Source organism: Pseudomonas sp. NPDC088444 (assembly GCF_044900175.1).
GTDB lineage: Bacteria > Pseudomonadota > Gammaproteobacteria > Pseudomonadales > Pseudomonadaceae > Aquipseudomonas.
On sequence record NZ_JBJDNK010000001.1, the window covers coordinates 408,637 to 463,351 of the forward strand.

Here is a 54,715-nt window from a genome sequence, read left to right on the forward strand (position 1 = left end):
CGCCGACGCCGACATCGTGATCGGCGCCGATGGCATCAACTCCAAGATCCGCGAAGAACTGCTCGGCTTTGAAAAACCGCTGTACAGCGGCTGGGTCGCCCATCGCGCGCTGATCCGCAGCGACGTGCTGACCAAGTACAACCTGGACTTCGAAAACTGCGTGAAATGGTGGAGCGAGGACCGTCACATGATGGTCTACCACACCACCGGCAAGCGCGATGAGTACTACTACGTGACCGGCGTGCCGCACCCGGCGTGGGACTTCGACGGTAACTTCGTCGACAGCAGCCAGGCAGAGATGTACGAAGCCTTCGCCGGTTATCACCCCACCGTTCAGGCGCTTATCGAGTCCACCGAAACCGTGACCAAGTGGCCATTGCTCAACCGCAACCCGCTGCCGCTGTGGAGCCGTGGCCGTCTGGTGCTGCTAGGCGACGCCTGCCACCCGATGAAGCCACACATGGCCCAGGGCGCAGGCATGGCCATCGAAGACGCCGCGATGCTTACTCGCTGCCTGCAAGAAACAGGTCTGACCGATTACAGCACCGCATTCAGCCTGTACGAAGCCAACCGCAAGGAACGCGCTTCCCGGGTGCAGGCCGTGTCGAACGCCAACACCTGGCTGCGTACTCAGGAAGATCCGGCGTGGGTCTTCGGTTATGACCTCTACGGCCAAGCACTGAAATCGGAGGTGCCTGCGTGAGCACTTTTATCCACGGCGGCAACGTCCAGGCCAACGGCATTCGTCAACACTACTTGCGCTACGGTGGCCCGCAACACACAGGCAAACCGGCGCTGATCCTGATCCCCGGCATCACCAGCCCGGCGATCACCTGGGGTTTCGTGGCCGAGCATCTGGGCCAGTCGTTCGACACTTACGTGCTCGACGCGCGCGGTCGCGGCCTGTCGTCCACCGGGCCGGAGCTGGATTACAGCGTCGACACCTGCGCCGATGACATCAGCGCGTTTGCCGAGGCCATGGGCATCGACAGCTATCACCTGCTCGGTCATTCAATGGGCGCCCGTTTCGCGGCACGTATGTCTGTTCGCAATGCCCAGGGCCTGAAAAGCCTGGTGCTGATCGACCCGCCGGTCTCGGGGCCGGGTCGTCGCGAGTACCCGTCGAAGCTGCCGTGGTACGTCGATTCGATTCGCCAGTCGCAGCAAGGCATGACGGCTGACGACATGCGCGCGTTCTGCGCAACCTGGACCGAGGAGCAATTGCAGTTGCGCGCCGAGTGGCTGCACACCTGCTACGAGCCGGCCATCGTGCGCGCGTTCAACGACTTCCACGAAGAGGATTTCCATCAGGACCTGCCGAAGTTGCCGGTCCCTACCCTGCTGATCGTCGCGACACGCGGCGGGGTGATTCTGGCGGAGGACGAAGCCGAAATTCGCGCGCTGCAACCTGCGATTCAGATCGTTCGCGTGGAAGACGCCGGGCACATGATTCCATGGGACAACCTGCCGGGGTTCTTTGCCGCGTTTGGGGATTTTCTGGGTACGCCGCTGAGTTAACGCAGAACTCAACGCGTGGGAGCCGGCTTGCTGGCGAATGCAGGGTGTCAGGTAATGCATCTGTGAATGACACGCAGCATTCGCCAGCAAGCCGACTACCACAGGAATTTCACCAGCCCCCCAACCGGGTCAAGGAGAACGGAATGACTGAACAACAAACCGCCAACGCCAACTATCAGGGCGTGTGGGGCAACCGCATCGGTTTCGGGCAGAAACCAGCCCTGCTGATGATCGACTTCATGCAAGGCTACACCCAACCCGGCGCGCCGTTGTTTGCGCCCGGTGTGGTCAGTGCAGTGGCCGAGAGCGTCGAGCTGCTGGCTACCGCGCGCAAGCATGGCATTCCGGTGGTGCACACTAACATCCGCTACCACCCGGCGCATTTCGCCGACGGCGGCATCTGGGTGAAAAAAGCCCCGGTGATGAAAGACATGGTGGAAGGCAATCCGCTGGCGGCGTTCTGCGAGGAAGTGCTGCCACTCCCGGAAGAAGTGGTGATCAGCAAGCAATACGCCAGTTCGTTTTTCGGTACGTCGCTGGCTTCGATGCTACACGCCCAAGGCATCGACACCGTGGTGCTGGCAGGCTGCTCGACCAGCGGCTGCATCCGCGCCACAGCGGTAGACGCCGTGCAACACGGATTTCGGACCATCGTCGTGCGCGAATGCGTAGGCGATCGCCACCCCGATCCCCATGAGGCGAACCTGTTCGACATCGACAGCAAGTATGGGGATGTCGTCAGCAAACAGGAGGCGATCACACAGTTCAGCAAATAAGGTGCGGTTTGTCCTGACCCTGTGGGAGCGAATTCACTCGCGAGACGTCTGTACAGCCGATGTTCATCTATCGCCTGCCACCGCCTCATCGCGAATGAATTCGCTCCCACAAAGAGATCGGTGATCGACCGCGTATTGCAATGCTCACCCATAGAACCCGGCCACAGAGCACGGGTCGCGCACCCTGGATGCGCACACCACTGGACAGCGTGCTCCGTCCAGTCTTCTGACACTGCCTTTGGAAGTCGCCATCCGGTGCTTGCCAAAGTACTGAATGCGCGGCAAACAAAAACCACAACAGGCCGTATGAGTATGCAGCGAACACAGGCACTATCAGCCGCCACTGCACTCAACGGTCGAAGAACCGCCAGGAGACACCCATGCCCTCTGCGAATGTAGAAACCTCTGCGGCTGACGCCGCGGACCCGATCAAAGCGCTGTACCACAAGATCACCTGGAAGCTCATTCCGTTCCTGTGTTTCTGCTACCTGGCTGCCTACCTGGACCGCATCAACATCGGCTTCGCCAAGCTGCAGATGCTCGACCAACTGCACTTCAGCGAAACCGCATTCGGCCTCGGTGCCGGGCTGTTTTTCGTGGGTTACATCCTGTTTGAAGTACCGAGCAATCTGGTGCTGGAAAAAATCGGGGCAAAGATCTGGATCGCCCGCATCATGATCACGTGGGGCGCGCTGTCGGTATGCACCCTGTTCGTCACCACGCCGATGCAGTTCTATGTGTTGCGCTTCTTCCTCGGTGCTGCCGAAGCAGGCTTCCTGCCGGGTGTGCTGTTTTACCTGACCACTTGGTTCCCGACCTACCGCCGCGGCCGCATCATCGCGTTGTTCATGATCGGCCTGCCGCTGTCCAGCGTCATCGGCGGTCCGCTGTCGGGCTGGATCATGGGCCACTTCGACCAGACGGCCGGTCTGCGCGGCTGGCAGTGGTTGTTCTTGATCGAAGGCGTGCCGAGCGTGTTGCTGGGTGTCCTGACCTTCTGGGCGTTGCCGAATGCACCCAAAGACGCCAAATGGCTGAACAGCCAGGAACAGACCCTGCTGGAAGGCGAGCTGCGCCTGGACGAGGCCGAGGGCAAGGACAGCAAACACAGTTTCCGTGACGGCTTCTTCAACCTGAAAGTGTGGATGCTCGGCGGTATCGACTTCTCGATCCTGCTCAGCGCCTACGCCATGGGCTTCTGGATGCCGACCTTCATCAAGAACGCAGGCGTCACTGACACGTTTCACATTGGTGTGTTGACCGCCTTGCCGAGTGTCGCCGCGCTGATTGGCATGCTGATGATCGGCGCCAGTTCCGACCGCCGTCGCGAGCGTCGCTGGCACATCATCGTTCCGTTCTGGATCGGTGCCGTGGCCATGGGTGCCAGCCCTTTTTTCACCCATAACGTGGTGGCGACCGTTGCGTTGTTCGCCGTTGCCTCCGCCGCGATCATCGGCGCGGTGCCGGTGTTCTTCAGCCTGCCTGCGACCTTCCTCAAAGGCCGCGCAGCAGCGACCGGTTTTGCCCTGGCCTGTTCGCTGGCGAACATTGCCGGTTTGGTGAGCAACTCGATGATGGGCATTGCCATCGACGTCACCGGCAGCAGCGCGGGCGCGTTGTGGTTCTTCGCCGGGTGCCTGGTGTTGAGCAGCCTGTTGGTGGTGGCGTTGCCTGCGAAACTGGTTAACCGATAAACAGACGTACCGCGTCAATCTGTGGGAGCCGGCTTGCTGGCGAATACGGTGGATCAGCATCATCAGTATTGACTGACACACCGCTTTCGCCAGCAAGCCGGCTCCACAAAACGTATTCGCCCGATCGCATCTACAAGGAAAAATGATGCACACATTCCTCAAACGCTGCGCCTTCGCCCTGACCCTGGGCCTGTCTGCCACGTCTTTGCAGGCCGCAGAAAAGATCATCTTCGACACTGATTTCAACGTTCTCAACGACGACGGCCAGGCCTTCATCATGCTGGCGCAACTGCACGCACAAAAACGCATCGACCTTCTGGGCATGACGCTGGTCAGTGGCAATGCGTGGGTCGATCAGGAACAGGTCGACGCGCTCAGGGCCGTCGAGCGTATGGGCGTGGAAAAGGACATCGGCGTGTACTCGGGCGCTGCCTACCCGCTGCTTCACGACTACGCCAGCTATGAACAGGAAAAAGCCCTGTTCGGCGCAGGCTGGCCGGGGGCGTTCAAGAACCCTCGCCCTACTTCGACTTCGCAACTGGTTGCCCCGCCGGACGGCCTGGCCACGCACACGAAACTGCGCAGTGAATCCGCCGCTCAGTTCATCGTCGACAGCGTGAAAAAGAATCCTCACCAAGTCACGATTCTCGCCGTCGGTCCGTTGACCAACATCGCGCTGGCCATTCGCAGCGCGCCGGAAATCGTGCCATTGATCAAGCGAATCGTGTACATGGGCGGCGCCATCGAGATTCCCGGCAATACCACCCCGGCAGCGGAATTCAACTGGTGGTTCGACCCGGAAGCCGCAAGGATTGTCCTACGCTCGCCCATCGAGCACGTGATCTTCCCGAATGACGTGTGTGAGAAGGTCATCTTCGACGCTTCGGTCTATCAGCGCATCACGGCCAAAGCCGGGGTCATCCCGGACCTGTACAAAGCTGTGCTCGGACCTGAATTCGCCAACGATCCGAATTACCACAGCTTCACTTGGGACAGCCTGCCTGCGCTGTACCTGGTGCACCCGGAACTGATCACCGAATCGAAGGATCTGTGGGTCGATGTCGACACCCATTTCGGCCCGGATTACGGGCGTTCGATGGGCTACAAGAAAGGCGCGCCAGTGGGCACGCAGAAGGCCAAAGTGGTGTACGCAGTCGATCAGAAGCAGTTCTGGGATGAGTACGTGAACCTGGTGACGCTGCCTGCGCCGGTGAAGCGCTGAACAGATCACGTCTGCTCCTCAGTGGGAGCCGCCTTGGTGGCGAATGCGTTGGGTCAGCATCACATTGGGTGACTGACACACCGCATTCGCCACCGACGCGACTCCCACAGAATGTACATCCGTCTTCCTATTTCACCCCACTAACGCCATCAACTGCTGCCGCTGCGCATCGGTCAACAATGGTCCTTGCGCAGCGGCGGCATTTTCCTTCATGTATTTCGGATTTCCCGTTCCCGGAATGGCGCAGGTTACCGCCGGGTGGGAAATCAGAAATTTCAGCGCCAACTGTGCCCAACTGGTCGCCTGCACCTCCCCCGCCCAGCCCGGCAAGGGTGTGTCACGCAAGCGCCCAAGCAAGCCGCCGCCGCCAAACGGTCGATTGCAGATGACAGCCACGCCGCGCTCCCGGCACAACGGCAACAGCCGCGCTTCGACAGCCCGGTCGTCAAGCGCATAGTTGATCTGCAAGAAGTCCAGCTTTTCAGCCTTGAGCACCGCCTCCACCTCGTCATAGGCCGACGAGGTGTAATGGGTGATGCCGATGTAGCGAATGCGCCCCTGCTCCTTCCACTGGCGCAAGGTCGGCAAGTGGGCTTTCCAGTCGAGCAGATTGTGGATCTGCATCAGGTCGATGCGATCGGTCTGCAACAGACGAAAAGAGGCCTCCATCTGCGCGATACCCTCTTTCCCCCCGCGGGTCCATACCTTGGTGGCAAGAAACGCGGGAGAGCGTGGCCGATGGATCGACAGCAATTCTCCGGTCGTCTGCTCGGCGCGACCGTACATGGGCGAGCTGTCGATGACCGTGCCGCCTGCCCGAAACAGCGCGTCAAGCACCTGAGGCAACGACTGGTATTCCTCGCGACCAGGCCCGACATCGAAATTGCGATAGGTGCCTACGCCGATCATTGGCAGCGCTTCGCCACTGGAAGGGATGTCTCGGGTCAGCATTGTTCGGCCTCCTGATGGGCTGGATGTCGAAGGTTCGTTGCTGGCCGCCGCTGCCGAATCGAACGCCAGTGCTGCCGAAACGCCCGCCGCGAGCGTCAGCAACCGCCTGCGGGTAAAGAGCTGCGAGCCGGTCATGGGAGTCTCCTGATCGGACAAAGATTGGTCGACCTTCGATGATCGGCATCGGTTCAACATCCCTGCCTCGCGCCCGGACATGAGAATGGAACGCACCGCGTCTTCGCGCGTCACACCTTAAGCACTGACCCGGGAGGCCACGACATGAAAACAGTGATCACCTTGCAAGAACTCGCCGAAGCGGACCTGAGGCCGTACAAGGAAGTCTGGCTGACTTCCGCCGAAGCGCTGGCCGAAAGCGGACATCGCGAAGACGAAATGTGCCTCTGGCGCGCGGACCAGGCGTTCACCCACGACATGCTCAGCGAAGGCACCCACGATCAGAACCTCTACGGCGTCTGGTTGGTGGTGGACGATATCGATGACCCGGAGCAAATCATGGCGATCGAAGACAGCGTGCGAGAACGCCTGAATGCACTGGGGCTGAAGGGCGAGTTCTACCCGGCGGAGATCGGCGATGGGCAGGCGTCGATGGGCTGACATTTGCAGTTACACCAAACCGGGCGTATAAATGAGCAACCACTCACTTATTACTTGATATTTTTCATGGCACGCCCGAAAAGCGAAGACAAACGCAACGCCCTCATCGACTCTGCTCTGCGCGTGTTCGCCGAACAGGGCCTGGGCGCGCCGACGTCGAAGATCGCCAAACGCGCGGGTGTGTCCGAGGGGACGCTGTTCAATTATTTCGAAACCAAGGACGACCTGCTCAATCAGGTCTATCTGCAACTCAAGGCCCAATTGCGCGACGTGATGATGCCGGGCTATCCGAGCGATCACGACCTCAAATCCCGACTGCACCATGCCTGGCACACCTATGTCGGCTGGGGCGTGGCCCATCCACAGGAACGCAAGGCCATGGCCCTGCTGATGATGTCCGACCGCGTCACCGATGCCAGCAAGCAGTCTGGCAGCGAAGCGTTCAACGACATCCATCGCCACATGCAGGAAGGCACTGCCTGCGGCGCACTGCGTGATCAGCCCACGGCCTTTATCGCGGCAATCATGCGCTCGCTGGCCGAGACCACCATGGATTTCATGAGCAACGAACCGGAGCACGCCGAGCGTTACTGCGACGCGGGCTTCGCCGCCTATTGGAATGCAATCGCAAAGGATTGAGTTTTTATTTACCCATTAATTGAGTGATTACTCACTCACAAGCTAATCCACTGGGAGATTCATCATGTCCAAAGTCTGGTTGATCACCGGCAGTGCCAGCGGCCTGGGTCGCAACATCGCCGAAGCCGTCCTGCAATCGGGTGGCCGCCTGCTCGCGGCGGCCCGCGACATTCAGCGACTCGACGATCTGCTCCAACGCTACCCCTCATACATCCTGCCCTTCGAACTGGACGTCACCGACCCCACCGCCGCCAAAGCTGCAGTGCAGGCAGCGGTGGAACGCTTCGGCCGTCTGGACGTACTGGTCAACAACGCCGGTTTCGGCCACATGCTGCCCTTTGAACAAACCGCAGAAGCGGATTTCCGCCTGGAGTTCGAAACCAACTTCTTTGGCGTCGTGAATCTGTGTCGCGCCGCTGTGCCCGTGATGCGGGAACAGGGGGCGGGCCGCATCGTCCAGATTTCCTCAGTGGGCGGGCGCTTGGCGACACTGGGCATGAGCGCCTATCAATCGGCGAAATGGGCCGTGGGCGGGTTCTCGGACGTACTCGCGGCAGAAGTCAAACCGCTGGGCATACACGTCACCACCCTGGAACCGGGCGGCATGCGCACCAACTGGGCGGTACGCGCCCGTGGCAGCAACGTGCCATTCATGGCGGCTTACGAGCAGAACGTCGGCCAGATGCGGGACCTGTTGCGCAAGATTGCAGGCAACGAAAACAGCGACCCGGATCGCGTTGCACAGGTCGTCCTCAAAGTGGCTGAGCACGCACAGCCGCCGCTGCGCCTGCTGCTGGGCAGTGACGCCCTGCATTACCTGGCGCCGGTGGAAGCCGACAGGGCTGAGACAGCCGAGCGCTGGAAAGCGGTAAGTGCGTCGGTGGATTTCAGTGCAACAGGGCCGGTGGCTGAGTTGCCGGAGCGCTAAGGATTCAGCCGAATGAGACTTCGGGAAGCTCTGTGTAGGAGCTTTCCGAAAGTCTCGTAGTCATGCCGTTTTCAGCGGTTTGTTTAATGACATCGGCCAATTTCCGCCCCTATGGTCGCCTCCTCATTTCGCCGAAAAGGAGACCCGGCCATGTCCAAACCCTATGCGTTCGTCAATGAGCGAGTTCAGAACTACACCTACCTGCGCAACCACCTGTTGGACATTCCTGTCAGCGCACGTGCCAAGGTCGATCAACTCAATCCCCAGCTTGTCAATGGCACGGTCATGCCCGGCGATGTGGTTATCGTAGGTGACGGACCTGCACATATGTGCACGTTCGAAGAAGCGCAGTTGATGCAGCTCGCGCAGGACGTGCGCTGGTCGATGATGTGGACGTTACCCAGCGAACATGAAGTCATGTTGCGCAACTACGACATGATCCAGAGCATCATGAGTTATGGCTCGATCGGAATCGGTGCCGCCACCGGGGCGTGGAACAAGCACCTTAACCAAGTTGAAAGCACGCTCAAGGAAATCGAAGCGCTCCATCAGCGTTGGAGAGCTGGTGGATTGAGCAATGACCAGTTTTTCGCGCAGCGCCGCACATTGTTCACCCGGATGGAGACCCACTTGAAAGGCATCGGACGATTTGGGACCGGGCTGAATAATCAAGGGAAGATGAAGCGCATTCTCGGGATTTCGAGCAAGAGCTACTTGCACACCGGCGAGATTGCAGACTATGCCAAGAACGTTAAGGGCGTTTCCAAAGTGGCGAGTGCGATGAGCAAGGGAACTTACGTGGGTATAGCGCTGGATGTCGGTGCGGGGGCGTTGGAGATCAAGGAGGCTTGTTCGACTGGGCGAGAAGAGGAATGTAGCAGGGCTAAGTATGTGGAGACAGGGAAAGCAGCGGGAGGAATACTCGGGTCATGGGCAGGAGGAACTGCTGGAGCTTCAGGAGGTGCAGCGATCTGCATCGGGCTTGGGGTTCCTTCGGGTGGCATGATTACAGCGCTCTGCGCCTTAGTAGGGGGAGGACTGCTGGCATGGGGTGGAGGCACATTGGGCTCAATGGGTGGAGGAAAAATCACCACCGTTCTGTATGAAACTACCCATGACCGCTGATCGTGCGCTTGAACTGGCCATTGTTTTTACCTCTCTCGTCTTCTTCGTTCACGCGTTAACGCTGTTCTGGGTGGCGCTATTCAGGCTTGAACAGATAGAACAGGCGCTGGAGAACAGCAAATTCTGTAGGGACACTAAACGTCAGTGGGAAAACGCAGGCTTGATCGGGCTTCAGTACCGGCTGGCCATGGCCTCCAGCGCAATCATATTCGTCAAACTTTATGCAAAGCGTGGATTGGTCGATCCAGAAGAGGTGAGACGTATGCCCAAATCCCTGAAGCGTTGGGCAACGATTCCTCTCGTGAATGGGTCAGTTCTGATGCTGGTGCTATTTGTCCTGCTGGTGCTGGCCGGCGAGATAGACCTCTCCCTGTAGCAGCCCGGCCGGGCGGCGGTCCGCTTGCCGGCGGTGGCGTCAGTAAAACCGCCACCGCCGGCAAGCCGTACTACTTACCACAGGGGGAGCGCCTTATGATCGCAACCTTCGACAAGCCGAACGCTTACCTAAAGCGCGAAAGCCCCCCTCACTTCTTCAACGCGTCATACGCCTCCAACGCGTGCATCGAGTAGATGTACGCCGCGCCCGCGTTCAGCGAGATCGCGGTGGCCAGCGCCGCCGCCACTTCTTCGCGAGTCGCGCCAGCGGCGATGGCCGCTTCGGAGTGGGCGCCGATACAGCCGTCGCAGCGGGTGGTGATGGCCACGGCGATGGAAATCAGCTCGCGCGTCTTGGCGTCGAGGACGTTGTTCTCCGCCGCAGCATCGCCAAGAGCCATGTAGGCCTTGACCATTTTCGGGTTGGATTTGGACAGGGAGCCAAAGGATTTCTTGATGGTAGAAACAAGGTCGGGCCAATTGCTGAACATGGTGGTATCTCCTGAGAGCGGCGACTAGACTGCGCCGGGAACACGATCAGTCTGGGCCAACTGCGTTGGTGTAACTTGCACGTTTAGCTCATTTTTTTGTCCGAAAATCTCATATGAACGCCATCGATACGCTCATTACGCTAGCCGACGTCCGGGGCAGTCTGGACCTGCGCTGCCAGTTTCAGGGCGACTGGGCGCTGGATCACGACCAACGCGCCGTGGGGCTTGCGCCCTATCACATCGTTCTGGCGGGCGAATGCGGGGTGGAATTGCGCGATGGGCGCCGGTTGAAACTGGTGGCCGGCGACATCCTCGTACTGCCTGAGGGGCTGCCTCATTTGCTGCTCAGCCCCGGGAATCGGGTCATGCCGTCCGTCCCGCGCCTGGAGTCTGGCGGATTACTGGACGTGAAGCGGTTCGGCAACGGCGATGATCTGGATCTGCTGTGCGGTAGTTTTCATTATCAGCAGGGGTCGATGCTGTTTTCGGCATTGCCTGACCACTTGCTGATATCCACCCAAACCCTGGATGGCGGCCACGCCCTGCCCTCACTGGTCGCGCTGCTGCGCAGCGAAGCCAATCTCAATCAGGCAGGCAGTCAATACATGCTCAACGCGCTGACCTCGGCGCTGTTCACGTTGGTGTTGCGCGCTCATCTTTCGCAATCACCCCAGAGCGAGGGCAGCCTGGCGTTGTTGGGCGACCGTCGTTTGAGCCGCGCCTGGCAAGCCATGCTCGCCGACCCCGCTCGGGAGTGGACCATCGACGCGCTGGCCGATTTGGCAACCATGTCCCGCGCCACGTTCATGCGCGCATTCAGCAAACTCAGCGGCAGCTCACCCTGGGCGTTGCTGACCCAAGTGCGTATGCAGATGGCGTACGGGTTGTTGAGCCGGTCGAAAAGCGGATTGAGCGACATCGCCGCCGAGGTGGGCTATCAATCACAGGCGGCGTTCAGCAAGGTGTTCAAGGAGACCTACGGCATGGCGCCGGGGCAGATGCGGCGACAGTTGGAGGCCGGCAACAGAACTATGCTGCAAGGATGAGGTGTTTGTGGAAGTGAGCTTGCTCACGAAGCAGCAGTCCAAGCCCCCCCTTTTCGAGCGTTGCCTGCTCCATTCGTGAGAGCGCTCGCTCCCACAGGTCCATAGACGAGCGTGAGTGGGCACATGTTTATGTTGCCTTCGGCGCCCTGCCGCCCAACCGCTTCCACATGGTCTTGGTGATGCGCTGGGTGTTCTTGTATCCCGCCCACGGATCAGCCTTAAGCTTGCGCAAGCGTTTGAGCAGGTTGCCGATGTTCCACTGCGCCGAGGATTTGAGGCTGGTGAGCTCCTCTCGTGTAACGGGCACAGACACCGGCAGTCCCGGTCTTGCACGTGCGGAATAGGCGGCGACGGTGCTGGCGCCTCGGGCGTTGCGCAGGTAGTCGATGAAGATTTTGCCCACGCGGTTTTTCGGTCCTGAGGTGGCAGTGAAGCGCTCTGGCAACGGCTGTGCAATGAATTGCGCCAGCGCTTTGCTGAACGCTTTCACCTCATCCCAATCGGCCTTGCGCGCCAGCGGCACGATGATGTGCATACCCTTGCCACCGCTGGTCTTGAGAAACGCCTCCAGCCCCAGTTCATCGAGCACCGAGAGCGTCAACTGGGTCGCTTCGATCATGCTGCGCCACGGCAAATCCGGGTCCGGATCAAGGTCGAGGACGAAGTGGTCCGGCAACTCGATCTTGTCGTAGGTCGAACCCCAGGTGTGCAGCTCGATGGTGCCCATCTGTGCCGCACCGACCAACGCCTGCACGCTGTCGATTTCCATCAGCCGGGCATGGCCAGGGTCCAGTTTGCGGTCCAGTTGCTTGATATTGGGAATAGCCATCCGCTGGGTGTGTTTCTGAAAGAACTGCTCGCCCTCGACACCGTCCGGGCAACGCAGCAGCGCGACGGCGCGGTGATCAAGATGGGGCAGGATCCAGTCGGACACCGATTCGTAGTAATGCGCCAGATCGATCTTGTGCAACCCGCTCTGGGTGTCGATAACCCGCTCGGGATGGGTGATCTGCACACCCGCCACCTCAAAGGTATCTTTGCTTGTGCGCTTGGCTGCGGGTCTGGGCTTCTCGGGAACTCGCTCCTCATCCTGTTTAGCCGCCTTCGCTTTGGGTTTGAACGGCGCCTTGATGTCTTTCGGGGTCTTGGGATACTCGTGCACCACCTCGCTGGCAGGCTTGTCCTTGCGCAGCGCGATAAAGGCAGAGTGGCGGATGATGCCCTCACGGGTCCACTCGCTGAACTCCACTTCGCCCACCAGCGTCGGCTTGATCCAGTGCACGCCCCGGGCCTGAGCAGAGGTAAGTTTTTTCGCCAGGGGCGAGGCGTCCTGTGCCAGCGGTTTCATCTGTTCGAGCACGTCATCAAGGGTCTTCTGCTTGAACCCGGTGCCGACGCGCCCGGCGTACACCAGGCCTGCGCCCTCCTCGTTCACCGCCAGCAACAGCGCGCCAAACCCACTGCGCGCGCCTTGCGGCGCGGTGTAGCCGACGATGACGAACTCCTGACGCAGCTTGCATTTGAGTTTGATCCAGTCAGCGCTACGGCGGGACTGATAAACGCTGCCCGCTCGCTTGCCGATCACCCCTTCCAGCGACAGCGAACACGCGCTCTCGATGATGTCCCGGTGGCTGGCAGAAAATGCATCGGAAAACCGCAAGAGGCCCTTTTTTGACTTGCCCAGCAGCTTTTTCAGCGCGGCGCGGCGCTCCTCCACAGGCTTTTGCCGCAGGTCTTCGCCATTCAGGAATGGCACGTCGAACAGGTAATACACGATGTCCTTGGCATGCCCCGTCTCGAACGCATTCTGCAACGCCTGAAAATCCGGCAGCCCGGCGTCGTTGAGCACCACCACTTCGCCGTCAAGCCAACCATCGCCCAGGTTCAGTTCGCTGATCGCCCTGGCCTGCAACGGCAAGCGCTCGGTCCAGTCATGACCATTGCGAGTGATCATGCGCACTTCGCCATCGAGAATCCGGGTCATGATCCGGTAGCCGTCGAACTTGATCTCGTACAGCCAATCCCCTTCTGGCGGGGTGTCCATCAACGTGGCCAGTTGTGGTGAAAGCTTCTCTGGAACAGACGTCTTCTTCGCCGAGACCGTTTTACGCGCGGGTTTGGTCGTGGGCGACCTGGCAGGCGCTGAAGCCGCCACCTTGCGCTTTCCCGCTTTGCCCGACCTGCGATCATCACCCACCGTCGTGCCGCTGACGACGCTTTGTGGCTTGTCGACCACAATGTCGTAATCTTGCGCCGAACGCACGGCGGCATCTTTCTCCTTGATCAGCAGCCACTGTTCCTTGTCACCGCTGCCCGGCAGATGAGTGCGCACCAGCGCCCAATCCCCCGTGAGTTTTTCGCCGATCAGGGTGAATTTGAGCTTGCCCGCCTTGTAGGTTTCTCGCGGGTCACCGTGGGGTTGCCAGATGCCCCGATCCCAGACGATCACATCGCCTGCGCCGTATTGCCCTTCGGGAATGTGACCTTCAAAGCTGCCGTAACCCAGCGGATGATCTTCGACATGCACGGCCAGACGCTTGTTCTTCGGGTCCAGGCTCGGCCCCTTGGGCACGGCCCAGCTTTTCAGGGTGCCATCCAGTTCGAGGCGAAAGTCGTAATGCAGGTTGCGGGCATCGTGCTTGTGAATTACGAACGTCAGCGCGCGGCCTTTGCTGCTGCGAACACGGCCGGGCGTTTCGGGAGGTTCGGACGTGATGTCGAAATTGCGCTTGCGGGTGTATTCACTCACGGGTTTTGCCATGATCGATTCAACCTCTGCGCCTTGATTTCAAGGTTTGATTTCAAGGATCGGCCTTGAGCAAGGCATCTGCATTCAGGACGCCTTGGTCGTTTTCTTCCTTGCAGGGGCTCGCCGTTTGGCCGGAACTGCATCATCAACGGTTACGGTTTTGCTCTTGCCGGCAGGTTTGGTTTTAGCTGGGGCCTTGGTAGAACCGCCGCGGGCGCCCAGGCTGCGTTTGAGCAATTCAGTCAGATCGATGACATCAGCGGATTTGCGCTCGGCCTGATCGGCGTCGGCTTCCACGTCTTCGATCTTGCCTTCCCGGGCCTTGGTCTCGACCAGCTTCATGATCTGGTCCTGGAACGTGTCGCGGTACTCGTCAGCATCCGGTGTCCAGTCAGCGCTCATGTCTTTGACCAATCGTTTGGCCATGTCCAGCTCGCTCTTGCCGAGCTTTACATCGGTCACGCCCTCAGGCAGCTCCAGGCTGTCCAGCCCATGCACTTCCGAGGGCCAGCGCAACAACACCAGCAAAATCGCCGACTCCAGTGGCATCACGGCTGCCAGATGCTGGCGGGTACGGATGACCACATGGGCCAGCGCCACCTTGCCAGTGTCCACCAGCGTCTGTCGTAGAAGAGCGTAGACCTTCTCGCCGCGCTTGTCGGGTGCCAGGAAGTACGGCGTGTCGATGTTTTGCAGGGGAATCTGCGCGCTGTCGACAAAGCCGAAGATGTCGATGGTCTGGGTAGACTGAGGATGAGCCTTGCGAATCTCCTCCTCGCTGATCACCACATAGCGGCCCTTCTCATACTGCACGCCTTTGACGATGTGTTCTTTGCTCACTTCCTTGCCGGTCTTCTTGTTGACGCGCTTGTAACCGACCGGGTCCATGCTGCGCTTGTCCAGCCAGTCGAAGTCGACGCCCTGCTGCGACGTCGCCGACACCAGCGCCACAGGGATATGCACCAGCCCGAAACTGATCGCGCCCTTCCAGATTGCCCGAGCCATGGTGTGAATTCCCAAGGGGTAGATATTGGAATGACCGGGGCGCAAGGAGAAAAGTTTCGGTGACACGATGACTGCGCGCCGGATGATTGCCTATTCCTGCAAGGCATAACCCTTATCCCCTCGACCCACCTTCTTAACGCAACGAAAAAGCGTTAGCCTCTGCGACATTCCATTGATGAGCGCCTGGATACGCACTGCATCCACGCCTCCATTCCCGGTTGAGCACACCATGAACGCCATGAGCCAAACATCACACACCGCGACCATGACCAAGGGGCTGGCGATGCTGTTCGCCTTCTGCTGCGGCGCGATCGTTGCCAACATCTATTACGCCCAGCCCATCATCGGGCTGATTGCGCCGGACATCGGACTGTCGAGCACACTGGCGAGCTTCATTGTTTCGCTGACGCAGATCGGTTATGCGCTGGGCCTGTTTTTCCTGGTGCCGCTGGGGGATCTGCTGGAGAACCGCCGTTTGATGATCGTCACCACAGGTGTGGCGATTCTGAGTTTGCTCAGTGCTGCCTTTTCGCAGTCGCCCAACGTGTTTTTGCTGGCGTCGCTGTTGGTGGGGTTCAGTTCGGTGGCGGTGCAGATTCTGATTCCTCTTGCGGCCCATCTGGCGCCTGAAGAAACCCGCGGTCGCGTGGTCGGCAGCATCATGGGCGGCCTGTTGCTGGGCATTCTGCTAGCGCGTCCGGCCTCCAGCCTGATTGCCGACCATTTTGGCTGGCGTGCGGTGTTCGGCACGGCGGCGGTGGTGATGCTGGTCATCAGCCTGGTGCTGACCACCACCATTCCCAAGCACCAACCGGCCCACAACGCGAGTTACGGGCAACTGCTCAAATCCCTGTGGACGCTGTTGCGCAAGCAGCCGGTGTTGCGTCAGCGGGCGTTTTATCAGGCCTGCATGTTCGCCACCTTCAGCCTGTTCTGGACGGCCGTGCCGCTGGAACTGGCGCGCAATCATGGGCTGTCGCAAAGCCAGATCGCGCTGTTCGCGCTGGTCGGGGCGATTGGTGCGGTGGCAGCGCCGATTTCCGGGCGTCTGGCGGATGCCGGGCACACCCGTGTCGCCAGCCTCTGTGCCATGTTGTTCGCGGCGCTGAGTTTTCTGCCTAGCCTGATCGAACCGGCTTACGCAGTGATTGGCATGGCGGTGACCGGCGTGGTGCTGGATTTCTGTGTGCAGATGAACATGGTCCTCGGCCAACGTGCGGTTTACGCGCTGGATGCCAAAAGCCGCAGTCGCCTGAACGCGCTGTACATGACCAGTATTTTCATCGGCGGAGCCAGCGGTTCGGTGATCGCCAGCGCCCTCTACGACCACGGCGGCTGGGGCTGGATCGTGATCGCAGGCAGCGCGTTTCCGCTGTTGGCGTTGCTGGTGTTTTTGAAGAATTCGGCGGGATCGCGCTAACCGACACACTCCTATAGGACCTGATATCTACGGAGCTTCATATGACCACCCGCACCTTCCTCATCACCGGCGCCAGCAAAGGCATTGGCCGCGCACTGTCGGAACACCTGGCCGCCGCAGGCCACACCGTGGTGGGCATCGCCCGCAATGCCGACGATCCGACCTTTCCCGGCGTACTCAAGGCACTGGACCTGAGCGACAAGGACCAGACCCGCGGCGGCCTGGCCGAACTCGCGCAGCATTATCAATTCGACGGTCTGGTGAACAACGTCGGCCTCGTGCGCCCGCAGCCGCTGGGGCAGATCGAGCTGGACGACTTCGACGCGGTGATGAGCGTCAACCTGCACTCCGCATTGCTTGCCACTCAAGCATTGCTGCCGAACATGCGTGAAAAAGGCTGGGGCCGTATCGTCAACATTTCCAGCCTGACGGTGCTCGGTATCACCCAACGCACCGCCTACGCCGCCGCCAAGGCTGCGCTGATCAGCTTCACCCGGTCCTGGGCGCTGGAACTGGCGCAAACCGGCATCACCGTCAACGCCATCGCCCCCGGCCCGACTGAAACCGAACTGTTCCGCCAGAACAACCCGGTGGGCAGCGAAGGTGAAAAACGCTACCTCTCAGGCGTGCCCATGGGCCGCTTCGGCCAGCCGGACGAAATTGCCTCGGCGATTGCGTTTTTACTGTCGGAACAGAGTGGGTTCATCACCGGGCAGACGCTGTTTGTCGATGGCGGGGCTTCGGTGGGTAAGGCGGGGATTTAAGCGAACGACTATGACTGCAAATAAAAACCGCCGATTTCGGCGGTTTTTATTTGAGTACTCAAGCGCTAGGCCCTGCCAGCGGGCCTGTTGGCTCAAGTTCTTTACCAAGAGCAAGCCCTACTTGTAGAAAACGCTTCTGATTCTCTGAAAAAACATCGGCAAGCATCCGTGCCTCTGCTTTTAGCTCAACCATTGACTGCATTTTTGCTTTGCGTTTTTTGGCGGTCATAGACACCTCCTGCGTCTGCCCAATGACGGCTATCTTAGGAGCCACCTACTGAAATGACAAGGCGACGGGCCTCGTCAAACTGGAATCCCAGAGCCTTGTAATACTTAATGGCATTCACCGCTGGCTGCTGTATCTCAATCTCGCGACAACCCAACATTTGTGCGTATAGGTCGACTCCCATTAAGGCGAGCGGCGCAATAAGCCCTTTGAGCGGATGCTCACTTCCCGGTTTTCCTTCGAGAAGAATAATTTTGATCGTAAGCCGACTTTGACGTGGCGTCGCGTAACACAAGCCGCACAGTGTCTGGTTGTACCAAATGGCGAGGTCAAAACCCTTTGCATCCAACCTCTTCCAACTTGAAACATTTTCCCAAGGGTAAGTGCTGCCTTCCCAGTGTTCGCAGGCTGAGATGGCAGTTCGATCAATAGGCTCGAATTTCACCTGTCGACCGTCAATGCCGAGCACGCCCGCTGCGAACACACTGCCCATTTTTTCGTTAATGAGTGCACGGGCTCGGGACCGAAAAATCTGATCCCTTAGCGCCGTGGCCTTTCCATGTCGTCTCATTGCCAGTGTTCATTGAAAACTCAAGGGCGAATGATGACGGCATGAAGAAAAGCATGTGCGGTACATATTTATCGACCGCCCCCTGGTCCGAGAAGCAGGCACGATCTGCAACTCACCGAATCGCCGCAAACCCTCGCTCAAGATCCTCGATCAACGCACTGACATCCTCCAGCCCGATGTGCAGCCGCAGCAGCGGGTTCAGCGTCTTGTCATTGGCATTCGTTCGATCCCGCACGTTGGCGACGATGATCAGGCTTTCGAACCCTCCCCAAGACGCACCAAGGCCGAACAGATGCAGGGCGTCGATGAAGGCGTCCAGGTGCTTGGGGTCGTTGTCCGCCAGCTCGAAGGTCAGCAGGCCGTTGCTGCCGGTGAAGTCGCGCTTCCACAGGGAGTGGTTCGGATGATCGGGCAAGGCCGGGTGGAACACGCGTTTGACCTGCGGGTGTTGCTGCAACCAATGGGCGACCTGTAACGCCTGGCGCTGATGGACGTCCAACCGAGTGGCCAAGGTGCGGGCGCCGCGCAGGACGAGGTACGCATCGTCCGGGCTGACCACGCTGCCAAAGGTGTCAGTCATGACCGCCAGTGGCTGCCACACCGCTTGCGTGGTGCAGACGCTGCCCATCACCACGTCGCTGTGGCCGGCCAGGTATTTGGTCAGCGCCATGATGGAGATGTCCGCGCCCAGCGTCAGCGGTCGGTACTGATAGCCCGAGCCGTAGGTGTTGTCGACGGCCAACAGAATCCCCCGCGACTTGCACACCGCAGCCATGGCGGGCAGATCGGCGAGTTCATACAGCAGCGAACCCGGGACTTCGGCGTAGACCATTTTGGTGTTGGCTTGCACTTGCTGTTCCAAGCCGCTGCCATCGGCATTGAAATAGCTGTACTGAATACCGAACGGTTTCAAAAACTCCTCGGCCACTTGCCGCACGGGCGAATACACCGCATCGGTAATCAGCACGTGATCGCCAGGGCGCAGGTACGCCAGGAACGTTTGCGCCACCGCCGCCAGACCGGTGCTGAACAGCCGGGTGCGATAACCGCCTTCCAGTTCGGTCACTAGGTCTTCCAGTTCAAATGCGGTCGGATTGCCACGGGCGCCGTAGCTCAACACGCGTTCGGTGTCCCGACGTTTGCGGGCGTCACGCATCTCGCCAAGGCTGTCGAACAACACCGTGCTCATGCGCGACACCGGCGGGTTGACCCAGCGCGTACCGCTGCCCTTCTCGCGGCGAGCCGCATGAACGAGGCGCGTGCGCACCCGGCTTTGATCGCCTTGGGAAGCCAGCGGTGTGAGGCTGGCGATTTCCTGTTGGGTCATCTGCCCCAACAGGCCGATTTCCCAGGCCAGGTACTGGCGCGCCGCGTCCTTGTTGCCGGAGTGGCGGTCGTGGGTGAAGAACAGGAAATCGATGCACTGCTCGTTCGGCGGCGTTTGGGCATCTTCACTGAGCGCGAGCCCTGCCGACTGCCACTGTTTGAAGTCCAGCCAGCGCACTTGCTGACGTTGCAATTCGGGCAACTCCAGCGCAGCGATTGCGGCGACCTGAGCCTGATCGGCGACCAGCACCACCGGGCGCGTCTCGCTGGCCAGATCAGGCGCCAGGCGCGAGCGGATCGACCAGCGCGAACCGGCAATGTGCGCCCTGCGGAACGCCATGCTGCCGCGTAGGTCGATCAGCGCAACGGCGTCGTCACGCAACGCATCTTCAAGAGCCGTGGCGCTGATTTCAGGCAACACAGGTGCGGTCGATGAGGTGTCGACCGACAACGCCAGACCACTCTGCACACCACCCTCCAGCACATAGGCCTCATGCCCGAGCTGACGCAGCCAACCGGCCACAATCGGCGCACGCACGCCATCGTTGTCGAGCAGTACCACGCGCGCCCCCCGCACACCCACATACAGATCGGTGGACTGAATCAACTGCCCGCCCGGCGTGTGTTGCGCACCCGGCAAACTGCCGAGGGCGAACTCTTCCGGGGTGCGCACGTCGCACAAGAACAGGCTGCGGGAAGTGTCACGAGACCACGCCAGCGCCTGCTCGGCGCTGACGGTTTGCACACCTGCGCGTTGAGCCAGCCGTTGGGCCGCATCGCGTTGCTGAGTCAGCGATGCGCCCGGAGAAACTTCCGGATAACGCCGCGTGCTGCCGTGTTCCAGCGGCAGGTCAGCCAGATACCAACCCTGCGTGCCGTTTTCCAGCGCATAGACCGGGTTTTTCACACCCAGGTCGATCAGGGTTTGCGCGCCAATGATGCTGCGGGTGCGACCGGCACAATTGACGACGATGGGAGTAACCTCGTCGGGCACCAGCTCCTTCAGCCGATAACCCAGCTCGCCGTTGGGACAGCACACGGAACCAGGGATGGTCATCTTGCGGTATTCGTCGAAGGGACGTCCGTCGAGCAACACCAGTGATTTGCCGTCCGCCTGCCATTGCGCGAGCTCGGTGGCGCTGATGTGCGGCGTGTGACTGGCTTCTTCGACCAACTCGCCAAAGGCCTTGGACGGCACATGCACCCCGGCGAACAGTTTCAAACCGGCCGCCTGCCAGCCATCGGCGCCACCTTCAAGGACGTGCACGCGGTTGTAGCCCAGCTCGGCGAGACGCTGCGCGGCCTTGATCGACACGTCGTGACCGGTCTGGTCGTAGATCACCAGACGCACGTTCGGATTGGGCGCCAGTCGGCGAGCCTCGATTTCAAGGCGGCTGAAGGGCAGGTTCACCCCGTGAAACAGGTGGGCCTCGCCGTATTGGCCGTGCTCGCGCACATCGAACAAGGCGATTTCCTGCCCGTCGAACAGCCAGGCTTGCAGGAGTTGCGGGGTGACGTATTGGTTCATGGGGTTCTCGTGATTCTGTTTTGTAACAGGATTCAATGGCTTGCGCATAACGTTGTAGGAGCGTGGCGATTAGGGGTTCTACTGCAACACCAACGACCGCTCTCCCGCCGCCACTTCCCGCCCCTTTTCATACGCGCGCTGCACCGCCGGGCGGGCCTTGATGCGTTCGCGCCAGGCGCTGATGTTCGGGTAATCCGCCAGGTCCTGGCCTTGGCGCAACGGCTGAATCCACGGAAAAATCGCCATGTCGGCAATCGAGTATTCACCCGCCACATAGGCCACCTCGCCCAGACGCTTTTCCAGTACGCCGTACAAACGGGCCGCTTCAGCCCCCAGCAGATCAAGGGCGAACGGAATAGGCTCAGGGGCCTTTTCTCGGAACACCTGCCACTGGCTCAGGTACGGCGTGACGTGCCCCACCTGCCAGAACAACCACTCCTGAACGCGTTGGCGCTCGACGCTGTTGTGCGGCGGCAGAAAGCGTCCGGCCTTTTCAGCCAGATACGTGAGAATAGCCCCGGATTCGAACAGGCTCAGCGGCGCATCGAGGCCCTCCGGCGCGTGATCGACAATCGCCGGGATCCGCCCGTTGGCGCTGATCTTCTGAAAGCCGTCCCGCTTCTGCTCACCCGTGCGGATGTTGACTGGAAGCACGCGGTATTCCTGCTCAAGCTCTTCGAGCAGGATGCCGACTTTCAGGCCATTGCCGGTGGGCCAGTAATAGAGGTCGATCATGCGTAGGCCTTGATCGAAGGGGCCATTTGCGAGGCGTTGTAATTGAGGATCTTGCCTTCGGTGTTGACGCCATAACGACCGTTCAACGATTCCAGCGGACGACCATAGAGGTGGAAATGCAGGGTCGGGGTTTCGCCATCGACCTTGATGCCGTGCAGGTCTTCACCGAGGAAGCTGATCGAAGTGCCCGGTTGCACGACCACTTCCTTTTCCAGCTCCAGTTTGGCGAAGGTCGGGTCGCTGCCATCGTCGGTTCGCGCCCAGACGTAGTTGATCTCCTGACCTTGCACTGCAACGATCACCGCCCAGGTTTCGTGGTTGTGCGGCAACGTGCTTTTGCCGGGCAGCAGCGAGTTCATGTACAGCGTCGGGCTTTCGCCATCGTCGTTCAAGCGATAGCGAAAAGCGGTATCACCCTCGCCCGGAACCGGCGACGGGAAGGTGTCGAAGTTGAACAAGTCGCGACGCTCGGCCAGCCTCTCCAGCAGGCTGACGATTTCTTTCAACGCGTCACGGTCCACACCGCGTTGGTGAATGGCGCGGATTTTCTGCAGGAAATCTTCGATCACAGGACTGCGGGTTTCGATGCTCATCAGGTGCTCCTTTTATTGATATTCGGGGCTCGGAATGGATACTTCTCGCCCGACGCTTCACCCTGTGGGAAATTCTACGGTGCCCTGCCGAGCGCTTTCGCCACCAAGGCGGCTCCCACAGTTACAGCGTCGAAAACGAGATTTGGATTCGACGTAATCCCTGTGGGAGCCGGTTTGCTGGCGAAGGCGTCAGGTCAGTCAACATCAATGTGTATGTTCTGACGCGCTCACCAGCAAACCGGCTCCCACAAAGGTTCTGCGTAGCCTGCTAAACCGACAAGCTATACCGGCTGATATTGCTCAACAGAAACGGATCCCCACCGGCAGCAGGCCGCCGTCCGGCATCCCCCAGCGCATGGCGCAAAAACGTCTGGGTCCGTTCGCTCGTCGGGCGCTGGAAAATCTGTTCGGCGCTGCCGTGCTCGACGATCAGGCCGTTTTCGGTGAAATACACCACGTCACTGATGTCCTCGGCGAAACGCATTTCATGGGTCACCAGCACGCAGGTCATACCCTCCTCGGTCAGCTCGCGAATCACCGTCAGCACTTCGCCCACGGTTTCCGGGTCCAGGGCCGAGGTCACTTCGTCGAACAGGATCAGCTCGGGGCGCATCGCCAAGGCGCGGGCAATCGCCACCCGTTGCTGCTGCCCACCGGACAACTGCCCCGGGTAGGCGTCAGCCTTGTGTTCCATGCGCACTTTGGCCAGCAAGGCGCGGGCGTCTTTTTCGGCGTCCACCGAATTGCGCCCCAGCACCTTGCGCGGCGCGATCACCAGGTTTTCCAGCACCGACAGGTGCGGAAACAGGTTGTACTGCTGGAACACGAACCCCACGCGCTTGCGCAGTTCGATGCGCTGGGCCTCGTTGGCCAGCGTGTGCACCTCGGTTTCACCGACACGAATCGTGCCGCGCTGGGGCTGCAACAAACCGGTGATGCAACGCAGGATGGTCGACTTGCCCGAACCCGACGGGCCGATGATCGACACCGCCTGGCCGCGCTGCACATCAAGGTCGATGCCCTTGAGCACGCGGTTGCTGCCGAACGACAGGTGAATGTCGCGCAGGCTGATCAGGGGCTGCTCGGCGCGCGTTTCAGGAGAAGGCATAACGTCGCTCCAGGAATTGAGTGAATCGGGAAATCGGGTAGCAATAGGCGAAGAACAGCGCCAGCACGCTGAAGTAGATCAGCACGGTAAAGCCGGTGCGGTTGACGGTGTTGCTGGCAATCTGCGCGGTGTCGATCAAGTCATGCACGCCCACCAGCGAGGCCAGTGCAGTGCCCATCGTGATCACGGCGTAGAGGTTCATCCACGGGGGCAACATGCGCTTGAAGCACTGCGGCAGGATGATCGAGCGGAAAATCTGCCCACGGGTGAACGCCAGCGAGCGCGAGGCTTCCCACTGGGTGCTGGGGATCGAGCCGATGGCCCCACGAAAGATTTCCGCGACGTTGGCGCTGGCGGGCAGCGCCAGGCCGAGGGTCACTTTCACCCAGTCGGGAAAGGCGATCCACGACTTGCCAATGTGCAGCTCGAACGGGAACACGTAAGTGGTGAAGTAGATCAGCACCAACCACGGCGCGTTGCGAAACACCTGCACCCAGATTCGCGCAGGCAAGCGAGTGATCCACAACGGCGAAACAGCCAGCGCGCCGATCAACAGGCCGAGCACCGAGCCAATGGCAATCGCCAGCAGGCTGATCAGAATGTTCTGGCCAAAACCCACGGCCAGCGCCGGGGACCACTCGTACAGCGCGGCGAACACCGGGCTTTGCGGCGCGCCCCACAGCACAAAAGCGAGGAGCGCGACAAGCACCATCAGCTTGCCCGAATGCCGACGAGGCCAAGACAGCGGCAAGCTCGCGGACGAATCAATGGCCATAACCGGGCATCCTCAATTTGGCTTCGAGGGCACGGCCCACACAGTTGACGATGAAGCTGAGCAGACCGAAGAAGGTCAGCAGCAGGATCATCAATTCCAGCACGTTGTCGCTCTGGGTCCAGATCATGATCGAGGCATAGGTGATGTCGCCCACGGCAATGGCCGAGGCCACGGCGGTCATTTTCACCAGGTCGATCAGGTTGTTGATCAGCGACGGCAAGGCGAAGCGCAACGCCAGCGGCAGTTGCACGTTCCACAGCAATTGACGACTGCTGAAGGCCAGCGAACTGGCGGCCTCCAGCGTGACAGCAGGCACTGCTTCGATTCCGGCGCGCAGGGCCTCCGCGTGAAACGCGCCCTTGTGCAGCGAAATCACGATGACCACCCAGGCGAAGGGCGTCAGCGGGTTGGCCGCGCCCACCGCCTGGGTCAACAGCATGTTCAACACCAGAAATGCGCAATACAACTGCACCAGCGTCGGCGTGTTGCGGGTGACTTCGATGAAAACCCGCGCCGGTTTGGCCAGGTACGGCTTGCCACTGGTCAGCATCGCCGCCAGCGCCACCCCGGCCAACAGGCTGCCCACGATGGTGAACAGGCACAGCAACGCCGTGGTAATCGCACCGTCAACCATCGAACCGCGCTGATAGGCGTCCAGCAGAAAGCTGTAGTTCAAGCCGAACTTCGCTGTCCACTGTACGAATACGTCTAACCAATGACTCATGCCAGCGCCTCGACCCGCAGTTCGGCACAGGCGCGAGCAATGCGCCGTCCCGCCTCGATCACGCTGTCGGTGGCCGTGGCGATGGACAGACGAAACCACGGCGACAGGCCATAAGCACTGCCCGCAACGCCTGCAACGCCCTGCTCCAGCAGGTAATCCACCACGTCGCCGTCATGGTTCAGACGCTGGCCATCCGGACGTACGCGCCCCAGCAAACCGCCACAGCGGACGAAGACAAAGAAACCGCCGTCCGGCGTCAGCACATCCAGACCGTCCACGTCTTTCAAGGCCGACACCAGCACATCACGACGCTGCTGATAGGCCTGAACCTGCTCCGGCAAAAAACCCAACCCGCCTTCGAATGCCGCCAGCGCAGCGGCCTGCCCCACCGACGACGCGCCGGACGTCGACTGCGACTGCATCACCGCCATGGCGCTGGTCAGCTCCTTGGGACCGGCGCCAAAACCAATGCGCCAACCGGTCATGGCGTACGTCTTGGAGACCCCGCCCACCAACAGCGCGCGGGATTGCAGATCGGGGGCAACGTTGAGCAGGCTCAAAGCCGGTTGACCGTCGAAACGGATGTGCTCGTACAACTCGTCCAGCAACACCAGCACCTGCGGGTGGCGACGCAGCACGTCTGCCAGCGCCAGCAGTTCTGCTTCGCTGTACACCGCGCCGCTCGGGTTGCCGGGACCATTGAGAATCAGCCAGCGGGTGCGCTCGTTGATGTGCACTTCCAGCTGGCGTGGCGTCAGTTTGCAGCCCTGCTCCAGACCGCATTCGATGAACACCGGCTCGCCACCATTGACCCGCACGATGTCCGGAAACGACGGCCAGTAGGGCACCGGCACCAACACTTCATCGCCGTCGTCCAGGGTCGCGGCGAAGGCGTTGAAGATGATCTGTTTGGCGCCATTGCCGACCACGATGGACGGCAGCGCGTAATCCAGACGGTTCTCGCGCTGGAGTTTGCGCTGAATCGCTTCGCGCAGTTTTTTCACACCGGGCGTGGCGGTGTATTTGGTCGCGCCGCCATCGATGGCCTTGTAGGCCGCCTGTTTGATGTGTTCCGGGGTGTCGAAATCCGGCTCGCCGGTGGTCATGTCGATGATGTCGTGACCGGCCTCGCGCAGCTCGGTGGCGCGGGATTTGGCCGCGGCGTTGGCAGACAAGTTGACGCGCTGTATGCGTCGGGACAGACGAATGCTCATGCAGAAGGACTCCCGTGGTCGACAAGGTCCAGCACCTTGCCCGGATTGAGGAGATTGAGCGGGTCCAGCGCCTGTTTGATGCGGCGCATCAGGTCCAGCTCGACGGGGCTCTTGTAGCGCGGCAGCATCGCCCGCTTGCGTTGGCCGATGCCGTGCTCGGCGCTGATCGAACCGCCGAAGGCATGGGCGCTGTCGTGGACGATTTCACTGAGTTCGGCATAGCGCGCCATGTGCGCCTCGACCGTGCAATTCAGCGGGTGGGCGACGTTGTAATGCAGGTTGCCATCGCCCAGATGACCAAAGGTGAAATGGCGCACACCGGGAGCGCGCTGTTGCAGCAAGGCGTCGGTGTGCTCGACGAATTCAACGATGCGCGAGATCGGGATCGAGATGTCGTGTTTCATGTTGCGACCGGCGCGCTTCTGCGCTTCGCTCATGTTCTCGCGCAGCAGCCACAGCGCCTCGCTCTGGGCCAGGCTTTCGGCGATCAACGCATCGGCCAACAGCCCGGCTTCGAACGCACTGCCGAGCACCTCTTCGAACGCCTGTCGGGCATGGGCCTCGCTGTGGTTGTCAGAGAGTTCCAGCAGCGCGAACCAAGGCTGCGACGCGTCGGCAAACGGCTGCGGGCCTTCGGGAAACTGTTCGCGCAACAGCGCCAGGCAATCGGCGGTCAACAGCTCGAAGGCCGTCAGGCTCGCGCCAAAACCGGCGCGGGCGTGGGACAGAAAACTCACCGCCTGAGCCAATGAATCGAAAGCCAGAAACGCGGTGGATTGGGCTTTGGGCAACGGGAATAGCTTCAACGTCGCAGCGGTGATGATGCCCAGCGTGCCTTCACTGCCGATGTACAGGTCGCGCAGGTCGTAACCGGTGTTGTCCTTGCGCAATCCGCGCAAGCCGTTCCAGATTTCGCCCTCAGCGGTGACCACCTCCAACCCCAGCGTCAGCTCGCGGGTATTGCCGTAGCGCAACACCGCGGTGCCTCCGGCATTGGTGCCCAGATTGCCGCCAATCGTGCAACTGCCTTCTGCGCCCAGACTGAGCGGGAACAGGCGCCCGGCGTCACGGGCCACGTCCTGAACGTTCTGCAGAATGCACCCGGCCTCGACGGTCAGGGTGTCGTTGTCGGTGTCGACCTGACGCACACGGTTCAGACGGTCCAGCACCAGCAGCACTGAACGGCCACTCGCGTCGGGCGTTGCTGCGCCCATCAGCCCGGTGTTGCCGCCCTGCACCACGACCGGTGCGCGATGTGCAACGCAGGCCTTTACCACCGCCGCCACTTCTTCGGTATTGGCCGGGCGCACCACTGCCAGCACCTTGCCGACGTAGGTGCCCTGTTTGTCGGTCAGCCGGTCGTTGGGTTCATCGCCCGAGACCACGTAATCGGCGCCGAGCAACTGTTGCAACGTGCTGAACAGATCACCGCTCATCTTCCGCACTCCTTATTGAGAGGCCAATGGCGCGGCGTTGCGGAATTGCTCGTGCAGATCACGCAGGGCCTGGGACGGCGCCATGCCGGTGCGCTCGCCCACCTCGATCAGCCAGCCGCTGCGATGCCAGTCACGGATGATCGCGTCGAGTTTCGCCTGCGTGTCGTGCTCGCCCTTGCGCACCCAGATCACCGATTTCGACGGGATCAGGTCGCTGGCCAGCGGGATGTTGTAATCGGCCCATTCCGGGTCACTCAGCAGCGTGTGCATGGTCGGGCTGACGTGCACCGCCGCCACGCAACCATTGCCGCGCAAGGACAGCAGCGATTCGGACTGGCTGCGGAACGCCTTGATCTGCGCGCCATAGGTTTCCTGCAACGGCTTGATGAAGTTGCTGCCCTGAGACACGCAGACCGGCTTGCCCTTGAGGTCTTCCCACTTCGTGATGCCCGCGCCTTTGTGCATCAGCGCGGCGCCGCCGACCTCCTCATAAGGCGTAGGCACGTAATCGAGAATCTCGGCGCGCTCGTCGGTGTACTGCATGTTGGCGATCAGGATGTCGACCTTGCCCTGTTGCAAAAACTGCACGCGGTTGGGCGCCAACACTGAAACCGTTTCGACCTCGACGCCCAGTTTCTGCGCAATGCCTTTGGCCAGCTCGACGTTGTAACCCAGGTGTTCACCGGTTTTAGGGTCGATGGTGCCGAACGGTGGGCCGCTGAGGATCACGCCGATACTGATCTTGTGGCGCTGTTGGATCTTGTCCAGCGTCGCGTCGGCGTGGGCCGCGCTGGTGCTCAAGGCAAAACCGATGCAAAGGCCGATAGCCGCCAGCGTCTTGCCGAATGAAACGTTGCTCATACCATATGCCTTAATTATTAGAGAACGGCTCAGGCGCCAGCGGCCTGAAATGTGTCATGCAGCTCGACCAACGCCGGAGACGCCGGGGTGATGTGGTGGCGTTTCTCGCCCTCGATTAGCCAGCCAGTGCGGTGCCAGTCTTTGACGATGGCATCGAGTTTGGCCTGGGTGTCGGTCTCGCCGGGACGGGTCCAGATCACGGATGGCGCCGGGTTCAGTTCCGGGGCAATGGCGCGGTAGTCCTTCCATTCAGGGCTGTCGGCGACCAGTGGATTGATCAGCGTGGCGTCGTGCACAGCGGCGACACAGTTGTTACCGCGCAGGGCCAGCAGGGATTCGGAGGAGCTTTTGAACGCCTTGAGTTGTGCGCCGTATTCGGTCAGCGGCTTGACGTAGCTGCTGCCTTGGGAGGTGCAGACCGGCTGGCCCTTGAGGTCTTCCCAACGGGTGATCTTGCTGTCCTTGAGCACGACTGCCGTGCCGCCAACGCGATAGAACGGCGTCGGCACGAAGCCCAGTTGCTGGCCGCGCTCCGGGGTCCACTCCATGTTGGCAATCAGCAGATCGACCTTGCCCTGTTGCAGAAACTGCACGCGATTGGCGGGCAGCACCGGCACCAGCTCGACTTCTGCGCCCAACCGGCGGCCCAAGTCTTCGGCCATGTCGACGTTCAGGCCTTTGGGTTTCTGGTTGCTCGGGTCGATGGAGCCGAACGGCCCGCCCGACAGCAACACGCCGACCACCAGGCGGTGGCGTTGCTCGATCTTGTCCAGCGTGGCATCGGCATAGGCCGCGACACTGGCACCCAGGGCCACGGCGGCGCCCATCAGCAAGGGCAGAAAACGGGTAACTGGCGAGCGCGTGTATGGCATGGACTTTCCCCTCGAATGGTCATCGGCCGGGCGCTTGTCTCAGCGCCTCGTCATGACCGGCATGCTAGGGAGGGTATACGGGGAACGGAAATTCAAATATCAAATATGGTTATAACTTTCTGGTTTTGAAGGGTGGAACAAAATGGAATAAGCCAGTAATTATTGGCCGAAAAGCTACTTATCTGAATAGCGCTTTTAAAAACCATAAATATCCGTAATGTATTAACCCTCTCGACTGATGTAACAGACTGGGTTGATCAAACACATTTACGTGGGAGCGGCTTGCTGGCGAATGGCGTCAATCCGGACTCAGAGATGATGAATGACACACCGCTTTCGCCAGCAAGCCGGCTCCCACAAAGACCGTATTCCAGCCCCTGTGATGAGTGAAAATTCATGTCCACCACCCTCGACCTCGAACTGCTGCGCACCTTCGTCGCCGTCGTCGACCACCACAGCTTCGCCGGGGCCGGTGCGCAGTTGTCGCGCACGCAGTCGTCGGTGACCCAGCACATGCAGCGTCTGGAGCAACAGATCGGCGTCAGCCTGTTTCAGAAGCAGGGCCGCCAGAAACAGCTCACCGAGCCGGGTCGCCAACTGCTGCGCCACGCCCGTCAGATGCTGTCGCTGAACGACGACGCCTTGAATTCATTACGCGAAAGCAGCCTCAGCGGCGTCTTGCGCATCGGCTCGCCCCACGACATTGCCGACACCATCCTGCCGCCGATTCTCAGCCACATCGCCCGCTCCGCGCCGAAGCTGCGACTGGAAATCGACGTGGGCCGCAGCCCGTTCCTGATGGAAGACCTGCACCGCGGCAAGGTCGACATGGTGATTTCCACCCGCGAAGACCCCGGCCTGGAAGGCTTCGCCCTGCGCACGTCGCCGGTGTGGTGGATCTGCTCGGCGCAATACCAGCACGTGCCGAACGAGCCGATTCCGCTGATTCTGGTGGACGAGCCGAGCATCTATCGGCGCTACGCCATCGAAGCGCTGGAGCGGGCGAACATTGCCTGGCGGCAGGCGTATCTGGCGTCGAACCTGATCGGCATCAAGGCCGCGACCCGCGCAGGACTGGGGGTGACGGCCCGCAGCATGGAAATGCTCGGGCCGGACATGCGGGTGTTAGGGGAAGCCGATGGCCTGCCGAGGCTGCCGGACGTGACCTACCACCTGTGGATCCGCCCCAACACCGTGAACCCGCTGGCGCGGCGGGCGTATGAGTTGATTCGGGGGAGTCAGGGGTTGTGATTGCTCAAAGTAATCACCTGACCTGTGGGAGTGAGCTTGCTCACGATAGGGCCAGTACAGTCACAGCACATGCAGTGCCCGGCCATCTGCCTTCGTGAGCAAGCTCACTCCCACAGGGGGTATGTGTATACCGCTGGAGAACGCGTTACTTCAACTGCGCCTCAACCCACCGCTTCAAATCCCGCACCTCATCCGACGTAATGGTGTGCCCCGCCCCCGCGTAGGAGTGAAACTCCGGGCTGATCAGCAGATTTTCCAACACCGTGCGCGCTTCGGTCGCCCCAGTAAACGGCACGCGGTTGTCCGCTTCACCATGGCCGATGAAAACCTTCAAGGCCTTGAGTCGGTCCTCCGCTTTGAGCTTCGCATTGAGCGACGCGAGAATCTTGCCACTCAACGGCGCAATGCCACGCACCAGTTCCGGGTGCTGCAAACCGATCTGATAACTCATCATCGCGCCCTGGCTGAAGCCCACCAGAATTACCTTGTTCGGCTGCGTGGCGTACTTTTCCGTGGCCTGTTCGATAAAGGTCCTGAGCAGGTCGGTGCTCTTGTCGACATCGCTGGTCACGCCTTCGTATTCGGCCTGGTCGGTGTCCTGGGTGAACCACTTGTAGCCACCGCCATCGACCTCCAGCGGCGCGCGCACCGACAGGTAGGTGGCGTCCTTCGGCAATTCGTCCTTGATGCCAAACAAATCGCCCTCGTCACTGCCGTAGCCATGCAGGAAGATGATCAGCGGTTTGTCTTTGGAATCGGCAGGGGCTGCCGCGAGATAAGGCAGGGCGAGGTCGGTGAGCAACGCAGGTTCAGCACGGGCGAAGCCTGTGAAGACACAGAGCAGCGCGGCAAAAAACTTCATCATTGAGGACAGGCCCTTTGAGAAAAACGTCGGCCCATCATACGCAGCATGTTTCGGATGTCAGCCCGCAATCGACCGGGGGATGCTGTCAGATCGCTGTACAGCGTGAAGATTTTTGCAGCAAACACAGATCCCCCTTTAGCAGCACGGCCGGGCGGCGTTCCGTTTGCCGGCGGTGACGTATTTGAAATCGCTACCGCAGGCAAGCCATGCTGCTGCAGAGGTAGCGTTTCAATCATTCAACGCCGCCAACCCTAGATGCTCTCGCAACGTTGAGCCTTCATACGCCGTGCGGAACAACCCTTTGCGCTGCAAATGCGGAATCACGCTTTCAACGAACTCGCTGAACGACCCCGGCAAATACGCAGGCGAGATCACAAAACCATCGCAGCCACCCTGAGTGAACAACTCGGCCAGTTGATCAGCCACCTGAGCACCGGTGCCCACCAATTGGGGCACGCGGACGCTGCTGGCAAAGATCCTGCCCAGCTCTTCCAGTGTGGTGTCCGGTCCCTGCATCAGCAGTTTTTCCGCCGCTGCCGGGTGAATCGAAGGCGCGCGGGCGACTTCGGCCAAGGTCGAAAACAGCGAGAACGGTGACAGGTCCACATTTAACTGCGAAGCCAATGTGACCAGCCCCAACTCCGGCCGCGCCAACGCATTGTGCTTATCGCGCTTGGCCCTCGCCTCGGCTTCGCTGCCGCCAATGAACGGCATCACCGCCGTCAACACCTTGCAACTGTCGGCACTGCGCCCTTGCTGCACAACCTGCCCGCGCACGTCTTCGCGGAATGCCTGCATGGCCTTCAAATGCGGATGAATGGTGAAAATCGCCTCGGCCCAGCGTGCGCCGAACCGACGCCCGCGCCCGGACGATCCGGCCTGAATCAACACTGGCCTGCCCTGCGGCGTGCGCGGAATATTCAGCGGCCCCTCAACCTTGAACCACTCACCCTGGTGCTGCACGGAAGTGATCTTCGACGGATCGGCCAGCACGCCATTTTCGCGGTCCAGCTTCAACGCTCCTGGCGCCCAGCTGTTCCACAGTTTGAGCGCGACTTCGACGAATTCATCGGCGCGGTCATAACGCAGATCGTGTTCCAGGTGCTTGTCCTTGCCGAACAAGCGCCCTTCGCTGTCGTTCATCGAGGTGACAATGTTCCACGCCGCACGGCCCTTTGACAGATGATCGAGGGTGGCGAATTCGCGGGCGATGTGTGCAGGCTCGTAGTAGGTGGTCGAACGCGTGGCACCCAGACCCAGTTTGCGCGTCTGACCGACCAGATACGACAGGATCGGCAACGGGTCCAGCCGCGTGGCGTCCTGGGCGCCATAGCGCAGCGCGGTCTCGCGAGAGCCGCCCATCTGGTCGCCCACCGCAAGGCGATCGGCGAAGAAAAGAAAATCGAACAACCCTTCCTCCACCACGCGAGCGGTGCGCGCGTAGTAGTCGGGATCGAGGTAGTCGCCAACGGTTTCCGGGTGACGCCATGCCGCGTGACTGTGAATGACCGGCCCGCTCAGAAGAAACGCCGACAGGTGAATTTGACGACTCATGAAGCTGCTCCTGAGTTATTTGGCCTTGGGCGTCCAGACGGTGATGTCGGAAATCTTCAGCGGTTTGGGAATCAGCTTCGCGTCGTAGTAATAGTCGGCAATGCGCTGTTGCTCGGCCAACTGGTCGATCTTGACCGGCACGATGTCGTAGCTGCGGCGGCTGTTGGCCAGTTCCACGGTTTCAGGCGGAATATTGCCCCACAGCGGCGCGAGGTTTTTTGCCGCCTCCTTGGGATGGCCTTTGACCCACTGCCCGGCATCGTGAAGGGTGTCGAACACCACTTGCAGCACCTCCGGGTGGGCCTTGGCGAAACTCGTATTGGCGACGTAGAAACGGTTGTAATTGACCACACCCTCACTGCCATCGGCGATCACGCGCACATGATGCTCGCGCTGCTGCGTCGCCAGGAACGGGTCCCAGATCGCCCACGCATCGACATTGCCGCTGGAAAAGGCCGCTACGCCGTCGGGCGCTTCGAGGTACACCGGGGTGATATCGGCCAGGGTCAATCCGGCTTTCTTGAGGGCCGAAATCAACAGGAAATTGCTGCCCGAACCTTTGGACACGGCCACGCGCTTGCCCTTGAGGTCAGCCACTCTGTGAATCGGCGAGCCGTCTTGCACAATGATCGCCTGGGCGCTCGGCGACGGATTTTCGCGGGCGTAGTAGGTCAGCGGCGTATTGGCAGCCTGGGTGAACAGCGCGAAAGCGTCTGCTACATCGGCATGCAGATCGACGCTGCCGGCGTTCATTGCACTCAACAGGCCGCTGCTGAATTCATGCCAGTTGACGGTAAACCCCAGCGGCTTGAGTCGCTGTTCGATCTGGCCATCATTCTTGAGCAGGATCCACAGCGTCGACGAGCGCTGGTAGCCAATATTGATGACCTGCTCGGCCTGCGCCGCAACAGTGGTCAACAGCAGCGCAGCGGCCACGAAGAGTTTTCGGAGGGACATGACAATCCTTGGTTTTCAGAGGTGTCGGACGGACGCGCTCAGTACACAACGCTATGAGCGCACGTTCTCAAAGTCCTTTTGATTATAAAAACAGGCAGGAATTATGAAAGAAACGTATAGCTCTAAGCTTATGCCCGCCGCGCCATGGAACGCTTGATCGACCGAAACGGTCTAGCACTGAGCAACCCGAACCTGACCGAGGACGTAAGCATGAACATTTTCGAAGCCCTGAGAGAAAGCCATGATCGCCAGCGCGGTTATGCTGACGCCCTGATCAAGACCCACGGTGACAGTAAAGAACGGGTCGAGGCCTATGAGCAGCTTAAAGCCGAGCTACAGGCCCACGAAACCGCAGAAGAGCGTTTCTTTTATATCCCGTTGATGGAATACGACAACGGCGTCGACCTCAGCCGCCATGCGATCTCGGAACACCATGAAATGGACGAGATGATGGAAGAACTCGATCAAACCGACATGTCCAGCCCAGCCTGGCTGGCGACGGCGAAGAAGCTGTCGGAGAAAGTGCATCACCATTTGAAGGAAGAAGAGCAGAAATTCTTTCAAATGGCCGGGAAGCTGCTGGATGACAAGCAGAAAGAGGCGTTGGCGGGGCGCTATGTGAAGGAGTATGAAGAGCAGTTGGCGGAGGACTGAGCTACCCCTCATCTCTGTGGGACGAAGACTCTGGGATCCTGCGTGGCTTTTGTGGGAGCCGGCTTGCTGGCGAAGGCAGTGTGTCATTCAACGCGTCAGTGTCTGATCTGACGCATTCGCCAGCAAGCCGGCTCCCACAGGTATCACGCCGAATCCAAATCTAATGTTCGACGCTAAATCTGTGGGAGCCGACTTGCTGGCGAATGCTGTTGACCAGCCACCATAGAATCTCCCACAGGAGTTGCATTCGACTCATACCATTCGGCGCTGCCACAGGAATGAGTCAACACTCGTTACGGATCCACCTGCGCCATCAACTCCGGCACCGGCTCGGTCCGCTTGGCATAACGCTGGGCCAGCACCGCACAGACCATCAGTTGAATCTGGTGAAACAGCATCAACGGCAAAATCAACACGCCGATGGTGCTGCCTGCGAACAACACCTGCGCCATTGGCACGCCGGTCGCCAGGCTTTTCTTCGAACCGCAGAACAGAATGGTGATGCGGTCCTCCTGGCTGAAGCCGAACGCCTTGCCCAGCACAGTGGAGATGGCCAGCACCAGCGCCAATACGACGCCGCACACCACCACCAGACCGGCCAGGTCCCACAGCGGAATCTTGTGCCAGATGCCTTCGTTCACCGCCTCACTGAACGCGCCGTACACCACCAGCAGGATCGACCCCTGGTCGACGTATTTCAGCCAGTTTTTGTTACGCCCCACCCACGCGCCAATCCAGCGGCGGGCGATCTGACCGGCCACGAACGGCAGCAGCAATTGAATGCTGATCTTCACGATGGCATCAACTGTCGAGCCGCCGTCGCCGTGCACGTTCAGCAGCAAGGTCACCAGCAGCGGCGTGATGAAAATACCGAACAGGCTGGAAGCCGCTGCACTGCATATCGCCGCCGGGATATTGCCACGCGCCAGCGACGTGAAGGCGATGGCCGATTGCACGGTGGCAGGTAACGCACACAAGTACAGGATACCCATGTACAGGTCTTTGCCGATCAGCGGGGACAGTACCGGCTTGAGCGCCAGGCCCAACAACGGAAAAATCACGAAGGTCAGGCCGAACACCAACAGGTGCAAGCGCCAGTGGCCGGCGCCCGCGATGATCGATTCACGGGACAGCTTGGCGCCATGGAGGAAAAACAGCAGTGCGATGGCAATGTTGGTCAGCCAACTGAAGCCGACCGCGACCTGGCCGCTGGCGGGAAGGAAGCTGGCGATGATCACCACGGCGACCAGCGTCAGGGTGAAGTTATCAGGGAGAAAGCGAGGACGACTCATGGACGTTATCCGGTCAAGGCATGGACAGTGTTGCGACTGTACGCCTCAAGACAAGTGCCGACTAACGCCAATGAGTCCATTAATAGCGCGTAAAGGACAGCCTGCTCAGGCCAGTCCGCCCTCAATCACCCGCAACACGGTCACACGGCGCTTTCCCGGATTGTCGGCGATCAGTTCATTCAGCGCGGCCTGCCATTTGTGAATGTCCTTTTCCTGCGACAACGCCAACAGTTCCTGCCAGCCCATCCCCTGCGGTGCGGCGCTGCTTTCATTGGCCGCTTCTGCCATACGTTCACGCTTCAACAGGTTTGCTGCAATTTCCGAGAGGGTGCTCACAACGGGCTCCAGGGCGCGCGGATCGGTGGCGCGCCGATACATGGCTGCGGGGAAGTCGCAAGGCGGCGTCAACGTCAAAAACCGGTGATTGCGGCGCCCTGCCTCAAGGTCATAGCAATGTTCAGACCAGTGCCAAGCCGACGTGAAACCATTCAGACCAACTGCACGCCCGTGACGTCAGGACACCCGCGAAGTGGCTCCAACAGCGTGGGTGCGGTCCACCAGACGAATACTGTCGCGCCCGCCCCGCTTGGAGTCATACAGCGCGGCATCGCCTTGCTCGATCAGCGCCCCCAGGCTGGCTGGCGCCTGATCGAACAGGTTGGCGCCGATGCTCAGGGTTACGGCCTCGGGGGTTGCGAAGGCTTGCGATGCGGCGTCATGAAAACGCTGGCGCAACCGCTCACCCAACTCGACAACCTGCTCGCGAGAAGCATCGTTCAGCAGAATCACGAACTCGTCGCCCCCAAGCCGCGCGGCCAGCGAGCCGTTGGGCAGGAGCGAACGAATCATCTCGCCGAGGGTAATCAGCAATTGATCACCGGCAATGTGCCCGTGCAGGTCGTTGACCGACTTGAAGTTGTCGATGTCGATCAGCAGCAACGCCCCAGGGCGCGAAGCCGAGACATCCTCAAGCAAACGTGGGGCGCGCACTTCCAGCGCTCGGCGGTTGTACAACGCCGTGAGCGGATCTCGGGCGGCCAGCCGTTCGATGCGTTTTTCCCGACGATAGCGTTCGGAACCGGTCATCGACAGCGCAATCATCATGATCGCCATGGCCCCCTCGACCAGCGAAATCTGAATGATTTCCCCGCGAAATGCCGCCAGATCGATCAAGGTCCCCGGCATCACAGCCGTAATCGCCTTGGCCAGATAAAACAAGCCGTGTCCCAACAGCACGTAACGCAACTGCCCGGCGCCCACGCTCAGGGATTTGCCGTGGGGCCGCAGCAGCGCGCTGGCCTTGAACATCAGCAGCGCCACCAGCGACGAGTTGACCGCCAGCATCACCTTCGACCACCAGGGCGCTTCCGGCAGCAGCAACATGCCGACCCAGACCGCGAAAATCAGGTACCAGCCTCGGGACAGCTTCGCTTTGGTAAAGCGCGCGACGCCCAGCAAGAACAGCCAATGCGCCGTCACCAGCAAGCCATTGGCGAACCAGATGCCGATCAACAGAACGCCGCTGCTGCGCAGCAACGCCAGGGTCGAACCCACGGTGATCGTCGCAAAACCGGCGCTCCAGAAAACCAGTGACGCTTCCCTGACGTGACGCCATTCGGCCGCCAGATACAGCGCTGCGGCGGCCGCGAGGGCGATCGAGAGGGTCAACAGGGTGATAGGGTCGAGCGCCATAAACTGCCTGGCCTTTCAGAAATGCGGTGGAGAGGCGTCATTGTATGCGTCCAAAGCAGGTTTTGTGCCTGAACGGTTAACGTCTGTTTGAAATATTTTCCGCACGTTTCTGCTATTTCAGCATCGATGGAAAGCGATGATGTAAAGGCCGCCCCATTGCCAGCTAACTGAGTGCCGCGAGGCTTCGCATCGTTTTATCGATCATTGGGCGGTCACTGACCGCAGGAACAGGAATGTGTGCTCATCGAACGTAGGACTGCCCCATTCACCCGCCGAGTGGTCCATCAGCATTGTTGACGACGATTTACGGGTGCGCAAAAGCTTGGTCAATCTCCTCAGCGCTGTGGGCTACACCACCGCCAGCTTCGCCTCGGGTGACGCATTCATCCAGTCCTTGGCGGCGAATGCTCCCGATTGCGTGCTGATCGACTCAAGAATGGACGGCATGCAAGGCATCGACGTGCAACGTCATTTGCAGTCGACACCCGCAGGGCCTGCGATTGTCTGCATGTCTGCCTTCTGGAACGACGCCGCCACGGCCGAAGCCTATGAATGCGGCGCCCACGCCTGCCTGTCCAAGCCCTTTTCCGAAGAGCTGCTGCTGTCGACCCTGAAGGAGGCAATCAGCGCGCGCCAAAGTGACGTGGCGTTGCCACGTAGCTGAAGCTCTTTGGAATACGGGACTCAAGCACCTCGGCCATAAAAGCCGTCCAACATTTCCGGTGAGATCACCTCAGGCTGCTGGCTTGAGAATGACCTTCGTCCAGCCTTCGTCCCGGGCATCGAAGTGCTTGTAAGCGTCTGGCCCCTCCGACAGTTTCAGACTGTGAGAGATGATCTGGGAGGGCTTGGCACGGCCATGGTGGATCAGCTCGGCCTGACGACGGTTGTACGCTTTAACGTTGGCTTGCCCGGTTCGGACTTGCTGCCCCTTGAACCAGAACGCGCCAAAGTCGAAGGCCATCTTGCCCTCTTTCGCCAAGTCATTTTGCGCGCCGGGATCCTGCGGCACAAAGACCCCGACCGCGCCGATGCCACCGGTAGGTTTGGTCGAGGCGACCAGATTGTTCATCGTCAGGTGGTTAATCTCATGCCCGTGTTTGTCGCAACACTGGTAACCTACGCATTCGCCCCCCCGATCAGTGCCTTTGCCGTGAGTCAGGTTAAGGATCTGATCGACCGCTTCCTTCTCCAGCGAATTGATCGGTGTCGCACCTAACTGCGCGGCTAGCTTCAAACGATCAGGATGATTGTCGACCACGAAGACTTGAGAAGCGCCTTTGATCATCGCCGAGTGGGCTGCCATGAGCCCCACTGGGCCTGCCCCGTAAATGGCGATACTTTCCCCGGGCAAGAGCCCGGCCAGCTCGGTGGCGTGCCAGCCTGTGGGGAAGATATCGGACAGCAGACGTAATCGTTCTCGCGCTCCAGCGCATCTTCGGGAAGCACCAGGCAAATTGAAGTCTGCATAAGGCACTCGCAGGAGTTCGGCCTGCCCACCCTGATACGGCCCCATATCGGCGAAACCGTAGGCGGCCCCTGCACTGCCCGGGTTTGCGGTGAGGCAAAAGCCGGTAGCCTTTTTCGCAGTTTTCACAAAATCCGCAACCGATGTTGAATGGCAGACACACTCGGTCACCGACCTTTAGGCGTTATGCGGCTAATCCTCATCGGGCGAGGTGTCGGGACTGCCACGAACTCAACGACTAGACCGCTGCCGGGAAATTCAACGATTCAGGAGTCGCTGCATGAGCAAGGCGTTGCCCAATGCAGCACCTTGGGCAGTGTTATCGAAAATGCACCAGGTCGGCGATCCCTCGATGGCGCTGGACACGATCTGCGCCGCTTTCTCTTCAAGCCAGCCTTGCGCGTAGTCGCTGTAATAGATTTTGGGCGAGCCATGCAGCCGCCAGTAGCGAAGGCCTGGCCATCCGCCCGGTGAGCTGTCGACGTCCATCCTGGGCGGGTCGACGGCTGCTCGTGCGATCTTGTGCTCGATCAATAGCCGATCGGCTTCAATCCAAGTCGGGTGGCGCGGCTCGATAACGACATGCCCAGAAAATCTTGCACGGAGCCTTTCAAAAAACGGGCTCGTACGGCGCGTGTCGTAAACCAAGGAAGGGGGCAATTGAACCAGCAAACACCCAAGATGCCCTCCGAGCTCGCCGCACTCTGAGAGAAAGCTGTCGAGGAGATCAAAACAGTTTTCCAAGCGGCATTCATGAGTAATCGATTTGGGCATTTTCACTGAAAACCTGAAATCGGAACCCACCGATGACGCCCATCGTTTGTAGGTGGCAGGTCTGTGGGAGCGGTAGAAAGAGCTGTTGATTTCGATGGCGTCGAGCCTTCTGGAGTAGCGTTCCAGATGGCTCCCAACGGTTTCAAACTCTGACCCATATTCACGACCAAGCGTCCAGCCGGCGCATCCTACGTATAGCTGCCTGGCGTTCAAAAGAGCACTTCTCGGGCGTCGCGCATGAAAATCTCAACGGTCTTCGGGCCGATGCCTTCAAACGCTGCCAGCCGCATCTCAAAATCCGCCTGATTCTCGCTCGCTTCACGGATGTTGATGAGCTTGCCCCCATACTCATCGATCAGCTTTTTGCTCAACTTCAGCAGACGCTCGGCAGTGGACTCGTCATATCGCGCGTAACCGCCCTCGCCCAGCATTTTGACCAACTGCGAGTGGGTGCACATCACAAGCTTGCGAGGCGTATCACGCTCATGATGCTCAACGATCACTTTATAGGCCTCGACGGCGAGCTGTGCGCGGATTCTCTTGCCCATCAAGAAGCTTGCGATCAACCATTTGAACAAGGCATGTTCGTCATCCTTGCCCAACTGAATGCCTAGATCCGTCGCACTGATAATCTTGCTCATCGCTCACCTCCTCCAGACAGGGCAAAGGCTTCGACATCGCCTCCAGACGTGGTCCGGAGTTGCCCTTCACGGGTGAGTCGTGCCCACGCCTCTGTTCCCGACCCTGCCACACCATGCCTCATAATGATCAATGTCGCCCCTTGATCAGCCCTGTGCCGGTCACAATCGAGGCAACCCCTGCCAGGAGGCGATAAGGCGATCCCCCAGAGACCACCAGCCACACGCCTCCCGCGAACAGAATGATCCCGACGATCAACACCAACCAGGCGGAAAACACCGGGATACTGCGCCATACGCTATTCATTCGAGTGCCCTCGCCAGGCGTACGTTTATCCGCGTGAGTCCAGAAGAGAAGCTGAGGGCACGCCAAAGTTCAGCCCAACTGTCATCCGGTTATGCCTCAGCGCTGAGGCAGATGCTCCTGAGACACCGAATCGTTGGCCTCCACATCCGACATGTCTTCTCCTTACGCAGCCTTCGACGGCAGGGTCAGCCTGGTCGCGGAAAGTGCGCGCGATTACGCATCATCATCCAGGACGAAGCGGGTGTCGTGACGGGCTGGAACAAAGGCGCAGAGATGATTTTTTCAACGACGCCATCAAATTCACCCCTGAATCAGGGTCGATCCATATCACAGGCCGGAAGACAAACGACGAAGTCGTATTGGACGTCGCTGACAGTGGAGCAGGTATCGCACCAGAGCATCTGGATAAGGTGTTCGACCTTTTTGGTAAGGCTTGGGAATCGGGCTGTTCTTGGTAAAACAGCTCGTGGAGGCTCACGGCGGGACCGTGCACGTCCATTCAGCGGGCATCGGTAAGGGGTGCACTTTCACAGTCCGTTTCCCGCTCACGACGACCGAATTGTTATCGAATTCCGAGGACGATCAATCGTCGGAAGGCATGCTGGAGGGCGTAAGGGTGTTACTGGTGGATGACTCTGCCGAGGTTTTGGAGACTATGAAGCCCTTGCTGGAAATGGAGCTGGCCGACGTAAACGCCTTCACCGCGTCAGAGCTTGCCTTGGAAGCGGCTCAGGATAGCGTTTACCAATGCGCAGCGGTACAGCGCGACAACAGCTTGGCACTTCTCCCATTTCGTCTATGGCTGCTTTCCATCTTCCGAACGCTTGGGAATGTCAAATCCGCAGCGAGCAAGCTATTGCACAAGTATGTGACTGAATTGCGTTATGCCTGATCGCTTTAAAAGCGGTCGACAGCGTTCTGCCCAAACTCCCTTCTCTTAAAAATTCAAGCCTCAATAGCCTAACACTATAGGCCCACCGTTAGTCTTTCAGGCGCTCAATGACTACCCGATAAAAGTCTCCGCATTGACGCATTCAACGGAGTCCAGCTCGATCAGGGTCAATGCCTCGACAAGTAATGAGCGAAGCATCTCCTCGTCTTCAACCAACAGTACAGTGCCAGGCATCGTTTACATCCGCAGGTCAGGTAACCGTTAGGGAATGAGAAATTAAACTTGTTTCGCATTCCCGATCGATGGCCGGTCCCGCTTCATCTTTCGCCCCAGCGCCTCCGCGCGGCCGACTGCAGTCGGACAACGAATCGAGTGAACTCACACCGGTGACCGGTCTCCTACCTACAACTCCCAGGAGATTTATGACATGAGCATCGATAAATCCAAACCCTCTGATGACCTCTCACCAAAGGCTCCCGCTGTGGACGCGTCGGGCAAGCCTGTCGACGTTGTCAAACGAGACATAGCGGACGAAGAGAAACAAACCCGTGCCGTGGATGAGATCGTTACGCCGTCATCCATCCGTACAAAGGAGCAGGATGTCGAAAAACTCGACCGCGCCGCTGATGCGATTGAAAGAAAAGTCGATGACAGCCCACACAAACGCACACTCGACCGGAGACAGGTGAGGAGTACGATCCGTCTAGGGGATTCTCGGACAAAAAAAGGGCCCAGATTGCTCTGAGCCCTTGATTTTACTGAGTGTGGCGGGAAACCAGGGATTCGAACCCTGGGTACGCTATTAACGTACGCCGGTTTTCAAGACCGGTGCATTCAACCACTCTGCCAATTTCCCGGATGCTGCTGATAACAGAGGTGTAGTGGGCAACCAGGCTGAGATAAGAACTCGGATACCGGTCACAATCGGCAGCTTTCCAGATCACTGCCTTTACCCACTCAGCCACACCTCCAATCGCGTAGCGGGCGCCATAATACCGTAATGAAACAAGCTGTCAAACTCTCCGACTCGCCTCGCCCGTAGGCTCTGTTATGATCTTTGCAACTTGAGATTTCAAACCGCTCATTTCAACCATCAGGAGTAGCGCCATGCGCGAACAGGATTACGCAGTCAACAACCGCGTGCAGGTCGAGCAGCTAGAGGTTAGCCGCGTCCTGCGCAACACCTACGGCCTTCTGGCCCTCACCCTTGCCTTCAGTGGCATCATGGCTTTTGTCGCACAGCAGATGAACGTTCGCTACCCGAACGTGTTCGTGGTGCTGATCGGCTTCTACGGCTTGTTCTTCCTGACCAACAAACTGCGCGATTCGGCGTGGGGTCTGGTGTCGGCGTTCGCGCTGACCGGTTTCATGGGATTCATCCTCGGTCCGATCCTCAATCGTTACCTGGGCATGCAAGGCGGTGCTGAAGTCGTCTCTTCGGCATTCGCCATGACTGCGCTGGTATTCGGTGGCCTGTCGGCCTACGTGTTGATCACCCGCAAGGACATGAGCTTCCTCGGTGGTTTCATCACCGCCGGTTTCTTCGTCCTGCTGGCCGCGGTACTGGCGAGCATGTTCTTCCAGATCAGTGGGCTGCAACTAGCGATCAGCGCAGGTTTCGTCCTGTTCTCGTCGGTGTGCATCCTGTTCCAGACCAGCGCCATCATCCACGGCGGCGAACGCAACTACATCATGGCGACCATCAGCCTGTATGTGTCGATCTACAACCTGTTCATCAGCCTGTTGCAGATATTCGGCATCATGGGCAGCAGCGACGACTGATCGCTATAGCGCCCCGACAAAAAGCCCGCTTCGGCGGGCTTTTTGCTATCTGGTTACTGTGTAGGCCCGTTGAATTCTTTATCATTGGCTCCATTCACTCCTGCCATCCGCTGACCGAGCCTGTCATGAAGTTCGCCATCGCCCTTTATTCACCCGCTCACGCGCCTTCTTCGCGCCGTGCGTTGCTGTTCGCACAGGCCGTGCTGGCCGCCGGGCATGAGATCGTGCGGCTGTTCTTTTATCAGGACGGCGTGCACAGCGCGTCAGCCAACGTCGTGACGCCCCAGGACGAGCTAGACATCCCTGCCCAGTGGCGCGAGTTCGTCACCATTCATCAGTTGGATGGGGTGGTGTGCATCGCGGCCGGCTTGCGGCGCGGCGTGTTGAATCAGGAGGAAGCCGACCGTTATTCACGGCCAGCCGCCAACCTCACCCCACCGTGGGATTTGTCCGGCCTGGGGCAACTGCACGATGCCGTGCAAGCCGCCGATCGCCTGATCAGCTTTGGAGGGCCTTGAGATGCCTAAATCGCTATTGATCATCAGCCGCCAATCGCCCTGGTCAGGCCCAAGCGCTCGCGAGGCGTTGGACATCGCGCTGGCGGGCGGCGCATTCGATCTGCCAGTGGGCATGCTGTTTCTCGACGATGGCGTGTTGCAGTTGTTGCCCTCGCAAGACGCCAAAACGCTGCAACAGAAAGACCTGACAGCCAACCTTCAGGCGCTGGAGATGTTCGGTGTCGAAGAACTGTTCGCCTGCCACACCAGCCTGGCGGAACGCGGCCTGTTGTCCACCGAACTGAGCGTTGAGTCGTTGGGTGGGCTGCGCGATCAAGAGATTGCAGCGCTCATCGACCGTTATGACCAGGTGATCACGATCTGATGTCGACCTTGCATGTGTTATCCCACTCCCCCTTCGCTGACACCCGCCTGAGCAGTTGCCTGCGGGTGCTCGGCCATGAGGACGCGATTTTGCTGTGCGGCGACGCGACCTATGCCCTGAACGCGGCAACGGCAGCACGCCAGTTGCTGGACGCCAAGGCCGAGAGCCTGCGACTGTTCGTGCTCGATGAGGACGCCAAGGCCCGAAACCTTGCACTGCCAGACTGGGTCACCCTCGTGGATTACCCCGGTTTCGTCGAACTGTCGGTGAGCTACGACAAGGTCAACACCTGGTTATGAAACAACTCATCGTCGACGGGCGTACCATCGCGCTGGACAAAGACGGCAACCTCGCCGACCTCAATGACTGGTCCAATGGCGTGGCTGAGGCACTGGCGCTGGAAGAAGACATCGCCCTGACGCCCGATCACTGGGAAATCCTGACGGTGCTGCGGGCGTTTTATGCCGAGTACCAGCTCTCTCCGGCAACCCGTCCGCTGGTGAAGTACACAGCGCAGAAGCTCGGCCCTGAAAAAGGCAACAGCCTGCACCTGAACCGTCTGTTCAATGGCACTCCCGCCAAACTCGCCGCCAAGCTGGCGGGCCTGCCCAAGCCGACCAATTGCTTATGACCGAATTCGCCCCCCTCGTCACTGAAACCCCAGCCGAGCACCCGTTTGCGCAGTTCGTGCGCATTCTGGGCAAAGGCAAACGCGGCGCGCGCAACATGACCCGCGAGGAAGCCCGCGAAGCCATGGGCATGGTGCTCGACGAAAAAGTCGAGGACACCCAGCTCGGCGCTTTCCTGATGCTGCTGCGTCACAAGGAAGAATCCGCTGAAGAGCTGGCCGGTTTCACTGAGGCAGTGCGTCAGCGTCTGACCGCCCCTCCGATAACAGTCGATATCGATTGGCCGACCTATGCGGGTAAAAAGCGCCATTTACCGTGGTATCTGCTCGCGGCCAAATGCCTTGCTCAAAATGGCGTGAAGGTTTTAATGCACGGCGGTGGTGCCCACACAGCGGGCCGTCTGTACAGCGAGCAATTGCTGGACCTGCTGGGCATTCCACTCTGCCGCCACTGGAACGCCGTAGACGAGGCGTTGCAGCACCACAACATCGCCTTCATTCCGCTGGGTGACTGGGCGCCGCAGTTGCAACGCATGATCGATTTGCGCAACACCTTGGGCCTGCGCTCGCCAATTCATTCGTTGGCTCGCATTCTCAACCCGCTAAATGCACGTTGTGGCCTGCAAAGCATTTTCCACCCCGGTTATCAGGCCGTTCACCGCGATGCCAGCAGCCTGCTGGGCGATCACTCCATTGTGATCAAGGGCGATGGCGGCGAAGTGGAAATCAACCCGGACACCATCAGTCACCTCTATGGCACTACGGATGGCCAGCCATGGGACGAGGAATGGCCCGCGCTGTCGGAGCGTCGCCACGTCAAACCGGCCAGCCTTGATCCACAGCAACTCGTCGCCATCTGGAAGGGTGAAACCGAAGACAGCTACCCGCAACTGGCGCTGATCTCTACCATCGCTTTGGCCCTGCGAGGCCTTGGAATGCCTCGCGCTGAAGCCTTCGAGCGTGCCGAGCAGTATTGGGCGACCCGAGATAAATCGATTTAATCGATCATTACACCCCATTCTTTGCGCTATTTCTTCGAACGATTGTCTTTAGACTGGTCTCCAACGTACGAACGTACACAGTTATTGGAGTCAGACATGGGCCTTCTCATTGAAGGACGCTGGCACGACCAGTGGTATGAAAGCAGCAAAGACGGGGCGTTTCAGCGCGAACAAGCCAAACGTCGCAACTGGGTCACCGCTGATGGGCGCCCGGGGCCTTCCGGCGAAGGTGGCTTCAAGGCCGAAGCCGGTCGCTATCATCTGTATGTTTCCCTGGCTTGCCCGTGGGCGCATCGCACGCTGATCGTGCGCAAGCTCAAAGGGCTGGAAGGCCTGATCGATGTGTCTGTGGTCAGTTGGCTGATGTGCGAACACGGCTGGACCTTCGACAAACAGACCGGGTCGACGGGCGACGCCCTCGACGGTCACACCTACATGTATCAGCGCTACCTGGCAGACACCGCCGACTACACCGGCCGTGTGACCGTGCCAGTGCTGTGGGACAAGAAGCTCAACCGGATCGTCAGCAACGAGTCATCGGAAATCATCCGCATGTTCAACTCGGCGTTCAACGACTTGACCGGCAACACGCTGGACCTCTATCCCGAGGCACTGCGCCCCGAAATCAATCGGCTGAACGACCGCATTTACCCTGCCGTGAACAACGGCGTGTATCGCGCAGGTTTTGCGACGTCGCAAGGCGCGTACGAAGAGGCGTTCGATGAGGTATTTGCCGAGTTGGACGTTCTGGAAAAGCTGCTGGGCGAGAAGCGCTATCTGGCGGGCGAGTACCTGACCGAAGCCGACGTACGCCTGTTCACTACGCTGATTCGCTTCGATGCGGTGTATCACGGCCACTTCAAATGCAACCTGCGCCGGATCGCCGACTACTCGAACCTGAGCAACTGGCTGCGAGAGCTGTATCAGCTACCAGGTGTGGCCGACACGGTCGACTTCCAGCACATCAAGCACCACTACTACGCCAGCCACGCCACCATCAACCCGACGGGCGTGGTGCCGAAAGGGCCGGAGCAGGATTTCAGTGGCGCGCATGACCGTGGGCGGTTGAGCGGGCAAGGGATTTTGCAGAACGGTTGAGGACGACACGAATTATTGTGGGAGCCGGCTTGCTGGCGAAACCGGTAATTCAGTCACTGTGATGGTGGCTGATACACCGCTTTCGCCAGCAAGCCGGCTCCCACAGGTATTGCTCCTGGCTTAAGGGTATGCTGGGGTCAAACGGTCCCCTGAGCCCCTTCAAACCACTTCAGCTTGTCCCGCAACGTCACCACCTCCCCCACGATGACCAGCGTCGGCGCATGCACTTCATGCTCCGCCACCAGTTGCGGCAGGTTGGCCAGGGTGCCGGTGAAGACGCGCTGGTTCGACGTGGTGCCTTGCTGAATCAGTGCGGCTGGCGTGTCGGCAGAACGCCCGTGCTTGACCAGTTCGCTGCAAATGATCGGCAGACCGATCAACCCCATGTAGAAGACTAGAGTCTGCGCAGGCGACACCAGGTCTTTCCACGGCAGATCGCTGGTGCCGTCCTTCAAGTGTCCCGTCACGAAACGCACCGATTGCGCATAGTCGCGATGGGTCAGCGGAATTCCGGCGTACGCCGCACAACCGCTGGCTGCTGTGATACCAGGCACCACCTGAAACGGAATGCCATGAGCCGCCAGCTCTTCGATTTCCTCGCCGCCTCGACCAAAGATGAACGGGTCGCCCCCTTTGAGCCTCACCACGCGTTTGCCCTGTTTGGCCAGGTCAACCAACTGCTGATTAATCTGATCCTGAGGCACCGCGTGATCCGCGCGCTTCTTTCCGACATAAATACGGTCGGCATCACGGCGGCACAGTTCGAGAATCGCAGGAGCTACCAGACGGTCATACAGCACGACATCTGCTTGCTGCATCAGTCGCAAGGCACGGAAAGTCAGCAGGTCTGGATCACCCGGCCCCGCGCCGACGAGGTAAACCTCGCCTGACGCAACTGGCGGCTCGCCGTCGAGCTTGGCCTGCAACAGGCGTTCGGCTTCAGCCCCCTGCCCGGCCAATTGGCGATCAGCGATAGGCCCCTGAAACACGTCCTCCCAAAATGCCCGGCGTTGCTGAACATTCGGAAACAGCTTCTTCACCTGGTGGCGAAACCTCGCCGCCAGACCGGCCAGATGGCCATAAGTCGGCGGAATCCAGCTTTCCATCCTGGCGCGGATCAGTCGCGCCAGCACCGGCGCATCGCCACCGCTGGACACCGCGATCACCAACGGCGAACGGTCGACGATGGCCGGAAAGATCACGCTGCACAACGCAGGCGCGTCCACCACATTGACCGGCACCCCACGCGCACGGGCATCGCTGGACACCTGTGCATTGAGGGATTCGTCGTCCGTGGCCGCGATGATCAGCACGCAACCGTTCAGATCGGCTTCGTTGTAGCCACGCAGAGTCTGTTCGCCACCGCTGCTGTCGATCAGCTCGCGCAGCTCCGTTCCGATCTCGGGTGCAACCACCCGCAGGATCGCCCCGGCATCGGCCAGCAGGCGAGACTTGCGCAAGGCAATCTCGCCGCCGCCCACCACCAGCACACGGGCACCCCGAAGGTTGTGGAACAGTGGCAGAAATTCCATTTAGCCGATGACCTCGATACCGCCCATCCACGGCTTCAGGACTTCCGGCACGCGAATCGAACCGTCGGCCTGCTGGTAGTTCTCCAGCACGGCGACCAGGGTACGACCCACCGCCAGGCCCGAGCCATTGAGGGTGTGAACCAGCTCAGGCTTGCCGGTTTCCGGGTTACGCCAGCGGGCTTGCATGCGGCGGGCCTGGAAATCACCACAGTTGGAGCACGAGGAAATCTCGCGGTATTTGTCCTGGCTCGGAATCCACACTTCCAGGTCATACGTCTTCACGGCGCTGAAACCCATGTCGCCAGTGCACAGGGCCAGTACGCGATACGGCAGTTCCAGCAGTTGCAGGATGCGCTCGGCGTTGCTGGTCAGGCTTTCCAGGGCTTCCATGGATTTTTCCGGCTCGACGATCTGCACCATCTCGACCTTGTCGAACTGGTGCTGACGGATCATGCCGCGCGTGTCACGACCCGACGCACCCGCCTCGCTGCGGAAGCATGGGGTGTGGGCCACAAACTTCAGTGGCAGTTGCTTGGCGTCGACGATTTCACCGGCCACGATGTTGGTCAGCGACACTTCAGCGGTTGGGATCAAGTACAGATCCGCTTCGCCTTCGCGACCGATCTTGAACAGATCCTCTTCGAACTTCGGCAACTGACCCGTGCCTTGCAGCGCAGGGGCTTGAACCAGGTATGGGGTGTAAGCCTCTTCGTAACCGTGTTCATTGATGTGGGTGGTGATCATGAACTGCGCCAGTGCGCGGTGCAGGCGGGCAATCGGGCCACGCAGCAGGGCGAAACGGGCGCCGGACAGCTTGGCGGCGGTTTCGAAATCCAGCCAGCCGAACTTCTCGCCCAGTGCGACGTGATCTTTAACCTCAAAATCGAAGGCCGTCGGGGTGCCCCATTTGCGCACTTCGACGTTCTCTTCTTCGTCAGCACCGACCGGCACGGATTCGTGCGGCAGGTTCGGCATGCTCAGCAGCATGGCGTCGAGTTCGGACTGAATGCCGTCCAGCTCCTTCTTGCCATTGGTCAGCTCTTCAGCCATGCGATCGATGTCGGCCATCAGCGGCGCGATGTCTTCACCGCGCTGCTTGGCCTGGCCGATGGATTTAGAACGGGCGTTACGCTCGGCCTGAAGCTGCTCAGTGCGGGTCTGCACAGTCTTGCGCTGGTTTTCCAACGCTTCGATGCGGGCCACGTCCAGTGTGAAGCCACGGGAAGCCAGGCGATCCGCTACGTCCTGAAGCTGGGTACGTAACAGTTTGGAATCGAGCATATCGGTCTCTCGTTTTAGGTATTCGGGGCTATGAAAATAGAAACTATAAAATTCGGGTCAGCGACAGGCCTGCCCAGGTCGCGAGCAGGCCGCCGAGGACGCTGATCAGGGCATAGCCAATGGCCAAAGGCGCCTGACCGCTTTCCAGCAGACGTATCGTGTCCAGCGAAAAGGACGAAAACGTCGTCAATCCGCCTAAAAAACCCACCATCAGGCCAGCACGCAGCTCGATCGGCACGTCCGGGCGAATCAGGAACAGCCCGTACAGAAAGCCGATGAGCAAGCAGCCCACCAGGTTGACGGCCAGCGTCGCGGTGTAGAAATGCCGCGGCCAGTTCGCAGCCACAACGTTGGCGGTGGCGAAGCGCAATAATGTACCAGCCACGCCCCCAGCGGACACAGCAAGAATCAACTGAATCACTACTTTCTCCGCTGACGAGGACTGGCGCGATCAAGGGCGGCCAGGTGTTTGAGTTTTTCGCCGATCTTCAGCTCAAGGCCACGGGGCACCGGCTGGTAATACTGGCGGGGTTCCAACTCTTGCGGGAAGTAGTCTTCACCGGCCGCATAAGCCTCCGGCTCATCGTGAGCATAGCGATACTCTTCGCCATAACCCAGTTGCTTCATCAGTTTGGTCGGCGCGTTGCGCAGGTGCAGCGGCACTTCCAGCGAACCGAACTCGGTCGCTTCGCGCATGGCCATCTTGAAGCCCATGTACACGGCGTTGCTTTTCGGTGCGCAGGCCAGATAGACGATGGCCTGGGCCACCGCCAACTCGCCTTCCGGACTACCGAGGCGCTCCTGCACGTCCCACGCCGACATGCACAACGGCAGCGCGCGTGGGTCGGCGTTGCCGATGTCCTCGCTGGCCATGCGCACCACGCGACGCGCCAGATACAGCGGATCGCAGCCGCCGTCGATCATCCGCGCAAACCAGTACAGCGCAGCGTCGGGGTTCGAGCCACGAATGGATTTGTGCAAGGCGGATATCTGGTCGTAGAACGCCTCGCCGCCCTTGTCGAAACGGCGGCGGCTGTCGCCCAGCAGGCTTTGCAACAACTCGGGGTCAATTTCACTGTCGTCTTCGGCAAGATCCGCCGCATTTTCCAGCAGATTGAGCATGCGGCGGCCATCGCCGTCGGCGGCGGCCAGCAACGTCTTGAACGCCTCGTCACCCACACTCAAGTGGCGTTTACCCAATCCTCGCTCCTCGGTGAGCGCGCGATCAACCAACTGGCGCAACGCCGCTTCATCCAAGCTCTTGAGCACATACACCCGCGCCCTTGAGAGCAACGCATTGTTCAGCTCAAACGACGGATTTTCGGTGGTCGCGCCGATGAAAATCAGCGTGCCGTCTTCAACATAGGGCAGAAACGCGTCCTGCTGAGACTTGTTGAAGCGATGAACTTCGTCAACGAACAGAATGGTCCGACGGCCATATTGCCCGGCCTGCTGCTTGGCAACCTCGACCGCCTGACGAATCTCTTTGACCCCTGCCAGCACCGCAGAAACGGTCTCGAAGTGCGCATCAGAGACTTTCGCCAGCAAACGCGCCAGCGTGGTCTTACCCACGCCGGGCGGCCCCCAGAAAATCATCGAATGCAGCGCACCCTGCTCCAGCGCTTCACGCAAGGGCTTGCCGTGGGCGAGCAGGTGCTGTTGACCGACGTACTCGTCCAGGTTGGTCGCCCGTAGACGCGCGGCCAGAGGCTGGGCAATCGGTTCGCTGCTGAACAGGTCCATCAATAACGCTCTTACCTTGTGTTCCTAAGGACGCTGCAGGCGCTTATTCCTGAATGACGTCAGCGCCCTTCGGAATCTGGAACTGGAATTTACTCGCTGGCACCGGCTCGTTGGCCTTAACACCGGTGAACAGGATGTTAGTGCGCTGGCCGACGCTGTCGATCAACTGCATGTCGTTGATCACACCGTTGCGGAACGACAGTCGCATGTTATCGAACAGCGTGTCCTTGGATTTGGGCTTGAGCGTGAAATCAATCACCCCGCCTGCTTCCTTGGCGGTGATGTCGAAGCTTTCGCTAATTTTTGAAACATCACCGGAAAGCAGCAGCGCAGGAGTTTGCGTCAGACGCTGATCAAGCTTCTTGATCGTCGCCTGCTCCAGATCCGGGTCCCACAGGGTGACCTTTTGGCCATCGGAGACCATGGTTTGCTCCTGCGGCGCATCGGTGTGCCAGTAGAACAGCCCCGGACGTTGCAGCGTCATGTCACCTTCGGTCTGTTGCATCTGGGTGCCACTACCGTCGAGGGAAATCTGCGAGAAACGACCGCTCAGGGTCTTTGAGTTTTCCAACAGTTGGGTCAGGCGCGCCACGTCCTTGCTGTCGGCGTGGGCCGGAAGAGCGGAAAAAGCCAGTGCAGATACCAACAACATGCGGATAAGACGCATGGGAGTCCTCTTTGGGGTCGATTAAGACGGACGGCGCCCTCGGGCGCCATCCAGTCATGTGTCATGAATGGAAGTGTCAATCACGCATGGGGGCTGGCGCAATCACTTCCCGCGAGCCGTTGGTGTTCATGGCGGTCACGACGCCGGCCATTTCCATGGCTTCGATCATGCGCGCGGCGCGGTTGTAGCCGATTTTCAGCTTGCGCTGCACGGCGGAGATCGAGGCACGACGGCTTTCCAGCACGAAATTCACCGCTTCGTCGTACAGCGCATCGGTTTCGGCGTCATCGCCGTCCCCGCCACCACCGCCGCCACCTTCGAAGCCACTGCCCGCCTCTTCGACGCCATTGAGAATGTCGTCGTTGTATTGCGGCGTTCCACGCAGTTTCCAGGCTTCGACCACGCGATGCACTTCGTCGTCGGAGACGAACGCGCCGTGCACACGGATCGGCAGGCTGGTACCGGGCGGCATGTAGAGCATGTCACCGTGCCCCAGCAACTGCTCGGCGCCGCCCTGATCGATGATGGTCCGCGAGTCGATCTTGCTCGACACCTGGAACGCCATTCGAGTCGGAATGTTGGCCTTGATCAGACCGGTGATCACGTCAACCGACGGGCGCTGGGTCGCGAGAATCAGGTGGATACCGGCAGCACGCGCCTTCTGGGCGATACGCGCGATCAGCTCTTCGACCTTCTTGCCAACGATCATCATCATGTCGGCGAATTCGTCGACCACCACGACGATGGTCGGTAGCTTGGTCAGCAGCGGCGCTTCGTCGTGGATGCTTTCGCGGTGATACAGCGGGTCCGGAATCGGGGTACCGGCGTCTTCCGCTTCCTTGATCTTGTGGTTGAAGCCCGACAGGTTACGCACCCCCATCTTGGCCATCAGCTTGTAGCGACGTTCCATTTCTGCCACCGACCAACGCAGGGCGTTGGCAGCGTCTTTCATGTCGGTCACGACAGGACACAGCAAATGAGGAATGCCTTCGTAGATCGACAGTTCGAGCATTTTCGGGTCGATCATGATCAGCTTGGCGTCATCCGGCCCCGACTTGAACAGGATCGAGAGGATCATCGCGTTCACACCCACCGACTTACCGGAACCGGTGGTACCGGCCACCAGCAAGTGTGGCATCTTGGCCAGGTCGGTGATGATCGGCTTGCCGCCGATGTCATGACCCAACGCCAGGGTGACCGGGGATTTGAAGTTGTCGTACTCCGGGGTCGACAGCACTTCGGAGAAGCGCACGATCTGACGGTCTTCGTTCGGAATCTCGATACCCACGGTGGTCTTGCCCGGAATCACCTCGACCACGCGGACACTGGTCACGGCCAGAGAACGGGCCAGGTCTTTGGCAAGGTTGGCGATGCGACTGACTTTGACGCCCGCCGCTGGCTGGATTTCATAACGAGTAATGACCGGGCCAGGGTGAATCGAATCCACCGAAACCTCGACGCCGAATTCCTTGAGCTTGATTTCCAGTAGATGGCCGACCGCGGCCAGGGACTCGGGCGAATAGTTGAGCTGCTTCTTTTCCGCCGGGTCGAGGATGGAGATCGGCGGAAGCGTGCCTTCCACGGCGCTGTCGACGAACAATGGCACCTGCTTCTCTTTCTGCACACGCTTGCTGGGTTCCGGCGGGCGGGTTTGAACAGGGGCGATGACGGCAGGAACGTGCTTCTCTCGAGCGGTCATGTGCTCGGTCAGCGCCTGCTCGCGCTCGATGATGCGCTCCTTGGCCTTGACCTGTTCGCGGCGATCCGGCACGACCGGCGCCACGACCTCGTCGACACGCAGGTCGACTTCACGCAATTGGGCGACCATCCGTTTGCGTTCGTTGCGCTCGGCCCACCAGCGGTTGATCGCGCCCTGGAACAGCTCGAACAGGTCGAGGGTGATCTTGCCCGTGGTGTCCATCACCTTGAACCACGACAGGTCGGTGAAGATGGTCAGCCCGAACAGAAACAGGGCAATGAACAGCAAGGTGCTGCCCTGCACGTTCAGCGCACGCTTGGCCAGATCGCCCAGAACCTCGCCCAGCACACCGCCTGCGGAACCCGGCAACCCGGACATGGAATGGAAATGCAGGTGCGCCAGCGCCGCACCGGCCAGTACCAGAAACACCAGACCGATCATGCGCCAGGAAAACAGCCAGCCGCTCCATTGCCACGGTTCGTGCCGCTGGCGGAAGACTTGATACGCCTTCACGCCCAGCAGCATCGGGAAGATGTAGGCGAAGTAGCCCAGAACCATGAACAGAATGTCGGCGGCGAACGCTCCGGCACGACCGGCAGCGTTCTGCACCTGCAAGGAGCTGCTGGTGTGGCTCCAGCCTGGATCGGTCTGATCGTAGGTCAACAGGGCCATCATCAGGTACAGGCACAAAAAGCCGAATGCGATCAGCGCACCTTCCTTGAGTCGGTAGTGCAAATGCTGCCGCCAGAGCGGAACGGGGCTGGGTGCTGC

56 protein-coding genes, 1 tRNA gene and 2 pseudogenes (2 of these 59 running past the window's edge) are annotated in these 54,715 nt (G+C 59.9%); 26 read left to right on the forward strand and 33 right to left on the reverse strand.

Annotation, left to right across the window (positions count from 1 at the left end; translation table 11 throughout):
- The 5 genes from ACI2KB_RS02085 to ACI2KB_RS02105 all read left to right on the forward strand — a co-directional run.
- Nucleotides 1–703, forward strand: partial view of an FAD-dependent monooxygenase gene (locus tag ACI2KB_RS02085; protein ID WP_404630903.1) — the 3' portion only. It extends 446 nt beyond the left edge of the window; only the last 703 of its 1,149 coding nucleotides appear in the window; the start codon falls outside the window, past its left edge; it ends in the stop codon at nt 701–703.
- Entirely contained in the window at nt 700–1,518 is an 819-nt protein-coding gene (locus ACI2KB_RS02090; protein ID WP_404630905.1) for an alpha/beta fold hydrolase, read from the forward strand. The genes ACI2KB_RS02085 and ACI2KB_RS02090 overlap by 4 nt, the downstream gene beginning before the upstream one ends.
- A 143-nt stretch (nt 1,519–1,661) precedes the next feature.
- Nucleotides 1,662–2,294, forward strand: coding sequence for an N-carbamoylsarcosine amidohydrolase (locus ACI2KB_RS02095; RefSeq protein ID WP_404630907.1), 633 nt, complete (start codon nt 1,662–1,664; stop codon nt 2,292–2,294).
- A 380-nt stretch (nt 2,295–2,674) separates the two neighbouring features.
- Complete coding sequence (locus ACI2KB_RS02100) at nt 2,675–3,988, forward strand: MFS transporter (RefSeq protein ID WP_404630909.1); 1,314 nt, start codon at nt 2,675–2,677, stop codon at nt 3,986–3,988.
- Nucleotides 3,989–4,133: 145 nt separating this feature from the next.
- Complete coding sequence (locus ACI2KB_RS02105) at nt 4,134–5,210, forward strand: nucleoside hydrolase (RefSeq protein WP_404630911.1); 1,077 nt, start codon at nt 4,134–4,136, stop codon at nt 5,208–5,210.
- 132 nt (nt 5,211–5,342) lie between these two features.
- On the opposite strand, the gene ACI2KB_RS02110 is transcribed toward ACI2KB_RS02105, so the two are convergent.
- Complete coding sequence (locus ACI2KB_RS02110) at nt 5,343–6,296, reverse strand: aldo/keto reductase (RefSeq protein WP_404630913.1); 954 nt, start codon at nt 6,294–6,296, stop codon at nt 5,343–5,345.
- A gap of 144 nt (nt 6,297–6,440) precedes the next feature.
- Here ACI2KB_RS02110 and ACI2KB_RS02115 point away from each other — a divergent pair, with 144 nt between their 5' ends.
- The 5 genes from ACI2KB_RS02115 to ACI2KB_RS02135 all read left to right on the forward strand — a co-directional run bounded on the left by ACI2KB_RS02115 (nt 6,441) and on the right by ACI2KB_RS02135 (nt 9,844).
- Nucleotides 6,441–6,776: a hypothetical protein gene (locus ACI2KB_RS02115; RefSeq protein ID WP_404630915.1), complete on the forward strand. Its 336-nt coding sequence runs from the start codon at nt 6,441–6,443 to the stop codon at nt 6,774–6,776.
- A 66-nt stretch (nt 6,777–6,842) separates the two neighbouring features.
- Complete coding sequence (locus tag ACI2KB_RS02120) at nt 6,843–7,415, forward strand: TetR/AcrR family transcriptional regulator (protein WP_404630917.1); 573 nt, start codon at nt 6,843–6,845, stop codon at nt 7,413–7,415.
- A gap of 64 nt (nt 7,416–7,479) precedes the next feature.
- On the forward strand, nt 7,480–8,343 hold the full coding sequence (locus ACI2KB_RS02125; protein ID WP_404630919.1) for an SDR family NAD(P)-dependent oxidoreductase: 864 nt from the start codon (nt 7,480–7,482) through the stop codon (nt 8,341–8,343).
- A gap of 150 nt (nt 8,344–8,493) precedes the next feature.
- Complete coding sequence (locus ACI2KB_RS02130) at nt 8,494–9,468, forward strand: hypothetical protein (protein WP_404630921.1); 975 nt, start codon at nt 8,494–8,496, stop codon at nt 9,466–9,468.
- Complete coding sequence (locus tag ACI2KB_RS02135) at nt 9,458–9,844, forward strand: hypothetical protein (RefSeq protein ID WP_404630923.1); 387 nt, start codon at nt 9,458–9,460, stop codon at nt 9,842–9,844. Before ACI2KB_RS02130 ends, ACI2KB_RS02135 begins: the two co-directional genes overlap by 11 nt.
- A 148-nt stretch (nt 9,845–9,992) precedes the next feature.
- Here the strand turns inward: ACI2KB_RS02135 and ACI2KB_RS02140 are convergent, their stop codons facing one another.
- Nucleotides 9,993–10,334 carry a carboxymuconolactone decarboxylase family protein gene (locus ACI2KB_RS02140; RefSeq protein WP_108239170.1) on the reverse strand — a complete coding sequence of 114 codons (342 nt, stop codon included), beginning with the start codon at nt 10,332–10,334 and terminating at the stop codon, nt 9,993–9,995.
- A 113-nt stretch (nt 10,335–10,447) separates the two neighbouring features.
- Here ACI2KB_RS02140 and ACI2KB_RS02145 point away from each other — a divergent pair, with 113 nt between their 5' ends.
- Complete coding sequence (locus ACI2KB_RS02145) at nt 10,448–11,380, forward strand: AraC family transcriptional regulator (protein ID WP_404630925.1); 933 nt, start codon at nt 10,448–10,450, stop codon at nt 11,378–11,380.
- Between the two features lie 127 nt (nt 11,381–11,507).
- Here the strand turns inward: ACI2KB_RS02145 and ligD are convergent, their stop codons facing one another.
- Both ligD and ACI2KB_RS02155 read right to left on the reverse strand, forming a co-directional pair.
- Complete coding sequence (gene ligD / locus ACI2KB_RS02150; RefSeq protein ID WP_404630927.1) at nt 11,508–14,141, reverse strand: DNA ligase D; 2,634 nt, start codon at nt 14,139–14,141, stop codon at nt 11,508–11,510.
- Nucleotides 14,142–14,213: 72 nt separating this feature from the next.
- Nucleotides 14,214–15,134, reverse strand: coding sequence for a Ku protein (locus ACI2KB_RS02155; RefSeq protein ID WP_404630929.1), 921 nt, complete (start codon nt 15,132–15,134; stop codon nt 14,214–14,216).
- Between the two features lie 238 nt (nt 15,135–15,372).
- Between ACI2KB_RS02155 and ACI2KB_RS02160 the strand changes: the two genes are divergently transcribed.
- Both ACI2KB_RS02160 and ACI2KB_RS02165 read left to right on the forward strand, forming a co-directional pair.
- On the forward strand, nt 15,373–16,554 hold the full coding sequence (locus ACI2KB_RS02160; protein ID WP_404630931.1) for an MFS transporter: 1,182 nt from the start codon (nt 15,373–15,375) through the stop codon (nt 16,552–16,554).
- A gap of 41 nt (nt 16,555–16,595) precedes the next feature.
- Entirely contained in the window at nt 16,596–17,318 is a 723-nt protein-coding gene (locus ACI2KB_RS02165; RefSeq protein WP_404630933.1) for an SDR family oxidoreductase, read from the forward strand.
- A 58-nt stretch (nt 17,319–17,376) separates the two neighbouring features.
- Here the strand turns inward: ACI2KB_RS02165 and ACI2KB_RS02170 are convergent, their stop codons facing one another.
- From ACI2KB_RS02170 to ACI2KB_RS02225, 12 genes are all read right to left on the reverse strand, one after another.
- Nucleotides 17,377–17,547 (reverse strand): hypothetical protein, encoded by a 171-nt coding sequence (locus ACI2KB_RS02170; protein ID WP_404630935.1) that lies wholly within the window; start codon nt 17,545–17,547, stop codon nt 17,377–17,379.
- Between the two features lie 34 nt (nt 17,548–17,581).
- On the reverse strand, nt 17,582–18,037 hold the full coding sequence (locus tag ACI2KB_RS02175; RefSeq protein ID WP_404630937.1) for an N-acetyltransferase: 456 nt from the start codon (nt 18,035–18,037) through the stop codon (nt 17,582–17,584).
- 190 nt (nt 18,038–18,227) lie between these two features.
- The gene (metC, locus tag ACI2KB_RS02180; protein WP_404630939.1) at nt 18,228–20,969 is read right to left on the reverse strand and encodes a cystathionine beta-lyase; all 2,742 of its coding nucleotides are present in this window, start codon (nt 20,967–20,969) and stop codon (nt 18,228–18,230) included.
- Between the two features lie 78 nt (nt 20,970–21,047).
- Entirely contained in the window at nt 21,048–21,704 is a 657-nt protein-coding gene (locus tag ACI2KB_RS02185) for a glutathione S-transferase family protein (RefSeq protein ID WP_404630941.1), read from the reverse strand.
- Nucleotides 21,701–22,297 (reverse strand): cysteine dioxygenase, encoded by a 597-nt coding sequence (locus ACI2KB_RS02190; protein WP_404630943.1) that lies wholly within the window; start codon nt 22,295–22,297, stop codon nt 21,701–21,703. Before ACI2KB_RS02190 ends, ACI2KB_RS02185 begins: the two co-directional genes overlap by 4 nt.
- A 268-nt stretch (nt 22,298–22,565) precedes the next feature.
- Entirely contained in the window at nt 22,566–23,405 is an 840-nt protein-coding gene (locus tag ACI2KB_RS02195) for an amino acid ABC transporter ATP-binding protein (RefSeq protein WP_404630945.1), read from the reverse strand.
- Nucleotides 23,392–24,180: an amino acid ABC transporter permease gene (locus ACI2KB_RS02200; protein ID WP_404630947.1), complete on the reverse strand. Its 789-nt coding sequence runs from the start codon at nt 24,178–24,180 to the stop codon at nt 23,392–23,394. The genes ACI2KB_RS02195 and ACI2KB_RS02200 overlap by 14 nt, the downstream gene beginning before the upstream one ends.
- Nucleotides 24,170–24,904 carry an amino acid ABC transporter permease gene (locus tag ACI2KB_RS02205; RefSeq protein WP_404630949.1) on the reverse strand — a complete coding sequence of 245 codons (735 nt, stop codon included), beginning with the start codon at nt 24,902–24,904 and terminating at the stop codon, nt 24,170–24,172. Before ACI2KB_RS02205 ends, ACI2KB_RS02200 begins: the two co-directional genes overlap by 11 nt.
- Nucleotides 24,901–26,118 carry an aminotransferase class I/II-fold pyridoxal phosphate-dependent enzyme gene (locus ACI2KB_RS02210; RefSeq protein WP_404630951.1) on the reverse strand — a complete coding sequence of 406 codons (1,218 nt, stop codon included), beginning with the start codon at nt 26,116–26,118 and terminating at the stop codon, nt 24,901–24,903. The genes ACI2KB_RS02205 and ACI2KB_RS02210 overlap by 4 nt, the downstream gene beginning before the upstream one ends.
- Nucleotides 26,115–27,554, reverse strand: a complete 1,440-nt coding sequence (locus tag ACI2KB_RS02215) for an FAD-binding oxidoreductase (RefSeq protein ID WP_404630953.1) — start codon at nt 27,552–27,554, stop codon at nt 26,115–26,117. The genes ACI2KB_RS02210 and ACI2KB_RS02215 overlap by 4 nt, the downstream gene beginning before the upstream one ends.
- A gap of 12 nt (nt 27,555–27,566) precedes the next feature.
- Complete coding sequence (locus tag ACI2KB_RS02220) at nt 27,567–28,415, reverse strand: transporter substrate-binding domain-containing protein (RefSeq protein WP_404630955.1); 849 nt, start codon at nt 28,413–28,415, stop codon at nt 27,567–27,569.
- Nucleotides 28,416–28,444: 29 nt separating this feature from the next.
- Nucleotides 28,445–29,287, reverse strand: a complete 843-nt coding sequence (locus ACI2KB_RS02225; RefSeq protein WP_404630957.1) for a transporter substrate-binding domain-containing protein — start codon at nt 29,285–29,287, stop codon at nt 28,445–28,447.
- A 396-nt stretch (nt 29,288–29,683) separates the two neighbouring features.
- Here ACI2KB_RS02225 and ACI2KB_RS02230 point away from each other — a divergent pair, with 396 nt between their 5' ends.
- On the forward strand, nt 29,684–30,538 hold the full coding sequence (locus ACI2KB_RS02230) for a LysR substrate-binding domain-containing protein (protein ID WP_404630959.1): 855 nt from the start codon (nt 29,684–29,686) through the stop codon (nt 30,536–30,538).
- A 145-nt stretch (nt 30,539–30,683) separates the two neighbouring features.
- Here the strand turns inward: ACI2KB_RS02230 and ACI2KB_RS02235 are convergent, their stop codons facing one another.
- From ACI2KB_RS02235 to ACI2KB_RS02245, 3 genes are all read right to left on the reverse strand, one after another.
- Nucleotides 30,684–31,403, reverse strand: coding sequence for an alpha/beta hydrolase (locus ACI2KB_RS02235; protein ID WP_404630961.1), 720 nt, complete (start codon nt 31,401–31,403; stop codon nt 30,684–30,686).
- Between the two features lie 228 nt (nt 31,404–31,631).
- Complete coding sequence (locus ACI2KB_RS02240) at nt 31,632–32,957, reverse strand: LLM class flavin-dependent oxidoreductase (RefSeq protein ID WP_404630963.1); 1,326 nt, start codon at nt 32,955–32,957, stop codon at nt 31,632–31,634.
- 15 nt (nt 32,958–32,972) lie between these two features.
- The gene (locus tag ACI2KB_RS02245; protein WP_404630965.1) at nt 32,973–33,914 is read right to left on the reverse strand and encodes an aliphatic sulfonate ABC transporter substrate-binding protein; all 942 of its coding nucleotides are present in this window, start codon (nt 33,912–33,914) and stop codon (nt 32,973–32,975) included.
- 210 nt (nt 33,915–34,124) lie between these two features.
- Here ACI2KB_RS02245 and ACI2KB_RS02250 point away from each other — a divergent pair, with 210 nt between their 5' ends.
- Nucleotides 34,125–34,568, forward strand: a complete 444-nt coding sequence (locus tag ACI2KB_RS02250; RefSeq protein WP_404630967.1) for a hemerythrin domain-containing protein — start codon at nt 34,125–34,127, stop codon at nt 34,566–34,568.
- Nucleotides 34,569–34,861: 293 nt separating this feature from the next.
- On the opposite strand, the gene ACI2KB_RS02255 is transcribed toward ACI2KB_RS02250, so the two are convergent.
- The 3 genes from ACI2KB_RS02255 to ACI2KB_RS02265 all read right to left on the reverse strand — a co-directional run bounded on the left by ACI2KB_RS02255 (nt 34,862) and on the right by ACI2KB_RS02265 (nt 37,552).
- Nucleotides 34,862–35,860 (reverse strand): bile acid:sodium symporter family protein, encoded by a 999-nt coding sequence (locus ACI2KB_RS02255; protein WP_404630969.1) that lies wholly within the window; start codon nt 35,858–35,860, stop codon nt 34,862–34,864.
- A gap of 105 nt (nt 35,861–35,965) precedes the next feature.
- The gene (locus ACI2KB_RS02260; RefSeq protein ID WP_404630971.1) at nt 35,966–36,268 is read right to left on the reverse strand and encodes a hypothetical protein; all 303 of its coding nucleotides are present in this window, start codon (nt 36,266–36,268) and stop codon (nt 35,966–35,968) included.
- 105 nt (nt 36,269–36,373) lie between these two features.
- Complete coding sequence (locus ACI2KB_RS02265; RefSeq protein ID WP_404630973.1) at nt 36,374–37,552, reverse strand: GGDEF domain-containing protein; 1,179 nt, start codon at nt 37,550–37,552, stop codon at nt 36,374–36,376.
- 235 nt (nt 37,553–37,787) lie between these two features.
- On the opposite strand from ACI2KB_RS02265, the gene ACI2KB_RS02270 reads away from it, so the two are divergent.
- The gene (locus tag ACI2KB_RS02270) at nt 37,788–38,216 is read left to right on the forward strand and encodes a response regulator transcription factor (RefSeq protein ID WP_404630975.1); all 429 of its coding nucleotides are present in this window, start codon (nt 37,788–37,790) and stop codon (nt 38,214–38,216) included.
- Nucleotides 38,217–38,285: 69 nt separating this feature from the next.
- On the opposite strand, the pseudogene ACI2KB_RS02275 reads toward ACI2KB_RS02270, so the two are convergent.
- The 4 genes and pseudogenes from ACI2KB_RS02275 to ACI2KB_RS02290 all read right to left on the reverse strand — a co-directional run.
- Nucleotides 38,286–39,204 (reverse strand): annotated as a pseudogene (locus ACI2KB_RS02275) (glutathione-independent formaldehyde dehydrogenase); the annotation flags it as partial.
- Between the two features lie 74 nt (nt 39,205–39,278).
- Entirely contained in the window at nt 39,279–40,007 is a 729-nt protein-coding gene (locus ACI2KB_RS02280) for a DUF72 domain-containing protein (protein WP_404630977.1), read from the reverse strand.
- On the reverse strand, nt 40,004–40,435 hold the full coding sequence (locus tag ACI2KB_RS02285; protein WP_404630979.1) for a DNA methylase: 432 nt from the start codon (nt 40,433–40,435) through the stop codon (nt 40,004–40,006). Before ACI2KB_RS02285 ends, ACI2KB_RS02280 begins: the two co-directional genes overlap by 4 nt.
- Nucleotides 40,436–40,562: 127 nt before the next feature.
- Nucleotides 40,563–40,739: a hypothetical protein gene (locus ACI2KB_RS02290; protein WP_404630981.1), complete on the reverse strand. Its 177-nt coding sequence runs from the start codon at nt 40,737–40,739 to the stop codon at nt 40,563–40,565.
- A 203-nt stretch (nt 40,740–40,942) separates the two neighbouring features.
- Here ACI2KB_RS02290 and ACI2KB_RS02295 point away from each other — a divergent pair.
- The 3 genes and pseudogenes from ACI2KB_RS02295 to ACI2KB_RS02305 all read left to right on the forward strand — a co-directional run.
- Nucleotides 40,943–41,226 (forward strand): annotated as a pseudogene (locus ACI2KB_RS02295) (sensor histidine kinase); the annotation flags it as partial.
- Nucleotides 41,227–41,631 (forward strand): hypothetical protein, encoded by a 405-nt coding sequence (locus ACI2KB_RS02300; RefSeq protein ID WP_404631751.1) that lies wholly within the window; start codon nt 41,227–41,229, stop codon nt 41,629–41,631.
- Between the two features lie 427 nt (nt 41,632–42,058).
- Complete coding sequence (locus ACI2KB_RS02305; protein WP_404630983.1) at nt 42,059–42,376, forward strand: hypothetical protein; 318 nt, start codon at nt 42,059–42,061, stop codon at nt 42,374–42,376.
- Nucleotides 42,377–42,396: 20 nt separating this feature from the next.
- Here ACI2KB_RS02305 and ACI2KB_RS02310 read toward each other — a convergent pair.
- Nucleotides 42,397–42,487 (reverse strand) — tRNA-Ser (locus tag ACI2KB_RS02310).
- Between the two features lie 251 nt (nt 42,488–42,738).
- Between ACI2KB_RS02310 and ACI2KB_RS02315 the strand changes: the two genes are divergently transcribed.
- The 7 genes from ACI2KB_RS02315 to ACI2KB_RS02345 all read left to right on the forward strand — a co-directional run bounded on the left by ACI2KB_RS02315 (nt 42,739) and on the right by ACI2KB_RS02345 (nt 47,022).
- Nucleotides 42,739–43,413, forward strand: coding sequence for a Bax inhibitor-1/YccA family protein (locus ACI2KB_RS02315; protein ID WP_404630985.1), 675 nt, complete (start codon nt 42,739–42,741; stop codon nt 43,411–43,413).
- Nucleotides 43,414–43,538: 125 nt separating this feature from the next.
- Complete coding sequence (gene tusD / locus ACI2KB_RS02320) at nt 43,539–43,931, forward strand: sulfurtransferase complex subunit TusD (RefSeq protein WP_404630987.1); 393 nt, start codon at nt 43,539–43,541, stop codon at nt 43,929–43,931.
- 1 nt (nt 43,932) lies between these two features.
- On the forward strand, nt 43,933–44,295 hold the full coding sequence (gene tusC, locus ACI2KB_RS02325) for a sulfurtransferase complex subunit TusC (RefSeq protein ID WP_404630989.1): 363 nt from the start codon (nt 43,933–43,935) through the stop codon (nt 44,293–44,295).
- The gene (tusB, locus tag ACI2KB_RS02330) at nt 44,295–44,594 is read left to right on the forward strand and encodes a sulfurtransferase complex subunit TusB (RefSeq protein WP_404630991.1); all 300 of its coding nucleotides are present in this window, start codon (nt 44,295–44,297) and stop codon (nt 44,592–44,594) included. Before tusC ends, tusB begins: the two co-directional genes overlap by 1 nt.
- Nucleotides 44,591–44,926: a TusE/DsrC/DsvC family sulfur relay protein gene (locus ACI2KB_RS02335; RefSeq protein ID WP_404630993.1), complete on the forward strand. Its 336-nt coding sequence runs from the start codon at nt 44,591–44,593 to the stop codon at nt 44,924–44,926. Before tusB ends, ACI2KB_RS02335 begins: the two co-directional genes overlap by 4 nt.
- Nucleotides 44,923–45,924 (forward strand): glycosyl transferase family protein, encoded by a 1,002-nt coding sequence (locus ACI2KB_RS02340; protein WP_404630995.1) that lies wholly within the window; start codon nt 44,923–44,925, stop codon nt 45,922–45,924. Before ACI2KB_RS02335 ends, ACI2KB_RS02340 begins: the two co-directional genes overlap by 4 nt.
- Nucleotides 45,925–46,020: 96 nt before the next feature.
- Nucleotides 46,021–47,022 (forward strand): glutathione S-transferase family protein, encoded by a 1,002-nt coding sequence (locus tag ACI2KB_RS02345; protein WP_404630997.1) that lies wholly within the window; start codon nt 46,021–46,023, stop codon nt 47,020–47,022.
- Nucleotides 47,023–47,159: 137 nt separating this feature from the next.
- Here ACI2KB_RS02345 and cysG read toward each other — a convergent pair whose 3' ends face one another.
- The 6 genes from cysG to ACI2KB_RS02375 form a co-directional block, all read right to left on the reverse strand.
- On the reverse strand, nt 47,160–48,554 hold the full coding sequence (gene cysG / locus ACI2KB_RS02350) for a siroheme synthase CysG (RefSeq protein WP_404630999.1): 1,395 nt from the start codon (nt 48,552–48,554) through the stop codon (nt 47,160–47,162).
- Nucleotides 48,555–49,835, reverse strand: a complete 1,281-nt coding sequence (gene serS, locus ACI2KB_RS02355) for a serine--tRNA ligase (RefSeq protein ID WP_404631001.1) — start codon at nt 49,833–49,835, stop codon at nt 48,555–48,557.
- A 43-nt stretch (nt 49,836–49,878) separates the two neighbouring features.
- Entirely contained in the window at nt 49,879–50,256 is a 378-nt protein-coding gene (gene crcB, locus ACI2KB_RS02360) for a fluoride efflux transporter CrcB (RefSeq protein ID WP_404631003.1), read from the reverse strand.
- The gene (locus tag ACI2KB_RS02365) at nt 50,256–51,578 is read right to left on the reverse strand and encodes a replication-associated recombination protein A (RefSeq protein ID WP_404631005.1); all 1,323 of its coding nucleotides are present in this window, start codon (nt 51,576–51,578) and stop codon (nt 50,256–50,258) included. The genes crcB and ACI2KB_RS02365 overlap by 1 nt, the downstream gene beginning before the upstream one ends.
- Nucleotides 51,579–51,621: 43 nt before the next feature.
- The gene (gene lolA / locus ACI2KB_RS02370; protein ID WP_404631007.1) at nt 51,622–52,245 is read right to left on the reverse strand and encodes an outer membrane lipoprotein chaperone LolA; all 624 of its coding nucleotides are present in this window, start codon (nt 52,243–52,245) and stop codon (nt 51,622–51,624) included.
- Nucleotides 52,246–52,321: 76 nt separating this feature from the next.
- Nucleotides 52,322–54,715 carry the 3' portion of a DNA translocase FtsK 4TM domain-containing protein gene (locus ACI2KB_RS02375; RefSeq protein ID WP_404631009.1) on the reverse strand. It continues 15 nt past the right edge of the window, so the window shows 2,394 of its 2,409 coding nt (coding positions 16–2,409); the start codon falls outside the window, past its right edge — the gene reads right to left on this strand; the stop codon is at nt 52,322–52,324.

Excerpts from the sequence above, each read along its gene's own strand:
- ACI2KB_RS02095 (WP_404630907.1), top strand. The coding sequence starts at position 1,662 with ATGACTGAACAACAAACCGCCAACGCCAACTATCAGGGCGTGTGGGGC.
- ACI2KB_RS02100 (WP_404630909.1), top strand. The coding sequence starts at position 2,675 with ATGCCCTCTGCGAATGTAGAAACCTCTGCGGCTGACGCCGCGGACCCG.
- ACI2KB_RS02105 (WP_404630911.1), top strand. The coding sequence starts at position 4,134 with ATGCACACATTCCTCAAACGCTGCGCCTTCGCCCTGACCCTGGGCCTG.
- ACI2KB_RS02110 (WP_404630913.1), bottom strand. The coding sequence starts at position 6,296 with ATGACCGGCTCGCAGCTCTTTACCCGCAGGCGGTTGCTGACGCTCGCG.
- ACI2KB_RS02115 (WP_404630915.1), top strand. The coding sequence starts at position 6,441 with ATGAAAACAGTGATCACCTTGCAAGAACTCGCCGAAGCGGACCTGAGG.
- ACI2KB_RS02120 (WP_404630917.1), top strand. The coding sequence starts at position 6,843 with ATGGCACGCCCGAAAAGCGAAGACAAACGCAACGCCCTCATCGACTCT.
- ACI2KB_RS02125 (WP_404630919.1), top strand. The coding sequence starts at position 7,480 with ATGTCCAAAGTCTGGTTGATCACCGGCAGTGCCAGCGGCCTGGGTCGC.
- ACI2KB_RS02130 (WP_404630921.1), top strand. The coding sequence starts at position 8,494 with ATGTCCAAACCCTATGCGTTCGTCAATGAGCGAGTTCAGAACTACACC.
- ACI2KB_RS02135 (WP_404630923.1), top strand. The coding sequence starts at position 9,458 with ATGACCGCTGATCGTGCGCTTGAACTGGCCATTGTTTTTACCTCTCTC.
- ACI2KB_RS02140 (WP_108239170.1), bottom strand. The coding sequence starts at position 10,334 with ATGTTCAGCAATTGGCCCGACCTTGTTTCTACCATCAAGAAATCCTTT.
- ACI2KB_RS02145 (WP_404630925.1), top strand. The coding sequence starts at position 10,448 with ATGAACGCCATCGATACGCTCATTACGCTAGCCGACGTCCGGGGCAGT.
- ligD (WP_404630927.1), bottom strand. The coding sequence starts at position 14,141 with ATGGCAAAACCCGTGAGTGAATACACCCGCAAGCGCAATTTCGACATC.
- ACI2KB_RS02155 (WP_404630929.1), bottom strand. The coding sequence starts at position 15,134 with ATGGCTCGGGCAATCTGGAAGGGCGCGATCAGTTTCGGGCTGGTGCAT.
- ACI2KB_RS02160 (WP_404630931.1), top strand. The coding sequence starts at position 15,373 with ATGAGCCAAACATCACACACCGCGACCATGACCAAGGGGCTGGCGATG.
- ACI2KB_RS02165 (WP_404630933.1), top strand. The coding sequence starts at position 16,596 with ATGACCACCCGCACCTTCCTCATCACCGGCGCCAGCAAAGGCATTGGC.
- ACI2KB_RS02170 (WP_404630935.1), bottom strand. The coding sequence starts at position 17,547 with ATGACCGCCAAAAAACGCAAAGCAAAAATGCAGTCAATGGTTGAGCTA.
- ACI2KB_RS02175 (WP_404630937.1), bottom strand. The coding sequence starts at position 18,037 with ATGGGCAGTGTGTTCGCAGCGGGCGTGCTCGGCATTGACGGTCGACAG.
- metC (WP_404630939.1), bottom strand. The coding sequence starts at position 20,969 with ATGAACCAATACGTCACCCCGCAACTCCTGCAAGCCTGGCTGTTCGAC.
- ACI2KB_RS02185 (WP_404630941.1), bottom strand. The coding sequence starts at position 21,704 with ATGATCGACCTCTATTACTGGCCCACCGGCAATGGCCTGAAAGTCGGC.
- ACI2KB_RS02190 (WP_404630943.1), bottom strand. The coding sequence starts at position 22,297 with ATGAGCATCGAAACCCGCAGTCCTGTGATCGAAGATTTCCTGCAGAAA.
- ACI2KB_RS02195 (WP_404630945.1), bottom strand. The coding sequence starts at position 23,405 with ATGCCTTCTCCTGAAACGCGCGCCGAGCAGCCCCTGATCAGCCTGCGC.
- ACI2KB_RS02200 (WP_404630947.1), bottom strand. The coding sequence starts at position 24,180 with ATGGCCATTGATTCGTCCGCGAGCTTGCCGCTGTCTTGGCCTCGTCGG.
- ACI2KB_RS02205 (WP_404630949.1), bottom strand. The coding sequence starts at position 24,904 with ATGAGTCATTGGTTAGACGTATTCGTACAGTGGACAGCGAAGTTCGGC.
- ACI2KB_RS02210 (WP_404630951.1), bottom strand. The coding sequence starts at position 26,118 with ATGAGCATTCGTCTGTCCCGACGCATACAGCGCGTCAACTTGTCTGCC.
- ACI2KB_RS02215 (WP_404630953.1), bottom strand. The coding sequence starts at position 27,554 with ATGAGCGGTGATCTGTTCAGCACGTTGCAACAGTTGCTCGGCGCCGAT.
- ACI2KB_RS02220 (WP_404630955.1), bottom strand. The coding sequence starts at position 28,415 with ATGAGCAACGTTTCATTCGGCAAGACGCTGGCGGCTATCGGCCTTTGC.
- ACI2KB_RS02225 (WP_404630957.1), bottom strand. The coding sequence starts at position 29,287 with ATGCCATACACGCGCTCGCCAGTTACCCGTTTTCTGCCCTTGCTGATG.
- ACI2KB_RS02230 (WP_404630959.1), top strand. The coding sequence starts at position 29,684 with ATGTCCACCACCCTCGACCTCGAACTGCTGCGCACCTTCGTCGCCGTC.
- ACI2KB_RS02235 (WP_404630961.1), bottom strand. The coding sequence starts at position 31,403 with ATGATGAAGTTTTTTGCCGCGCTGCTCTGTGTCTTCACAGGCTTCGCC.
- ACI2KB_RS02240 (WP_404630963.1), bottom strand. The coding sequence starts at position 32,957 with ATGAGTCGTCAAATTCACCTGTCGGCGTTTCTTCTGAGCGGGCCGGTC.
- ACI2KB_RS02245 (WP_404630965.1), bottom strand. The coding sequence starts at position 33,914 with ATGTCCCTCCGAAAACTCTTCGTGGCCGCTGCGCTGCTGTTGACCACT.
- ACI2KB_RS02250 (WP_404630967.1), top strand. The coding sequence starts at position 34,125 with ATGAACATTTTCGAAGCCCTGAGAGAAAGCCATGATCGCCAGCGCGGT.
- ACI2KB_RS02255 (WP_404630969.1), bottom strand. The coding sequence starts at position 35,860 with ATGAGTCGTCCTCGCTTTCTCCCTGATAACTTCACCCTGACGCTGGTC.
- ACI2KB_RS02265 (WP_404630973.1), bottom strand. The coding sequence starts at position 37,552 with ATGGCGCTCGACCCTATCACCCTGTTGACCCTCTCGATCGCCCTCGCG.
- ACI2KB_RS02285 (WP_404630979.1), bottom strand. The coding sequence starts at position 40,435 with ATGAGCAAGATTATCAGTGCGACGGATCTAGGCATTCAGTTGGGCAAG.
- ACI2KB_RS02290 (WP_404630981.1), bottom strand. The coding sequence starts at position 40,739 with ATGAATAGCGTATGGCGCAGTATCCCGGTGTTTTCCGCCTGGTTGGTG.
- ACI2KB_RS02305 (WP_404630983.1), top strand. The coding sequence starts at position 42,059 with ATGAGCATCGATAAATCCAAACCCTCTGATGACCTCTCACCAAAGGCT.
- ACI2KB_RS02315 (WP_404630985.1), top strand. The coding sequence starts at position 42,739 with ATGCGCGAACAGGATTACGCAGTCAACAACCGCGTGCAGGTCGAGCAG.
- tusD (WP_404630987.1), top strand. The coding sequence starts at position 43,539 with ATGAAGTTCGCCATCGCCCTTTATTCACCCGCTCACGCGCCTTCTTCG.
- tusC (WP_404630989.1), top strand. The coding sequence starts at position 43,933 with ATGCCTAAATCGCTATTGATCATCAGCCGCCAATCGCCCTGGTCAGGC.
- tusB (WP_404630991.1), top strand. The coding sequence starts at position 44,295 with ATGTCGACCTTGCATGTGTTATCCCACTCCCCCTTCGCTGACACCCGC.
- ACI2KB_RS02335 (WP_404630993.1), top strand. The coding sequence starts at position 44,591 with ATGAAACAACTCATCGTCGACGGGCGTACCATCGCGCTGGACAAAGAC.
- ACI2KB_RS02340 (WP_404630995.1), top strand. The coding sequence starts at position 44,923 with ATGACCGAATTCGCCCCCCTCGTCACTGAAACCCCAGCCGAGCACCCG.
- ACI2KB_RS02345 (WP_404630997.1), top strand. The coding sequence starts at position 46,021 with ATGGGCCTTCTCATTGAAGGACGCTGGCACGACCAGTGGTATGAAAGC.
- cysG (WP_404630999.1), bottom strand. The coding sequence starts at position 48,554 with ATGGAATTTCTGCCACTGTTCCACAACCTTCGGGGTGCCCGTGTGCTG.
- serS (WP_404631001.1), bottom strand. The coding sequence starts at position 49,835 with ATGCTCGATTCCAAACTGTTACGTACCCAGCTTCAGGACGTAGCGGAT.
- ACI2KB_RS02365 (WP_404631005.1), bottom strand. The coding sequence starts at position 51,578 with ATGGACCTGTTCAGCAGCGAACCGATTGCCCAGCCTCTGGCCGCGCGT.
- lolA (WP_404631007.1), bottom strand. The coding sequence starts at position 52,245 with ATGCGTCTTATCCGCATGTTGTTGGTATCTGCACTGGCTTTTTCCGCT.